This is a genomic window from Legionella impletisoli, from assembly GCF_900639875.1.
Taxonomy (GTDB): Bacteria; Pseudomonadota; Gammaproteobacteria; order Legionellales; family Legionellaceae; genus Legionella_A; species Legionella_A impletisoli.
Genome location: NZ_CAAAIA010000002.1, coordinates 1 through 57,671 on the forward strand (window position 1 = coordinate 1; position 57,671 = coordinate 57,671).

Genomic DNA, 57,671 nt, shown 5'->3' on the forward strand with positions numbered 1-57,671 from the left:
TTTTTATGGCGTAACTCTAAATCCATTTATTATTATCCACTTTTACTAAAATCCCATATTAAATACTAATTATTCTTTTTGTGTAGATATCTATGGCTTAAAGCACAGCATCCATGCTAGGCACATCAAACCCAATGGATGCTGCGGTCAAGCCGCAGCACGTAGGAAATAGAATGGATCACCAGATAGTCAAAACAGTTGCTCATAGGAGATAGCGATGGACTATCACAATCAAGTCATAGCAAGTAAGCCATAAACCCTACACCCCTACCTGCTGTGCTTTAAGCACAGCATCCATGCTAGGCACATCAAACCCAATGGATGCTGCGGTCAAGCCGCAGCACGTAGGAGATAGAATGGACCACCAAGATAATTAAAACTGCAGCACATAAGAGATAGCGATAGGTTGCCAGAATAAAGCCATAGCGAGCAGGTCGTAAACCACACCCCCTACCTGCTGTGCTTTAAGCACAGCATCCATGCTAGGCACATCAAACCCAATGGATGCTGCGGTCAAGCCGCAGCACGTAGGAAATAGAATGGACCATCCAGATGGTCAAAACCGTTGCTCATAGGAGATAGCGATGGACTATCACAATCAAGTCATAGCGAGCAGGTCGTAAACCACACTCCCTACCTGCTGTGCTTTAAGCACAGCATCCATGCTAGGCACATCAAACCCAATGGATGCTGCGGTCAAAGCCGCAGCTCGTAGGAAATAGAATGGACCATCCAGATGGTCAAAACCGCAACACAAAGGAGATTGTGGAATTAGGTGGATTGAGTAATTACACGATTTAAAAGTGTTGTATACCTCTCAAATGGTAACTTATCACTGGTGATATGCCGTGATATAAAAAGCTCTAAACAGGCTTTCTTTCCAGATGATGCAGACTCATCCTGAAGTTCTAGGGCGAGGGTTAAACCCGCTAAGCTAATTGCCATCTTTTCCACAATTTCTTTAAAAAGTAGCGTTTGTTCTTCTATTGCTACGGTTTTTAAATTTGAAAAGGCTTCTTCTAAATCTTTAATAGTTTCTTCAAAAACTCTTTTATAAGTCAAATCGTGTGTTAGCTCTTCGCTTAATGCTCGTAGATGAGACAAGAAAATTTCATCCACTTCAAAACGATGGATATCTTTCAACACTTGCATCCACAATACAAAATGCGTTCCTTCCCAATTTTCACAAACAATGCAATCTCTTAATAAACGCGGCAACGATGAAAAACTCTCGATTGTGCCGTTACCGGCTAATACATCTAAGCAGTGATGGATGTGTTCAACCGAATATTTCGCAGTAAAATACTTATTGATATTTGCCAATGTTCGTAACAACAATTGTTTTTCTTTCGTCTTTTGGTCTTCAGGTGCCAAATCAAAATCATCTTGTAAGCGCACCATATGAAATACGCTAGCAATCATTACGGTATTGTCTGCTTTAATGGTTGCGATTGATTCTTTAACCAACGGATAATCAAGAATTTTATGCTCAAAAGCAGAACGGTTAAGTGCATAATAGTATGCTGTTTGATAAGCTCGGCGCGCCATTCCCAAAACAGAAAACGCATTGAATATACGAGACAAATGCAACACATTTTCCATAACTAAATTAATGCCTTGCTCCAGCTTACCCATGGGGTATGCCAGCGCATGCTTAAAGTCTATCTCAGCAGTAGCCATCGAACGCGTGCCAAACTTTTGCTTTAATCGTCGAATTCGATAATGATTTTGACTACCATCTGCTAGTGTAGAAGGCACTAAAAATAGTCCAAGTCCTTTTGTACCCGCTATGGTTTGATCAAAGCGCGCAGTCATTAAAATAAGCTCAGCATTCGCATTAGAACAAAACCATTTTTCCCCGCTAATTCGCCAATGGCCTTCTTCATCTTGATAGGCATAAGACGCATTTGCCCCAACATCCGATCCACCTTGAATTTCGGTTAAAAATTGTGCTCCAGTATAATTTTCTTGAAAGGATGGCAAGCTGAGCTTTTCAATCCAAGTCCCTGTTTCCTTTAAGTCAGAATATTTATTTAAAATTCGCATGACACCCGCTGAACAAGCGATTGGACAATTATGACCCGCTTCGCCGGCATGCGATGAAAGAATAAATAAACTTAAAGTTTTGAGCATTTGACCTGGTTTATTGAGATACCCCATTATACCCGAACCATAGATGATATCCCCTGCTTTTGCATAGAGAGGACTATGTTTAATCACATCTTGACGCTCCCCAATAGCATCATACTGTTGTAAAGTAGGAAGATGCTCATCTAAATTATTTTCACGCACCACGGGTTCTAATGCTTCGGCTACTTGGCACGCAAAATGCTGTAATGTTTCAATAAAATCTATATCTTCAGAAAAATAATAGCGATAGGTGTGCATTAAATCCGATTTTGGCAGCAAGATATTTTGTTTCAGCTGGCTTTCCCATGTTTTAAATTGATCACGAGCGGTTTCGTAGGCATTGGTGGTCTTAGTCATTGATAATTCCTTTTAGAAATTACTTTTTCTTATAAAATCAACTATATTAGTTTATAAATCAAGTGATTGTATAGGAGGTACACCATGCGGGTGCTTATCGTAGGAGCAGGGATTGCAGGATTAACTCTTGCCGGCTTGCTCAAACAAAGAGGCGTAAATCCAACGGTAATCGAAAAAGCAGGCTCATTTGGTGAAGTGGGTTATATGCTTGGGCTATATCCTACAGGAGCTAATGTTTTACGAGGGCTCAATGTCTTTGATCAATACCTTGAAGTCTCCGCACCTGGGAAAACCTATGAAGCGTACAACATGACAGGGGAAAAACTAAAAGAATTTTCATTTCGTCCCATTGTTGAACGCTATGGTCCTTATCAATTGATCACACGTTATGAACTCTTAAACCTGCTTTCTGAAGCCTGCGGTAATTTAAACGTTCGCTTTAATACTCAAGTTACCTCGCTTTTGCAACATGAACATGAGGTGGAAGTCCAATTCTCTGATCAAAGTAATGGTATGTTTGACTTAGTCGTTGGTGCGGATGGATTGCATTCTGAAATACGAGATTTAATCTTAAACGAAGAAGAATATCATTACTTTAGTACTGGCTGGGGAGGCTGGGTATGGTGGTCTAAGCTTGACACGCTTCCCAGTTATACCATTCAAGAATACTGGGGTAAGGGCGCTTTCTTTGGCGGCTACCCTGTTCGCGAAAAAGTGGGATTAATTGCCGCAGTAAATCATCCCTCAGCAGAAGAAGCGCTGCAAGGTCAGAGTCGATCGCAATATGTTAAAAATCGATTTGATGCCATATTCAATAAACATCCTGAGTTTTTACAAGATCTCCCTCCAGATGAGGATCCTGTTTTCTTTTGGTCGCTTAAAGACCAACGTGCATTAACCTGGCATAAAGGACGCGTCGTACTATTGGGCGATGCAGCTTCCGCCTTTCTTCCCACCGCAGGTGTTGGAGCTTCAATGGCGTTGGAATCAGCAGCTGCATTGAACGATATTTTATCAAGAACGGGTACAGAATTTATTCCTCATGCCTTAACCTTATTTGAAAAGCGACGTAAAAAACGAGTTGAAGGGGCTCAAAATGACTCCAGACGACTTGCAAAAATGATGTTTGTCAGCTCTGGCTTCAGCGCCTGGATAAGGGATTACTTTACTAAAATGATGTCGGTCGATTCGGTCATGAAAAGCATCGTCAAAGGGTTTGATGAGCCAATTTAACGTGAGTTCGACAGAAAAGTCCTTTATGACTTTTGTGGCGCTAAACGAACTTTACCCCGTACAAAATAAGCCAGTTCGATATCAGCAAAATTTGGATTTTGCTGATATCGAGCTCATATCATTTAGATGGTTTTGGGACGGGTAGGAGACTCTTTTGGGGCAGTGACAGCCTCAAATCCTCCGGTAGACGCTAAAATATCAGGACTTAACGGCATAAATCGACTTTGCTGGGCAAAAAAATTAGGTTTTGAGGGCACTAAACGAATATCTTGATCGTACAAATTTTCCAGCCGTTTTCGTTGTTGCTGGCATTCCGCATGAGCATCTTTTATGCATTGACAGGCCTTTTGCTGCTCTTTTGTCATGGATCTTAACGCTTTTGGCGACATCGAGACTTGCATAGGTGCAAATATTTTTTGTTGCTCATCGAACGGTAACTCGTTCACAATCTGAAGAATAGGTTGGATTAATTGCGGGCATTTATCTAAGGCAATTCGTAAAAATGTAGCGCCGCGACTATCGCATTGAGTCATAAGAGCCAATTTCGTTGCTCGACTAAAATGAGTCACCATATCCAGTATAACACTCAAAACTTTTGGATAGTGAATGTTGGCCTGTTTCATAATTTTATCTTGTTGCTCTGTACACAACCCGACAAGCTGCTCTTTTAAAGGGCTTAAATCTTCGAGGTTCCAATAAGCAGCACGCATCAAAGCATTTCGTCCCTCTGAATCAACTTGGGATAGTATAGATTCCTGTGTGTTAAGCTTTAATCGCTGTAGTAAAGGCAAAATGTATCTTAAAGCGCTAGGCTGAGTGCGCATAATGAACGTCCATGCGTTTTCACCTTGATCATTAGCAAACGACAGTAAATCCATTACATGATGAGGCGCGATATCCGTTACGCACGCTGCGAATTCTTTGAGATAACGACTCCAAGTCGACAGTATATACATAAACACCGTTTGCTTATGGTGGTCGCGGTGTGCTAACAATTTAAATCGTTCGAGCGGATTGTACCCAGAAATTAGTTCAAATAAGGTGGGAACCAACGAGTTAACATCGTTTAATTGCGATTCAAACTTAATAGCAGAAAGCAATGCATGCTCTTGCAAGGCATTTTGCTGCAAAAGGAGAGGCAAGGATAATTCAGTAGGCCAAGTTTTGATGGCACCTATAATGTTTTGTAATAGATTAAAATAGTTTCTTTGAAATAAAAGTGTCTTACCAACGACCCCATTATAAAGCATTAAAGCAGAATTCCCTTCGCTATCTCTCTCTTGTAAAATCGCCGCCTGACTTGCTAAGGGTTTATCCTGGATAATCTTCCAAAGCTTAAAGGCTTCATCCATATTTGTGCATAAAGCATGGAGAAACGCTTGCCCTAGCGCCTCATTAGACAAATTAGCGCGGTTTTCAGAACGATCAAACATGGTTAACCTTGAGGAAAAAAAGATGTAAAGAGCTCAGCGATGATACTATTAATCAACTCGAGCAAATGAGGGTTGGGCTATTTTAATACAGTTTTAAACATTTTACAAAATTAGTATTAATTTTGTAAAATTTAACCGTAGTCTTGATTGCGCTGAACACAACCAAGGCTACGAAAAAGATCGACACCTAGCTCGTTCACGGCTAAGTTAATCGGCTAGTGGTGGATCTGGTCTATCTACTATGACTCCACCATGTGAACCCCAAAAAACATAATTTAATTTCACATTAACTCCCTTTTTCAAATCTTTATCTTTAATTTTGTCATACTGTTCTTTGGACATAACGGCATGAGCTTTTGTGCCGTCAGGTGTTTCGATGGCGATGGCGAAATAAACTATACCTTCTTTTTCAGCTAAGTTGGCAAAACCCGTCCCTACCAATAAAACCATCCCAGCTATTCCTGTCATGATGTGTTTCATCATTCTCTCCTTAATGAAATTTGTGTCAAGTAATCCCTTGAGGGAGCGAGTGCATTAGAGTTTATCTTCTTACCCACAAACCCTCATTGCACTACGCTCCTCAGCGCTATCTTTCATAGCCAAGATTTGAATCAGCAGCAGCTCCACCACGTGTATCAATCATCCCATTTTCAGCAGGTAGAATAACTAGCTTCACATTCACCCCGCCTTTCAAATCTTTATCTTTAATTTTGTCATATTGGTCTTTAGACATCACGGCATGAGCTTTTGTGCCGTCAGGCGTTTCGATGGCAATCAAACTGTATACCATGTCGGCTGAAGGTTTATCTTGAATTTGACCCTCTAGGGCAAAACCCGTCCCTACCAATAAAACCATACCCGCTATTCCTGTCATCACGCGTTTCATAATTCTCTCCTTAAATTATGTGTGCTGTTTAAGTATAGAACATAATTTTTTAACCTGTGCGTTCAAACCAGGGTATGACCCATTAAGCTTCTGATTAATAAAATGGCCAGAAGAGCATGATGAGTAAGGTGCCTATGATAGCGATGATTAGGGTGAGCGGTAGGCCCATGAGCCAATAATCGGAAAAGCGATAATTACCAGGGCCTAGAATGAGGGTATTGGATTGATGGCCCACAGGGGTTAGGAAGGTGCAGGAGGAGCCTATGGCAACGCCCATTAAAAATGGATCAGCCGCAGCTCCCCAGTCCGCTGCGATTTGTAAAGCGATGGGTGCAAAAATTAATGCGACTGCGGCGTTGTTGATGAGGTTAGACAAAAGCATCGCAACGAGAATTAAGAAAAATAGATTAAGGCCTATGGGTAAAACTTGACCATAATAATAAAGAGCCGTTCCTAATAATTTCGCTGTACCGGTAGATTCCATTGCCTCACCTACGGGGATTAAGGCAGCAATTAATACAATAATCGGTAAATTAATGCTTTGATACGCTCTATTCAAACTGAGGCAACCGGTAATCACCATCATGACGGCAGCTGCAAAAAAGGCAACGTCTACCCGCACTAAATTTAAAATAATAGCGAATAAGGCAATTCCAAAAATCGTTGCTACTTTTATGCTTAATGTTTTTGAAAAGGGGCGAATGTGTTTTTCTTCTAAAAAAACACCATTCAAGGCCTCTAAAATGTCTGGTGAGATTTTAAATTCAGATTTAACTAACAAACCATCTCCTGGTTTTAGTTTAAGGGCTTTAATGCGCTCAGTAATGGTGGTATTTCTTCGCGATACGGCAATCACTTCAATCCCATAGGACTCTGGCAGTTTTAACGCTTCTATTGGTTTTTTAAGCAAGGGGGACTGTGGTAAAACCGTAATTTCAGATAAGAAATGAGGTTTTGATTTTGAATTTTTGGCTTGTGGCCTGTATTCTGCACTGAGTTTGTATTGCGAGATTAGTTCATTTACCGTCCATTTATCCGTTTCTAAAATAAATGAATCGCCAGGGAAAACTGTATAAAAACCAAGATTTTCACGAATGACTTCTTCTTCTCGTACCATAGCCAGTAATTCAATTTTATCCTCGTAGTCATTCAATAAGGAAGCTACTTTTTTATTAATAAGTGTGGAATGAGGCTTTACCTTAAGCTCTACGGTAAATTTTTCAGTTGGCTTTTTCTCCTCACTGGTTTTTCCGAGCGGAATCAATTTCCAACCCCAATAAGAAATGAACAATACGCCAATAACCGCCAATCCTAATCCAACTGGCGCAAAATCAAAAAAGTAAAACGCTTCACCAAGATATTTTTTTCGATAGTCCGAAATAATGATATTGGGTGGTGTTCCAATCAGGGTAATTAATCCTCCAATGAGCGAGCTAAAGGCCAAAGGCATTAGCATTTGTTGTCGAGGTATGTTTTTTATTCTTGCGATTTTTAACGTGATAGGAATCATTAAAGCCACAGCGCCGACATTATTAATAAATGCAGACAATGCGACAACCATGGAGCAAAGCGCTAAATTTTGCTTAGGAATATTTTTTTTTCTTAAACGAATGAAATTGGCTATTTCAGATAAAATGCCAGAGGTTTCAACGGCTCTGCTGATAACAAATATCGCAGCAACAGTAATCACCGCACTATGACTAAACCCTGAAAAGGTTTTTGTTACTGGAATCAATCCAAAAAAAACCGTTAACAATAAAACAACCGATGCCACTACATCATAACGTACAATATTGCTGATAAACGCAATCAGCGCCAAACCTAAAATAATGGAGAGAACAACTTGATCGTAGTTCATGTATAAATAATAAAAAAATTAGTCTAGATTTAAATTTAACGTCTTTTGCCAGTAAGTAAAGAAAAAATAACGACTTATTTATGTTCACTTCTTTACCCCCCCTTATTCAATAGGGTCACCCCTAATGGCGGATGGTGAGATCTTTTTGTATAATTAATATACATAATGCAATGTGCGTTTTTCAGAACGAAATCGATAAGTTACAAGGAGAGTATCATGCAAATCAAAGACATTATGACACCCAATCCTAGGTTTTTACTCACGACAGCGACACTGAGTGAAGCTGCAAAAAAAATGCGCGAACTAGATACTGGATTTATTCCAGTTGGGGATCAAAGTACAAATAAATTAGTTGGAACCATCACCGATCGCGATATCGTGATTGAAGCGGTAGCCAATAAAAAGGATTTAGACACCCCACTCAAAGACATCATGCATAAGGGCGTTTGTTATTGTTATGAAACAGACGATGTTAAAGAAGCGACTAAATGCATGAAAGATAAGCAAATAAGACGATTAATTGTGTTGGACAAAGATAAAAACTTAACGGGAATTGTTTCTTTAGGCGACATCGCTCTTCACTGCCAAGATGAATTGACTGGCGATACATTAGAAGAAATTTCTAAACACTAGAGTTTATTGACCACCTCAACGGTAACGATTCCGTTGAGGTTATTTACTATTCGCTTTAAGGCTGAAAGAAAAAATATTGTCAAATTCATCGTGCACCTCAGCAAACGCTTCTAGAATGGTTGGATCAAACTTATAAAAAATCCCATCCGACTTTTTACTTAAAATAATTTTAACAGTATCTTCATGGCTTAAAGTAGCTGGATGATAAGGGCGATCCGACCTCATCGCATCATAAACGTCACAAAGGCTACATATTCTTGCTTCTAAAGGAATTTGATCTTTTTTGATTCGTAGCGGATAACCTGTGCCATCAAAATTTTCATGATGATAAAGTGCGATATTTGCTGCAAATTTTCCAAGGGGATGGGCTATTTTTTCCAGCATCTTATAACCAAGCTCAGGATGCATTTCAATCACATCGCGTTCAAATAGGTTTAATTTGGTTTGTTTATCAAGAATATGGGATGGCAAAGCCAATTTACCAATATCATGAAGACTTCCTGCTTGTTGTAAATCAGCGCAATATTGTTCGTTACACCCTAATGCCTGACCGATTACACGCATCATTTTACCCGTATTCTCTTCATGTCTTAACGTGTATGAATCATGATAATGTTCCACTCCACTGACAATCAACCTTAAGGAATCAAACAGCTGAATAGTGGTCGCTTTCAAGGTCATATTCAACTCTAAAAGCGATGATGCAATGGAAGAGTAGGTCACAACCCCGTGAAATTTCTTATGCTCATCCAATACAGCCAGTATATCGAGCTGATTAGCCCGCATTTTCTCCTCACAAACCGTTGCAGGGGTGTCCGGTAAAACAGCTGGTGGAGAATGGGAAGAAACTAGATCAGCAAAAATCCGGTGGGGATGGATAATCTTTGCACGACTTACTACGCCAATAAATTTCTTTCGTTGTTTATCTCTGAAGACTGCGAAGTAATTAGAATGAATATTAGGGCGATCTTCTTCATGAACTAACGCAATATCTTTGCTTAAACAATCCTTTGCAAACAGTTGTTTCATAACTCACTCACCTCAATCTGCGTTTCTGATTCTAAACTTAAGTGAAGAATTTCGTTTTCTCCCATTAACGGCTTGATATGCATGATAATAAAATTGATGATGGCTTCTTTTTTCAGACGCCTTAAAATATTTTTACGAATCAGCAAATCTCCTATTATTTCATCATCTATTTTAATATGATCATAGGGTTGAGCAATCAGTAATCCAATAGCCCTTTTCATTGCTGTAAATCCAATAGGGGCTGATTTTCCTAGAACTAAAACATCATCAACCGGTGGCACTTTATATTCGCTTATGCGAGCCGTAATTCGATATCTACTTTGTACATTCATTTTATATGTCCCTGAAAAGCTAAATTTATCAAAGCAATGAGCCAAAGGCTGATAATAACGGGAAAAGAAAATATATAAAAGTATTTTAATTTCCTAGGAAGGATAATTCGTTTGACTAAGTAGATTGGCCGCGGTTTAATATCTCGATTTTTAGCATGATAAGGAGATTTCTGATGAAAAAACAGCTAATTGCTATAGGATTTTGTGCTGCTTTGATGAGCACAAATCTATTCGCGGGTGTATTTTTCTTAAAGCAAGGCGATCTACAAAATGATGATCGAATCGATATTGTTTGGAGAAAGCAATCGGGTAATTGCCCCACGAAATACCCAGTTGAATCGGTTGATTGCAACTATGAATACCAAAATATCGGAGGCTTGGTCGTCAATCATTTGGTCGATGTAAGCAGCCGTCGTTGGTTTACAACGGAAAATACGTTCGAATTTACGATTTCATTGAGCGCTGCAAGCAAAAACAAAGGGTATGCGTTTAATGAGGCTTCTTGTAAAAACTTACAGAATGTCCTTCAAACCAACAGCACGGTTACTATCAATAAAACCGGATGCATCGTAAGTTAAAGTATTCCATCGCGCCACTGCCATTCATTTAGCAACCCGAGCGACCGAATGGCAGTCACGCTGGCATTATTACGACCGTTCTTATTAAAGACTTATCGTCCTTAAAAAGAGACTTAAGATCCTTGCTGGCCTAATGCTTTCTGAGAAAGTTCACGCTCTGCCGCTTGTATAAATTCCATGGCGTTTTGTAATACGTTAGAGTCTAAAATCAGCTCGTCCTCTTTATTTAACCACCCCAAATCAATCAAAACCTCTTTGGTTCGTTTCCCCCCTTCCATTAAAGCATGTTGTAAAATGGTTTTTAATGAAGCATTTTTAATATCCAAATTTGAGTGACGAAAGCAACTAAAAAAGCCATGTTTGTCTTGCTCAAAGCGCCTTTCATAATGTGTTTTAAAACACGCCAATAACTCTTCTTCTGTGCATTCACGATGTTTCTTATGAATGATTTTATCAGGCTCTAATAAGGTATATTGGTTACCCAACGTATCGTAAAAATGAGCAGCTAGCAATGCGTGCAGATCAGCTGAGGGATGAATATCATCGAAATACATATAACCACTGGCAGCGGATATCCCTTTTGATGGGGGTTTAAAATCCAGTGAGTCCGCATAAGATAAAGTTTTCTTCTCTTCATCAAAGTAATATTTTGATGGATTCTCATAAACTTTTTCAAACTCTGAATTAATATCAAAAATACGTATTGAACAATAGGGATAATCTCTAGAAAGCGCTTCGCAAACTTCTTGCAATTGCTTATTAAAATAATAAGAGCATTGTCTAGCTTCTACTTGTTCCGCTTGAGTTTTATCATAAAAACGAGGAGTTAAAGAAAGGTTTGGTAGATTGAATAACACAAAATTTCGATACCCAGCCGAAATGAGCTTTCTTACATTATCTACTCGGGCAGCAATGGCTCTGTCGACTTCTTCTGGTGTGGGTTTAGCATTGACCGTAATTAAATCATTTGCACCAGACCATTCTATAATTAAGGTCTCTCGTTTCTGCTTACAAGAAATATTATGCTTTTTGTCGTATTGAAGAATCTTATGCCGCATATCTTCCAATGCGGATAAAATGATGCGATTAAAAAACCGTTTGAGATTCCAGCTTGGCTTCCAACTGTAATCATGTGACATTAAGCCGCCTTCGCAGTAGCTTCTTACCCATAACTTTTTATGATAGTGGACAAACTTATCGTCATCTAACGTATAACTGTCATAAATAGCACGTAAAATTCGCTTATCGCGCATAATAACGGCATCCGCGATATCTGTATCGCGTAAATGCCAGCGCCTTTCCAGCCGCTTAATGGTAAAATCACTGGCAATACTCGCTGTAACGTGATCGCCCCAAACCAGGCCATTGGTAAATCGCCCATCGGGTGAGCGCTGTTCAAGCCCTGCGATTTTGCGCATAGGTATAATGCCGAATAAAAAAGCTCGATTAAGCGTGCCTCGATCGGATAGGCTATCCCCCATCATCGTGATGTATTTAATTTCTATTGGCTTGTTCGCGTTTTCTTCTCCTATCACGCCCTGATTTCGCGGCATAAAACCTCCTGTTTTAGTTATCCTTATTATCATTATCCTATTTTAAGCTGCTGTCTAGCATGCGAATCAGCCTAGTGGAATTGTAAATCCCTCTAAGTGATGCTACTTTAATTTTTATACATTTAACAAAAGGAGATGGCACGTGAAGCGTACGATATGGTTTAGTAGCGTCATGATTGGGATGTTGTGTAGCTCTTTTGTTTTAGCCAAAACTGAAATTACAGGGACTTATCAGTGTGAAGGAGAATCTAATATTAATAATAAACCGTTTAAAGGGACTCTTGAGATTCATAAGCACGAGAAAAAAGGGCTTTACGAAACAAAATTTACCTACAGAGATGGCTCTAAAGATGTTGGGATATTAAAGCCATCGAAGAAAGAAAACGTTTATGTTCAGTATTTTCATTCCGCTGTCCCGAATGAAGCCAGTGGATTCACAAGGTTTACGCTAAAATCACCGCAAGAACTTGCTGCAAACTATGTTTACATTAGTGAAAATACTGGAGATATTGCTACCGGTGAGGCAGTTTGTACACAGAAGAAAAAGCGTTAAACGAACGTTATCCTGTAAAAAAGCAAAGCTTTTTATATGGGATCCATTCAAAATAAGCCCGGTCGATATCAGCAAAATTTGGATTTTTCTGATATCGAAGGGGACGTTAACTCAGTGTAAGATTTGGGCCAAGCACATAGCCCTTACTCTTTAGAACTCGATTTTGGAGTTTTAAATCCAATGAACCAACCTAAGCATATCATTTCACAGGCGATCAAAACATAAAAGGATGTTTGATACGCGGAGGCTGGATAGAAACCCAGCTCATTTTTTGGCCAATGCGTGATGATTGCACCTAACATATATTGCCAAACAAATGCTCCAATAAATAATGCAAAATTCAATGCAGTAACCGCTCTTCCGATTACATGGGGTGGTACTGATTGAGAGACATAAGCATATCCTAATGAACCATATTGTGCGAAATAACCAAATAGGAACCAAAACACATGACTGCCAGGCCAAACCTTTGAAACAATAAGAAGTTGTAAAAGAATATACAAACTCCCAGTCAAAATAAGTAAGCCAATGATCGAAACATTTAATTTTTGCAGCCAGCTCGCTATTATCCCAGCGGTTAAAAGGCCAAGAATCATCGCAATAGCTATATCAGAAAGATATAAGGCAACCTCTGTCGTACTCATACCAATTGCCTGATGTAACCAAGGGCCCGCCCATAACCCCTGAATTGCTATAAAACTACTCATTAAAATAAAGTATGGTGCAAACCGTATAAACACACGACTTTTTAATACTTCTTTAAAGTCTTTAAGCTGTTGTGAGAAGGGTTCTTCGGTTTGGTGTTCGGCTTTTTTGTCTCGTGTGACACCATAGATCAAAAGCCCTACGATCAGAGTAAGAATGGTTAAACTGTATCCTAATGAGCGCCAGCCAAAATTACGAATCACTATTTCTGCAGGAATTGTAGCCAATAAAGCGCCAATTCCTCCCGCGGTTAATATAATCCCATTCACCAACGGTAATCGTTCGATACTATACCAGCTCGCAGCCGCTTTGAATCCGGCCATTAAACCTGCGGACATTCCTATACCAATTAATGCTCTCCCGACTGTTAACTGCCAGACGCTTTCAGCAATAGAAAAAAGAAAAATCCCTAGGGTGGCAATCAGGAATAATAGGGTTTGCACCCGCCTTGGTCCAAATTTATCCAAAATAAAGCCTAAAGGAATTTGCATGATTCCAAAGCCAAGTAAATAGACTGCCGTTAAAAACCCTAAAGCATTCGCTGAAAGATGTAAATCCACCGCTAAGACAGGTCCTAGAATTCCATTGATGGCCCGATAGATCGTACATACCAGGTATGCTAAAGCATAAGGTATTAAAACACTCCCTAGACGATTCATAGTTAATCCTTTCACTCAGTTGATTACTATCATAAACAATTAGAACTGGACAAACAATGAAACTAGAGGCACCCTGTATACCATGCATTTGTTTTATAGGAGTACAGTACCGTGCCGGGATTTGAGCAGATTCTGGAGTTAAAAAAATGCTATTTGGAATTATCGACTTATAAAAAAATGCTCTTTCCCTACAAACTGGGTCGGTTATTAAAAGGCTTTACTGTAAATCATTTTGCTGATGAAGAAGCCTTAAACATTTACCGCGAATTCAAAAATCCCCCCGGTAGTATGCGTCGCAAATTATTCCCTTTTATAAATATCTTTTCAATGGAACGTGGATGCATTGCGGTTCGCGTTCTTTTTTCAGCCAAATTGCTATCAAACTACCAGAATACCCCAGAAGATGTGTTAGCGAATTTTAAAACCGTCATCCATCATGATAATCCTTATCATGCAGCTCATGCACTTTGTGTTTTACAAAAAAAAGGTCTTCTAACGCCAGCAAATCGTGAGCTTATTCAAAAAAGCCTTGATCCATGGCCTTTTGTCCAAGCCTTGATTAAACTGCAGCCTCATGGTTTATTAGACCACTCTCTTTCTAAGGTAATACTTGAAAAAATTGCTGCTCATAAATCCCCTTGGGAAGCCGCCGATGTGCTGATTTCCGCTAAATCATCTAGATTGCTTACTCAAACAAATATTCCCCTATTGTTTGAAATTTTAGACAATAATTCAGAATACTTAGCCATCGCTTTTGCAATTTATATCTTTCAATATCTTGGATTTCTTAATCATACAATCCAAGAAACCGACTTGCATCAACTCCTTGTAAATCACACAAACTTATTTAATAGCCCCCCTTTGAGACGATTATGGTTGGAATCATTACCTACCTTAAACACATATGAAATGAAATGCGTTTTACAACAACCCGATTCGGATGCTAAGCGCACATACGCTATTGAATTATTACTTAATAAACCTAAGGTATTTGCTTTCGCGAATAGTCATTCGCGAACCTATCAAGAGGATTATCTAAACCCGTTCATTGCAGATTATTTATCAACGCTTAGGATAAATTTTTCCACAGACGAGCATCCGGTAGAACTCTCACAGGATCGGTCTTTAGTAGGTATATTGATTTTAAAAAATTTTATTCAGAATACCCGTTCATTTCCAGAAAGCGATTTTCTCTTTTTGCTCAATATTTCCGCTATCCGAGATCGCGCTCATCATGCATCCAATACATTGCTTAGATTCGCATTGTTCCACAAAAACCGGCAAGCAATTGATGGCTTATTTGCCATACCAGCCGTCGCTAATCTAGCCGCAAGAAATAATTTTTATAACAGTCGCCTGTTAGGATATCAACCACTTCAGGAACTTGCTCGGAATGATGAATCATCGATGGTTAGTCTCTCGGCTGTAGAACAATCCATGGTGGACTCCATTCTTGAACGCTATCGGCCTACAATCAAAGCCTGGGGTGGTAAGGAATTCGTTTTTGATGCGTTAAGAAAATTTCTGCAAGAACGTTATTTGAAAAATCCCGCTAAGATTGTAATAAACAATCATGTCATCTTTTTACCTCTAGATTGGGAAGAGTTTCAAGCCTTAAAATTAAATAAGGTGCAGCGCATGAGCGCCTTAAAAGCGTACTACCAAAACTCTCCTCACACCGCATTGCGTTTTTTATCTATACCGAATCACTGGATTGACTTAGAAGCTCCTTATACCGTAGAAATCCAATTAACCGGTCAAAAATATGCCTGTTTTAAGTCGTTTATTCTTCTTATTACTGCTTTTTGGTTGGCTGCAATGGATTCTGAAACACCTCCTACCGATGGTCACACCATAGAAGAACGTATTGAAACATTTATTAACCATATTGCGTTAATAGGACGAGCGCACAACTGGGAGTCGCCATTTTCACTCAGAGGAAAACAACCTGAATGTGACAACTTAAAGCCTGACGCGCCAAGTTGTTCTTCAGGAATTAAAAGAAGATTATTAAATTCGGTCATAGGACATCCCTTATTTCAGGGCCTAACAACCGATTTACTTGAGCAAGAGTTAAAATCGTTTGTTTATAATTATTACAAACAACATATTCCCGATGAACATGCTTCTGAGATTATGAAAGCCATCCAAGCCAAAATTGATTTGAATTCATCCTTTGAAGGCATTGATCTAGCCGAGTACAATATAAACCCTGCTGAAATCGAAGCATTTACAGCCAGGCTCAAAACAAAATACGGGCATCAACTGAGTTATTTTACTTCTAAAATAAACGATTTCTTTAAACCATCCTATGGTTTATCTCACCTTGAAAAATATTACACATCGGCAGGGATTGATGTCTTACTAGAGAATGGTCTAAAAATAAAAAAGAATACAAAAAACGCCAGCTCCTCTCATGGTTTGTTTAAATTGCCAGCGTCTTCGTCTGTCGTAGCTATGTGCACGCGAGAAGAAGAGCTCGCTTCTTCTCATCATGCGATTGGTTCATTACATTGAATGACCAAAATCAGAAAAAACTTGGCCTGGCTCTAACCTCAACAACATCCATCTCACCTACTTTGCTAGCAACTTCGCTCATAGCACCAGCTAACCCAGTAGGCTTAGGATGGTAAAAAGTACCAAAAAGAGTTAATGCAGCCCCCACGCCTACCGTCACTGCGGCAGCAGCAATAGGTGCGAAGGGAATTAATACAATTCCTGCAATCAAAACGGCCACACCCAGCGCAAACATTAAATCACTTACTTTTGAAAGATAAGGCGCAGGATACCCTTTCATCTGCTCTGCTACTTTTTGATAGGATTCAACTTTATCTTCAATACAACCTTCGTCCTTAGTGAATAATTCGATAGTCGCCGTTAATACCTCGTTTAGTAAAGAAGTAGCCTCTGGACAATTATTTGAAACATTAATTTCTGTAATAAGCTTCGTTAAGATCTCTTGTACTTCAGGAACTTGATGAGATGCTATTTTTTTTAAATAAACGAGATTGCGCTCATAATTATCCACAGAAGGACTACTTTCTTCTACCTCATCTCTAGGTCGTTTCAATGCTTCTAAAGCTTTAGCTTGTTCTTGAATTCGACAAAGTGAAGAATCCATTAAGATAGATCGATCTTCGCCTTCTCCATAAAGATGATACGCTGAAGCTAAACCACCAATATGAGTCACTAAGGTAGGAAGCAAGTCTGTTGCTTGAGCTATATTAGAAATTGCCTCGAGTGGAAGGCTTTGCAGCTGCAACAAAATATATTTTTCAGCAGCTACACGTTGCAACGCTCTAAAGTTGTTTGCTTGATGTCCATCGCCAAACCCTGCGTGGTGGAGAAATTCATCCTGATGAGCTTGGTCTTGAATAAAGTCTTCCTTTAATCCAAGCGCTTGATAATGCTCTACAACTTTTTGTCTAAAATTTTCCGCCTCACTCAAATCGGCTTGCATTAAATCCAGAAGGGCCTGTTCATAGGTTTCGAAGCTATCAAGTGTAAGGTTTTGGAGTGCTTCTAAAAGTTGTTGATTCTTAGCCATTTATTTCTCTCACTGTTAAGGATACATCCATTTGTGGCGGCAATCCTAGCATAGACCTTGTTAGCTTACAATAAAATCTACTGTGTGTTCTAATTTTGCACCATTTTATGTATTAGAAAAAGAACTATCGTTACACTCTAGCTAAGGTCAAGCCGAGTTACGTAGGGGTAGAAAAATCGTACTACTTAATCCCACATAACCCCAACGTGCTTTGGCTTGACCAAAGCATCCACTCCGATGCGAGAGTATTACTCCGAACTTTTGGATACCTCGGTCAAGCCGAGGTACGTAGGGGTAGGAAAATCGTACTCTTTAATCCAACATAACCCAACGCGCTTTGGCTTGACCAAAGCATCCACTACCATGCAGGTGTATCACACCGAACTTTTGGATACCTCGATCAAGCCGAGGTATGTAAGGGTAGGAAAATCGTACTACTTAATCCCACATAACCCAACGTGCTTTGGCTTGACCAAAGCATCCACTCCGATGCGGATGTATTACTCCGAACTTATGGATATCCCGGTCAAATGTATGATCAAGGAATCCAGGGTACTGCGCTAAAACACTGGACCACGCGGTCAAGCCGCGCGGCGTAGGCAGAGATGTGATCAAGAGACAGGGGCAAGCCGAGGTACGTAGGGGTAGAAAAATTTGATTACGAGGCTTTAGATTGAATGCTTTTTTTGAGTAAGTCCATGATATCCTTGACTTTTTCGTGTTCAACCACTTGTTTTGGTTTTTTAAATTTTTTACCTTTTGCTTTGGCTTCAATTAATTTTTTAAGATCGGTGATATAGGTGTCTTTATACTCATCCGGCTTAAATTGATCACTTAACTGACTAATTAATTGTTTTGCCATATCCACTTCTTCTTTTTTAATCAGCTCAGAATCCGGCAAGTTAAGTTCATGATAATCACGAATATCGTCTTTATAGCGAAGTTTATTGAGTAACAATAAGTTGCCATAGGGCTTTAAAATGGCGAGATTTTCGCGATTTCTCATCACAAACTCCCCCACCCCCACCATTTTGGTTTCTTTTAGTGCTTCACGTAAGAGCGCGTAGGCTTTTTGGCCTTCCTTTTTAGGTTCTAAATAATAAGGTGTTTCATAAAAGATTGAGTCGATTTCGCTTTCTTGGACAAATTCTTTAATCTCAAAGGCATGGTTTTTTTTAGCGCTCGCTTTTTCAAAGTCTTCTTTTTCAAGGGTAATATAATCACCATCCTTATATTCATAGCCTCGAACAATATCCTCCCAGGGCACTTCTTTACCATCTGCCCGGCATACACGAGAATATTCAATGGGGCACAAATCATCTCGTCTTAATAAATCAAAGTCGAGGGAATGGCGCTCAACTCCACTATAGAGTTTTATAGGGATATTCACGAGACCAAAACTAATTGAACCAGACCAGATCGCTCTCATTTTTATTAACCTTCCCTTACTTTCGTGAATGATAAAATTATAGTCCATGATTTTCTTACTGGCAGAAAGAGTGGGTATAAGTTTTAAACAAGGCGTAGGTGATTGAGACGAAGGAGTGTATAAAAAATACATGACTGAAGCCGAAAGAACCGACAACGCAGGATAAAGCTTAATGGGTGACGCTATACTTATAGAGAGAAGATAAGGACATGGCATGGGTTTAAACGATTATCATCGTAAACGAAATTTTCAAAAATCTCCTGAACCTAAAGGCGCAATAGGTCAAGACAATCAATATCGTTTTGTTGTGCAAAAACATGGGGCAAGACGACTACATTATGATTTTAGAATAGAACTTAACGGCGTTTTAAAAAGCTGGGCTGTTCCCAAAGGCCCGTGTCTTGATCCAGACATTAAAAGGCTTGCTATTCAAGTTGAGGATCATCCTATTGAATATGGCTCTTTTGAAGGCCTTATTCCCAAGGGCGAATATGGGGCAGGTCCCGTCATGTTATGGGATTTAGGTCAATGGGAACCATTGGATGAAAACCCTGAAACGGCGCTTCAACGAGGTCACTTGCGTTTTAAACTTCATGCTGAAAAATTAAAAGGACGTTGGGATTTAATTCGCTTTAAAAAAGAGGACCATGCTTGGTTTTTAATTAAACACCAGGATGAATATGCGACCTCCATTACCAAGCTAGACATGACAGAAGCCTCTCCTCTAAGCATTCAAAGTAATCAAACGTTGGAAGAGATAGCCAATCACCCTAGAGAGGTATGGAGTAATAAAGAAGAGACCCATTCACCCGCTTTGGATATCCAAACTGCGCTAAATCATTTGCCTAAATCTTCCTTTCCTAAATTCATTATTCCGCAACTAGCCACTCGAGTGGATACCCCTCCAGCGGGTAATCAATGGTTACACGAGGTTAAGCATGATGGTTATCGAATCATCGCCTTTAAAGATCATAATCAAGTTAGATTATTGTCGCGAAATAAAAAAGACTGGACCAAATCGTTTCAAAATATTGCACATGCGATTTTGAGACTCTCGCCTAAGCGACTTATTTTAGATGGTGAACTGGTTGTGTTAGATGAAAACAATCAATCGAGTTTCCAACTCCTACAAAACGCGATTAAAGACCATGCAGATGCCAATTTTATATATTATGCCTTTGATCTCTTATTTTACAAAGACTGGGATACCCAGAGCTTCTCTTTGCTCCAAAGAAAGGAATGGGTTGCAACTTTATTAGCGAATGCTAAACCTTGTCTTCGTTACAGTGATCATGTGTTTGGCCAAGGCGAGCTGGTCTATCAAACTTCTTGTGATTTTGCTCTCGAAGGGATCATTTCCAAAAAAATTGACAGCCGTTATTACTCTGGACGCAGCAAAACCTGGTTGAAAGTGAAATGTATTCAGCGACAAGAATTCATCATTGGTGGGTATACTCCACCTGAAGGACGCAGAAAAGGATTTGGATCGCTGCTTCTAGGATTTTATGACGATGAAAATCAATTAATTTATAGTGGGAAGGTCGGAACGGGGTTTACAAATGCGATTTTAAACTCTTTGACAAAACAATTACAATCAATCAAAACTTCCACATGTCCATTCCAATCCACACTACCCGATAGAGATAATGCTCAATGGGTTAAACCTAAATTAATCGCAGAAGTAGAATTTTCCGAATGGACTAAGGATGGAAAATTAAGACACCCGACCTTTAAAGGGTTACGCGAGGATAAAGATCCCAAAACAATTCAAAAAGAGGAAAAAAAGCCGCTTCAGCAGATAATCCAAACACCACAAGTGTCAATTACAAATCCAAACAAAGTACTTTATCCTGAAGAAAATCTTACTAAAGGAGAAATTGCCGAGTATTATACAAAAATTGCTCCTTATATTCTTCCATTCTTGATTAATAGACCACTGACACTTCTTCGCTGCCCTGACGGTTATAATAACTGTTTTTATCAAAAACACTTTACTCATGACTTCCCAGATAATCTAAAATCAATTGCCATAAAGAGCCGCTCTGAAAATAAAGAAAATAAGTATATCTATCTGAATGATAAAGCCGGTCTCCTGAGCCTTGTGCAACTCGGAGTTTTAGAAATTCATCCTTGGGGAAGCACCATTGGGCATTTAGAAAAACCCGATATCATCACGTTTGATCTCGATCCTTTTGATGACGTGAGTTGGAAAGAAGTAGTGGATGCCGCGTTTCTTATCAAACATCAACTTGAAGAATTAAATTTAGAGTCGTTTGTTAAAACTACTGGTGGGAAAGGATTACATGTGGTCGTTCCTATAACGCCGTTTTATGAGTGGGATACAATCAAAAAATTTGCTCATCTCTTTGCAAAATTTATTGCCGGAAAAGAGCCAGATCGTTTTGTAACCACCCTGGCTAAACATAAACGTAAGGGCAAAATTTTTCTAGATTATTTACGCAACCATCGCGGCGCAACTGCCATTGCCCCCTACTCGACGAGAGCAAAAGCCCATGCCCCTATTGCCATCCCCATTCACTGGGATGAGTTAACCCCTTATAAAAATGAGGTTTTTTTTACGTTGCGTTCGATTCCTTCTAGATTGAAGCAAACAGAGGATCCTTGGAAAAATTTTTGGACGCTAAAACAGTCTCTTAAAATATGACACCTCTGCATTCTTTGACTATGCTTAAATGGCATACAAAAAGGATTAGAAAATTTTTAAAGGATGAATAAGATGAAAAACGTACATAAACTAAAATCCAAAGTAGATTCTTTAAGTAACCGCGCAGTAGAAAAGACCAGTGATCTTGTTGCAGAAGGCACTGAAAAAGCGGAACGTCTGTATGGGAAAGCACAAAAAAGTCTGAATAAAGCAGAAAAAAATATAAAGCGTTATTCACACAAAGTTTCTAAAAATATCCAAAAAAATCCTGCTTCCATTGTACTGGCTGTGATTGGTATCGCGTGCTTAATTGGCTCCATTTGGAAAAGAAAATAACGATTACGCCCAACCGAGCTGCGTGGACAAGGACCTGGATCTAGGCTCAGCCCATTTCCCTACACTCGCAGCTCGGCTTAATGATTATAGCGCTGATATAACGTCTGAAATGCAGTCGGATCGTTTGTTTTATCAATAAAATGTTTAATTCTCGACGCCGTTTCCATAATTGAAATAGTTGTATTATCCACTTCCAAATCATAAATCATATCTTTATGAGTCACTAAGGCACTGCATCGATTCCACCCATCCGGTCTACCCCCTGCAGAAGTATCTTTCGCGCCCACCACACTTCTAGCACGCTCTCGTCTTGCCCCTTCCTCATCAGAAACGTATAAAGCAATCATATATACTTTAAATGGCTTGAAGGCATCTAAAGCACGTATTAACCATTCAGGCTTCCAAAAGATTTGATCGGATATGACATTTATTCCTAAGTCTAAGTAAGCTGCTATGGCATCATAACTCGCATACATCACCTGATCGAGTACAGGCCCTGGACTGACATGAAAATAGGGTTTATTGTCTTGATAGTAGGTCTTTGCGGTATAGTAATCTGGTGAAACACTATCGAGTTGCATTTGTTTAGGTGGAATCGAAGACCAAAATCGATCAATTCCCAAACGAACGTATGGTTTTTCAGCTAAATCTTGAAAAGCGGCACATGTTGAGGTTTTACCAGCACTGGAACCACCATTTAAAATAACTAATTGTCCTTTTGTCATGATCTTATCCTTAAAATACAGTATCTTATAAACTATACCACCATTTATAAGAGCGTAGCTATGGCTGATTTTGCTGCGGATGTATTTTTAGGATTTTCTCATTACCTACCCGTGCTTTTGATAACGATTGCAGGCTCAATGTTTTATAGAAAACATGGGCTTCGATTGGGCTTTCAAACGTTTTGCCTCATTGCGTTTGGAATTGTGTTAAATGTGGCCTTAAAGGGTACGTTTAAAGTGCCTCTTTCGCCTAAACTGAGCACGGTACATTACGCTTTTCCGAGCGGTCACATGCAGCTTTCAACGCTATTTTATTTATGGTGGCTTATTTATCTTCCCTTTTGGTGGTATCGAATCGCATTGCTTGTGATTATACCAGGGATTGGAGCTGCGATGATTCATTATGAATTTCATACGTTAGTGGATGTTATGGGCGGCTTTGTTACCGGGTTATTGGTGGTGAGTGGTTATTATTACATGTTGAAACAAGACGTTAAATGCTTACCCTGGGTGCTAATTGTAATAATCACTATCCTACAAATTTATAATGTATTCGTATATAAACTTATTCCTTCTCACGCCTGGACCATGTATTATTATTTTTCAGTGCTCGTACTTTTAGAACGCGTTGTTAGCCTTAATGGTCGATTCTTTACTTTATGGCAACCGGTTCAACCAATAAAAAAACATCAACCCTTCAGAGAAATGAGATATGAATCTTAGCCCTTGGTATTATCCTACCCTCGTTTCGCTCATTTTATACGGGGCCTGGGGATTTTGGGGCGCAAAAGCTTCGAGCTTGATTCAACCTTTATCCATTTCGTTTTATTCCAGTTTAGGTGTGCTTTTCGCGGGTTTAATCGTCCTATTCTTATTAGGGTTTAAGCCTGAACTGTCTGCAAAAGGGAGTATGTATGGCTTATTAAATGGCCTTGCCAATGGTATTGGCTGCATATTTTTTATTATCGCATTACGCAAAGGCCCAGCCATGCCTGTCATTCTTATCACATCCATGTATCCTTTTATCACGCTGGCTTTGTGTGTGATATTTTTAAAACAAGGGCTGAGCGTAAAACAAGGCATTGGGATGGTATTTGCTATGCTGGCTTTAGTCTTATTATCCAGTGAGTAGAAATTATCCACGCGCATTATATGAATTTACAAACGTCTCAAACTCTTCAGCGGGCATAGGCTTTGCAAAGTAATATCCTTGCATATAAATACAACCATTTTTCTTTAAATAATCTGCTTGTGCTCTCGTTTCAACACCTTCTGCAATCACTTGCAAATTCAAGGCATGACTGACTGAAATAATACTACGAGTGATGGCCTGACTGCTTGGGGTTTCTAGGTCGTGCACAAAGCTTTTATCGATTTTCAAAATAGATAGAGGCAAAGACTTTAAGTGGCTCAAAGAGGTGTATCCTGTACCAAAATCATCCATTGAAACCAAAAATCCTATTTCATTGAACTTGCTTAACACCTTGCTTGCCATATCGATATTCGACATCACCGCTGTTTCCGTTACTTCAAGTACTAAAAGCTCAGGCTCGATGGCGTGATGCGTAAGCTTTGCCTTCAGTTGCGTTATCAGCCTATTTGCAACTCGTGAATCAAGTTGCATTGCTGAAAGATTAATCGATAAAAATTTTTTTTGTTTAAAGAAGTGGTGATCAGCTCTTATCCATTGAGCCAATTGCTCTAATGCAGTATCCGCTACCCATTCTGTGATGGGATTAATTAAATTAGCATCCTCTGCAATGGGAATAAATGAATCAGGCGAAATTGACCCCTTCTCAGGATGCGTCCAGCGGATCAACGCTTCACAACCAATGATTTTATTCGCTTTGACATCGAATTGTGGCTGATAAACTAAAGAAAACTGGTTATCTTTTAGGGCTTGACGAATATCGTACTCCACTTCGACAATGCGTTGAATGCGCTCATTCAATTCTTTCGTGTAGAATTCTGCACGATTTCTTCCTTGTGCTTTTGCGCGATACATGGCTTGATCGCTATACTTTAACGCATCGATAGCACTAAGCGCATTTTTTTCTTCATCAATATGTATTATCCCAATGCTTATGGTTGTGATGCATTCTTCGTCATTGATAAGAAATGGGGTTTGAAAGCTACTTAACACACGTTCTGCAAAGTGTTTAACTTTGTAAACATCGAGGCAATCCTCCAATAAAATTATAAATTCATCTCCACCTACACGGGCAACAAAATCAGTGTCCCGCAATATCTCTTGAAATCTTCTCCCTGCTTGTTGTAATAATAAATCGCCAGTATGATGCCCTAGAGTATCGTTAATTTTTTTAAAGTTATCTAAGTCCATATATAAAACCGTTACGGCCTTTAGAATATGGCGCTTTTGTTTCTCTAATAGGGTTGTTAACGTCTTATGAGCCGCCAAACGATTGGGCAGGCCTGTTAAAAAATCAACTCGTGCCACATCCTCAAGCTTCTGCTGCATTTTTTTAAACTCAGTGATATCAATGAGTGTGCCAAAATAGCCTGTTAGTTTCTCACCTTTCTTCTCTGGCTCACAAAACACACGCACCCAGAGCACTTCATCTAACGCCGTTCGAATCCTGCACTCAAGCTGGAATGACTCTCCTTTTTTTAAATTGTGTTCCAAAGACCTTAAAATATAATCCTTATCTTCTGAATGAATGCATCGTGTCCAACCTTGCCCCAATAATGCGTCTTCTGAAAAACCTGTTATTTGGGATAATTGTCGATTGATGTATAAACCATTTCCGTTCATATCGCATTTAAACAACCCAGCATGGGTTGAGTTCACAAGCGCTTGTTGAATTAATTCCTTTTCCTGGATTTTTTCATGAGCATGATATTCTTGTATAGCGCGCTCTATGGTACTCGGCAGTCGAATAAGATTATCTTTTAAAACGTAATCAACCGCACCGTGTTTGATGTATTTAACCGCTTGTTCATCTCCCACCATGCCCGATACAATTACAGCAGGCGTTTCATGATTTAACTCTTTTAAAACATCCAAGGCTAGTAGACCATTAAAATAAGGAATGCTGCAATCAATCAATACGACATCAAATACCTGTTCTTTCAGCGCCTCACAAAATGATTTTTTATTGGATACGACTCGAGTAGTCGCTGTAAACCCATTTGCCTTTAATGCAGCTTGGACTAACTCCGCATCATTAGGATCGTCCTCAAGATGAAGAATATGATAATGTTGTTTCATAAAGACATCTCACTCTGGTTGCTCCGGCGGTGGTGTGTTAATAACCAACCAAAAAATACCCAGTTGTCGTATTGCGGTAGCAAATTGATTAAAATCCACCGGCTTAACCACATAAGCATTCACGCCTAACTCATAACTTTTTATTAAGTCTTGCTCCTCTTTTGAAGAGGTTAATACCACCACCGGTGTGTGCTTTAAACGTTCGCTATTTCGAATCGCTTTTAAGACCTCTAACCCGCTTATTTTGGGTAGCTTTAAATCTAACAGCACCACCGCAGGACTACCGGATGGACGCTCTTTATATCGTCCTTGACGATTGAGGTACATCAATGCTTCTTCTCCATCTACTACTCGCAAGATTTCATTTGCTATATGATGCTCTTGTAATCTCAGCATGGTTAATTCCGCATCATTATCATCGTCTTCTACAAGTAATATTTTTTTTCTCGTATCATTGATCATGATTCATCCTTTTAGGTATCGTGAAATAAATGGTTGTCCCTTTATTTATCTCGCTTTCTGCCCATACCCTACCACCGTGACGTTTTATTATTTTTGCTACAATCGCAAGGCCAATGCCTGTTCCTTCAAACTCGGAAGCAGGGTGAAGCCTTTGAAACGTTTCAAATATCTTATGATGGTATTGAGGCTCAAACCCAACACCATTATCTTGAACAGCGATTTCATAAACATCCTCTTTTTCATTACTGCTTATTACAATTAAAGGCTTTTTTTGTCGTGCTGTAAATTTTATGGCGTTTCCAATGAGATTCATCAAAACCGAACGCATTAAGTTTTCATCTGCAAAGACGGTTGGTAAATCACGATAATGTATAGATATATTCCTAGCTTTTATTTCAGATTGAAATTCCTCTTCAAGCTCGTTCATAAGCCTATTTAATGAAATTTTTTGTTTATTGACAGAAGCACGCCCCACCCTAGAGAATTTTAATAAATCATCAATTAAATGACTCATTTTCTCAGCTGCTTTGGAAATAACGGATAAATACCGCTCACCTTCCCTGCTAAATTGATTGTTTTGATCCTGTTTCATTAAGTCAATAAACCCAATGATATGACGTAGTGGGGCTTTTAGGTCATGGGATACGGAGTAACTAAAGGCCTCAAGTTCTTGATTGGATGCTTCTAATGCAGCATTTCGTTCTTCAATTTGTTCCTTCATTCTCTTTCGCTCAGTAATATCAAAAAAGGAAACCACCGCACCAATTAGTTTGCCTTGCTCGTTAAAAATGGGTTCACTCCGATATTCCACAGGAAAGCTTGTACCATCTTTTCGCCAAAATACTTCGGAATCATTTACTCGAGAATGACCGTCCTTAAACGAGGCATAAATTGGGCATTGTTCAGCGGGATAATGCGTTCCATCTGGATAACTATGATGGGTGAGCAGATGTTGTATTCTGCCGAGCGTTTCATCAGATGTATACCCAACCATTTCAGCGCCCGCTTGATTGTAAAAAGTAGTCTCACCTTTGCTATTTAAGCCATAGATCCCAATATTGACCGAATCAATAATTCGCTGCAGATGTTTTTTACTGGTTTGTAGCAATTGCCAATAATGAGCCAACGTTGCAAATAATAGGGCAAAAATTAAACTAAATACTAAAAACCCAGCAGGAATCAGGGATAAATATTTATCAATAAACAATTGGGTTGGCCAGACTGTCAAGGTAAAGGGATAACCATTTAAGATCAGTTGGTGTTGTTGCTCCCAATGCATGCTCTGAAACTCTAACTGAGTCTCAGCATTTTGATACACAACGCGATCTTGGTAACGCCATTTCACATAAATCAATTTTTTGACAACTGGGGATAACAAATCGGCAAACAAGCTATGATAGTTATAATAAATCGCCAAATATCCACTTCGCTCACCTGTTAAAGAAAAGGGAAAAAAAATCCAACTGCCAAGATCATGATTTATCGATTGGAACGGCGCACCAACAAAATGAGACGTTGTGGTTGGAAAGAACGATTGTTTGATTTGTTGAAGCAAAAGCATTGTATTGTCTGGGCTAAGCTTTGATTCATAAACTCGAGGACTTAAATTCTCATTTAAGAGAGCAAGTATCATAAACTCGTGATTATCCTTAAGATAATCTTTTGCGTCACTCTCCCATTCTTCTCCCAAAGTAATGTGTTGAGACTGAATACGTTTGATCATGCGTTGCAAGGCTTTATGCTGCAGCTCAACCACTTCTTTGGCCGTGGTTTCTACTTGAGGCAAAAAACTTGCAATGGCTTTTCGTAAATCATTTCGCTCTTTTATAGCCAACAATTCAAATAACCCTATAGAAGCTAATGAAACCAAAACAAAGGCGACGAGAGGCAAAATATACGTTTGGTTACTGATTATTGTTTTTTGTGTTTCTTGAAAGAGAAAAATCCAGGCTGAAAGTGACCAAAGTAAAAAAAGCAGTGCGGATAACAATGTCATATTGCTCAAACTTCCCCAGCCATAAGTTGAGGAAAAATGTATACTGTAGTCAAGTAATACTAAGCTTGAAAATAAAATGATAAGCGTCAATAACAATAAAGGATAAAAATAGAGTTTTTTAGTCAAGCTTACGTTTAAACTAAGTAATACAACGCCCATTATCACAAAGCAAAGCGCTGCATTCGGTGCCATCCACGTTTCTTTTAAAGCCCAAACATCACCTAAACTGAATCCTACAAAATACTTCACCAAAAAGGCAAAGCCTATCAAAAAGACGAAGGCTCCTATAATCGTTGCAAAATTTGTCAAACGGCTTTTAGGAAAAAAACAATAGAATAAAAGTCCAAGGCTAGATAATGAAAAGGCTACTAGCTCCTCAATAGACATCTTGGTGAAATAATAATCTTTTTCCAAAGAGGGTAAGAATTGAATGAACCAAGCAATAATCCCTGACAGGCCAACTAAGCCGACCAAAACAGCTAAAGTGACTGAAAAAAAATGAGCTATATTTACATGCGTAATTTGGCTTTTCAGCATTTAATTTGTCTTTTATTTTATCAAACAGATGTTTTTTAGTATGATTCTAGCAAATTATTGCACATTTATTTAAAAATTGTTGTTCTTAAAAGAGAAGCGATGGTATTGGCTCACGATTTAGGAAGTGAAAAAAATCGGCAAGAAAAAAGCCGGGATAACAATATCGCCCGGCTTTTTGTTATGATCATTAGCGAACTAATACGTATCGACCATTATGGATATGATAAGCAACGCCATCATGGTAAACAACGCCTTTTTTGCGATAAATCACAACATCGCGATCAGTCGCTTCTTTACCCACCAAAGCGCCCACACCAGCACCTACGGCTGCGCCTAAAGGTGTACCTGTTGCAGCCAATCCAACACCTGCCCCAGCGGCAGCACCTCCTGTAGCGCCTACCTCCCCGCGGGTTCCACATCCAATAAGTCCGGCCGATAATGCGCTTATAGCGAATATAGATAATATTAATTTTTTCATTTAATCCTCCTTGAAGTATAAAATCCTGATTTGAGTACATCGTCTTATACTATAGACTAAAAAAATAAACTTGGGGCTTTGGTAATTTGTTTACTATAGTTGACTCAAGGAGTCGTCTTCAAAAGGAAAATACATGCCTGAACTGCCTCAAGTAAAAGGGTTTGTGACGTATTTTAAATCCACTTGCTTACACAAAAAAATTGACACGACTTATTGTGAAGATGAAGACTTTATTGAGAATACGAGCTGCTCTTATTTACAGCATGTTTTAAATGGACGACAGTTTATCGACGTCTATCGCAGAGGGAAGTATCTCATTGCCGAACTTGATGATAATCATGTGTTTGTTCTTCATTTTGGTATGACTGGAAATTTAAGTTACGGATTAAAAAAGAATGTTTCTGATGACGATAAACAATATGCCAAAGTAATTCTTGAGTTTGAAAAGGATTATCAATTGTTACTCATCAATGTAAGAAAGCTAGGAAAACTCTATCTTACAACATCATTAGAGAATATAAAGCCCTTAAAAAATATGGGGCCTGAGCCCTTGAAACTAGAAGAAACCAACTTCATAACGCTATTAGAAAACCATCCGAATAAAAACATTAAATCCTTTTTGATGGATCAAAGCTTAATTGCTGGAATTGGCAACGAACTTTCAAATGAACTGTTATTCCAAGCAGAAATTGACCCTCATTTAAAAATAAAAAATATAAACGATAAGAAAAGAAAAAAGCTTTATGCCGCAATGCAGGACATTCTGAAAAAAGCGGTAAATATTTTTACAAAAAATAAAGATTCATCTCAATATCCTAAATCGTGGCTCTTAGCTCATCAAGAAGATTTGGTCTGCCCTAAAAACAAGAAACACGACCTAAAGAAAGAAACGATAGCCGGACGTTCAGCAATCTATTGTCCTCTCCATCAGAGTAACTAGCTCATAGACATTCCCTACCACTTCAGATATCTTAAGCAGACAATCAATTGAGAACGGTTACTGACATTATAAAATAGGCAGGCGATGCCGCACTAATACATTGTAAATGCGAAGATTAACCGTATTTACAATTCAACACGCCTTCCCTTCCAAAGGTCGCGGTCGCCCCAAAGTTGCATACGCCAACAATTATACTCAACAATATTTTTTGAGTTCATCATAAGGCTTACTTCATCGCCGATGTTTTGTAAATACCATTTAAACGTTTTACGCGCCTCATCGTCTTCAGGAGAGACCTCAAACATTAATTTTTCTATACCAAACGTTTCGATTAAGGCAAAAATAACATCCTTACGCCAATTCTTAGGATCAGGAATTCCTTCGGTAATGCCCTCGGATTCAATCATTAGCGTGTGTGCCCCAGCATCAAAAAAGCGCCGGCCTTCATTTAATAAATCCTCAACCGATTTTGAAGATTTTATTTTGCCTTCATAACCAAACTCGGCTGTTCCACCTCCAACCCCTGACATAATCGTAATTTCAGGTTTTGGTTTAAGACCTATTTTTTCTATTTTTTTAACGATTTCGATTTGATCACTTAATTTAAAATCATCAGGATGTTCAAACATCCCACTCGAAACTTCCACCACATCAAACCCTAAAGCTTTGGTTTCTTCTAGATATTGATCGACTATTTTAGGATTTTCTAGCACGATTCGCTCAATAAAACCACCTGTGTTCACATACACGTGATGATGGTGGGCAATGCTAGTAAAGGCCATGACCTCTTCGGGCTTCAGTAACGACTGAGTCCCTCCAGCAAATTTAAATCCATCAATATAATGCCCCCACGTGGTCAGTAAACCATTAAGTTGTTGCGTCGTAAAGGCTTCATAGTAAGGACCTCGTACTTCCGTTAACCCTTTCGTGCGTGGTTTAGAAGGTAATTCCTTGAGCGTTACAAACTCAAAAGCTCTTTGATACTGTTCCATAATAACCATCCTTAGTTACTCTTGGTATGAGTTTAGTATAGATTTTCTAGTTCGGTAATTAATCGTAATGAATGCTGTTAAGACCCCATCCTATGGGTGATAGCATCCTTATCTTCTTGTTCATCTTTCATTCCACTCTTATGTTCTTTCGTAAGTTTATCATCGTCTTTGATGGATAAGTCTTTTGCAGTATTCGCGTTAAATAGATTCTTCATATAATCTACAAATTTTGTAAACCATCCTCGTTTATCTGCAATAGATTGAATATGATCATTTCCATAGCTAATGTGGGCGCTAGTCATATCAATTCTTTCTTTACCCTCTTTAAAAGATACATTCAGCGTCGCTTGTGCTTTGACACAAAAATCATTTCCTTTGTCTGGTTCAATACGACCATTATCATATTTTTCCAAGAGATCATCTTCAGCATTTGGATCTAAAGTGAATTTTTTTACTGTATAGATCTCTTGTATTTTAAAACCAGTTGGCGTTGTAAGAATATTGACTTGTTTATCATTATCTTCTGCCTTAGCTGAGGGCCCTATGCCTGAGCCATTAAAAACATGATACATAGAGGCAGATACAGGATGAAGTAACCCACCTTGATGAAAAGAAGTCATTAAGTAATTAACTGCTTGGGGCTTATTCTCTTCAGGCAGATCCCATAAGATAGTATCAGAAAAAAAAGAGCGCAATTGCCCCTCAGTTAAAGTTTCTTGATGAATGCCTTTCATCTCCATTAATTCTCTTATCGGTTGACCATTAATAAAAGCATTATCCCAGTTCAACCGTTGCCAATCAGCGACAATATTCGATTCCCCCGTATTAATTTTCACATCAAGTGGGGTGTGAGCCGTATGAAATTTAACCCATTTATCGTTCAAGCTTATACACTCTTGCTGGTTTATGTAATGGTCAAATCAATCTTTTACATTAAACTATAGATTTAATATCCAACCTTTGGTATAATAATTATACTATATGACGGTATTTAAATCATGAATTTCATTCAACAAAATCATCGTCGACGTCTTCTTAAATACACAACGGATGTATTTATTAATCCGTTCAAATCGATGGCGCTGGTTTTAAAATCTAGTGGGTTTATCATTGCCGGTTGTATTGGGTTTATTCTAGCCGAATTACTTCATTGTTATGCTCACATTGAGGGAGCGAGGCAAAAATACCAAGCTAAAGCGAAAAGTCTTTCTTGGATGATTGGTAAAATAGGGATTAAAGCGGGCCGTCTAGTTGCCTCTATCACAGGTGCAGTAGCTTTAGCCTTATTAACGATACTGGTTGCATCCCCTTTAGTCCCCATTTTAGCTTGCATTAGTATCGCAGGATTTATGATCTCGTCGATATTCTCAACCTTACATAAAGGCCGTGGGTTGATTGATCACCTTCGACATGGCTCTAAAGAAAATCTAGGGGCCTATAATAAAAAAAGAAATGCACTAATTATTCGCGCAACCATCGGGGTGCTTGGCACAGCGCTTGCCATTGTCGTTATTTTAAAACTATCCTTCGTGATGGCATTGCTAGCTAACCCAATTGCGTTGGTTATAGGCGCTGCCATATTTGCCGGAATGGCCATTTGGAAAGCGTGCATAGCTTTTAAAGAATATAAACATCCCAAACATATGAAACCTGCCGAAGAACTTAACTGTTCAGAGGTTGAAATTCAGTTAAAAGAACTTACTACTGTATCTTCTCCTGAGAACGATGCCGAGCCCGCCTCTATTCTCGATGCCCCACATTCTGCCCCCCTCGGTTTTTTTGACCATAAATCTCCTTCGGATTCAAAACCCGTACCGTCTGAAGATACCTTTAAATCTGATGCTCAATCACATATCCACCAATCACAAAGATTAAATACATAGCGATCAAAACTCCACCCATAACTTTAGTAATTCGCTTATTCAGCATAAAAAATGAAATAAGAATCATCGTTACAAAACAGATGGGCAAATAAAAAAGCCGTGTCACCGCATCTACCTGAACGGGATGGATCATAGCGATTAGTCCCGCATTACACAAAAAGAACGCAAATACTGAACCTACAACGTTACCATAACTAATATCTTCTCGACCTTTAAGGGCAGCAGGTAATTCACGAGCGACTTCTTCGATACTGACTAAAAACGCCAAGATAATCATCCCAAAAAAAGTATCTGAGAGGCCTAGAACACTTATAAACGTCTTTGAAGCATAGACAATTAACTCACTTCCCAAAATAATCGCCCCCAAAGACAGAAATAATACCCCCAAAGACTTCCAAAGCCCTTGTTTTTGAAGGGATTTCGCTTTCTTGGAAAGAGGATGTGCGGGTTTGATGTTGTAACCCTCTTGATTTAATTTAAGTAAATATAAAATGACGCCAATAAAGCCACCGAAAAGGATTATTCCATCAAGTCTTGAAAGAGTCCCGTCAAGGGTTAATCCCGAAAAGAGAAGAATCGCTAAGTTTGGTAAAATAAGAATACGCAGGGGTGTTTTTTTGAATGTCATGGGACTTATTATCGCAGTGAATCCAAACGCAAGTGCAATCGCTACCATAGTGGCACCAATAATGCTGCCTAGAGCAATCCCAGAGACTTGGTTTACGGAAGCAACCGCTCCAACGGCCAGATTTTCAGGGTCAAACCCTATAAAAATAACGCTGATTATAAAAGTAGAAACCCCTAAATTAATTGAAGTCCCTACTGCGCCTTTTACTAATTTGCCAGCAAAATGCAAAACAAGTACGAGGCCTATGAAAAATAATGCGAGTGAAACCAACATATTCAACTTGATCTCCTTATCTTAGACATACGATTAAATGGTTAGCCATTTATTTTCTCTTTTTTGAGTATAGATTTTTTCTACCCCCACGTACTTCAGCTTGCCGAGCTTGCCTGATACGAAGTGATAAACTAGCATCGCAATGGATGCTTTGGTCAAGCCAAAGCACGTTGAGATAGGTTGGATTTTTTCCTACCCCACCAGAGTGGATGCTTTGGTCAAGTCAAAATATGTTGATTCAGGTTGGATAAAGTTGGTGATAGCCGATTGCTTTCTGTCATTCATAACCCTTGCTATGATTACTATGAATAAATGAATTAAGGAAGATCCATGAAATTAAATCGTTTTGCATTAGGATTTTTATTTTTGCTCATGTTCCATACTGTATTTGCCGCAGAGATAAGCGACGCTGCAATCGAAGAACAGCAAGACGACCAAAGCCTCTGTGTTCAACAAAGGATGAGTCAATGTCTTAATACGTGTCAAAGCCAAGGTGAAGCAGACTGTGATGACTTATGTGAAGAAAACGTTAAAAATGAGTGTCGACAAGCCGGCGAATAATATCTATTCAAGTAGAGCTGTGCATTCAGGACAGCGTTTTGCTTTGATATGAATATCGGAATAACAAAAAGGACAGGTTTTGATTGAGGCGGGCTTTTTCTCTTTCTGTTGTGATAATTTATTCATCTGTCGAACCATTAAAAAAATAACGAACGCAAGGATAATAAAATCAATTAATACACTAAGAAACTGTCCATATTTAATTGAAATTTCTGGCTCTGTTCCTGTTTTATTTTGCAGGATGATGGCTAAGTTTGAGAAATCGACATTACCTAATAATAACCCAACAGGCGGCATAACCACATCGTTAACTAAAGATGAAACTAAGTCACTAAATGCAGCACCAATAATGATTCCAACGGCCATATCGACCACATTTCCCCTTAACGCGAATTTTTTAAATTCTGCAAACATTTTAAAAATCCTTAATGATGTGATTTTTTTTAGATTTTTTTATTTTAAACACAAATATTTCCTATATGAAACGGTAAGAAAATTTAAGTCATCACAACAGGTTAGTAAAAAACACTTGCTCTTTAGGAAGTGGATATGCTCTATTAATGTGTACGTAGCTTCAGGGAAGGAAGAATACTATGACCTCAAAAAAAACCAGCGAAGATTATTTCCGTTTAATCAAACAAAACCATAAACGCTACCTTGAACACAACATGCTTACGCATCTGGAGCTTACAGGCGGCTTAAAAAAAGCAAAATTGGTTGAAGATTACACCAAAAAACTCATTCATTTTCGCCCAACCAAAGAACGCTATTTGGATAGTGCTATTCAACAGTTGCCTCTCAGTTCGAAAATTGGTCATGGAGCTTTATCGGCACTGTTAGGCTTAGGCATTAGTGGTTTAACCGCATCGGCTACTCAAAAAATTGGGATTTCATCGGGTGCATTTAGCACTGTACTGGCTGCGGGTGCAAGTAATATTGCTTATAAGGCGTGGAAAGAAAGCGCTAAAAATGCGTCCGAAGATTTTTCAGCTTTTCAAGAAGCTATGAAACAAGCGGGTTTTAACGACGAGCGTTATAATGCCCTATCTGCTTCCTTAGTGAAACTCTTTCATTTTCGTGAATGCATCTTATTGAAGCTTGAAGACAACAATGGTATTAATATTCGAGAAGAATTCAAAACTCGCTATTTTCCACAAGAAAAAGGCTTTGATGAGGACGCATTAAATCTCGCGATAGAAGCTTATTTTCTTGATGAACTCAATGCTTTATTTAACAGTGCCTTTAAAGATATTTACGAACTGCAAGAAGATTCCATCAAAGATGAGAAAAAAAATCTCATTTTTAACTGGCTCAAACTATTTTTTGAAAAACCAGAGCACCGGCAACGGTTTTCACAGCAAATGCAAATCCAGTTCATGGAAGAGTGTTTAAATTATCTTGAAACCGAAATGGCCGAACCAAGCTTTTATGCGCGTCATCCCTATGCCTCAGCCAGCGTAATGGGTTTGCTTGGCGTGCTTCTAGCCTTGAGTTTAGCCGCAGCAGTCATTGGAGGGCCAATTATAGGGATTGTGGGTATAGGGTTACTCGGTTCTTGTTTGGCAGCAGCTTCGGCTTATTGGGCTTTAAAAAAAGTCGAAGCCGTTAAATACAAACGAACAGGAACTAACCGTGAAGCCATAGCCGCTACCATTCATAACGTTACAAATGAATGCCGAAGGCTTGATCGTTTAATAAAAAATTCAGTAGATACCTCACCTCTGGATGTGAAGTTGCTGCAAAAATATCAGGAGGATGGTTCACCTAGCATGTTCCACAAACTTTGTTTGTTCTTTGATCATCACCATGAAGTAGCCATGGGAGCCAGTACAGCATGGCTACGTGAATACGCTTCTCGTTATCGTCATAGCAAAGCTATTGAAATTGAACTAGGCAAAGCGCACCAAGGCATTATAGAACGTAGCGAAAGGCAAACCCATGAGCTACAAAAGGAGCTCGCTGAATGGATGTTGAAGGGGCAGCATAAATCACCGCCTAAAAAACTTCAAAGCTTTGTGTATGACTCTGAAAATTATTTAAGAAAGCCTGAACATCAAGTATTTATCGAGCGCTTCGAACTCACTGAAAAAATAAGACAACAAGTCTTAGAAATCGTTGGCTCGCTACCCTATACCACCGATACCCTTTCTCTACCAGGCTTATTAATTGATTTTTATACTTCACCTCTACACCATGGTGGACTCGGCGGGCAGTTAGAAGATTTAGCCATGGCAAGATTGCTATCTCCTACAACCCTCCCATTTGATATGTTATTGCTTACCGCTCAAAGAGTAAGCTATGCTCAGTCTAAAAGCCCTTATTACACTTATCTTCTAAAAGGGGATAATCTATATCGGAAGATGCTTGGGCTAAGTATTCAGAGCAATTTTGAGCTCACCGAACATAATATTACTCCAGGTAATATAAACCATTATCTCAAACATTCGTTTGATTTTTTATTTTCATTAAATGAAGGCATTTCTGCAAGACAAGGTGATGTGAATCTTGCTAAGCCATTTAAGCTTTCGCATGAGTTTGTGCTTTATCGAGCTTTATTAATTAAGCAGTTAGCTTCCATTGCCGATCCAAATAATCTTCGTACCGATCCCATCGTGCGGGCTGAGATTAATCGATGGATAGAAGAACAGCTGCGCATTAGCCCAACGGTTGTATTTAATGATGTCGTCAATCAATCCCTCTTCTTAGAAGAAGATGCATCTTCTATCACCATCTTAGATCCTTTAGGCATCGCTCATCCTGTATCCGAGATTAGTTTTATTGCGGAGGCTCTGCGCTTAGACCTCGCTTATGCTTCGCGATCCTATACACCCAGTATGCTCATAGACCAAGAGGCAAAAGCTTTTTTATCCAAGCGAAAGCCCCATGAAAAAATAATATTTTGTCAACGTGATACGCAAACACTCATGACGCCGGAAGATACAGAAACTTACCACTTAAAAATTAAACAAGTGATTTTAAACACCAGTCATTTCATTGAGCATTTAACACACAACAATACCATTAAAAAATCCAAAACCCTAGATTGTTATCTACATGATATGATCCTAGAACTTCAAGTTCTGATTGAAAAGATTGAGCGACAAGACGGCTTATTTAGCAAAACCTATGGGAGATCAAACCCTTCCTACCTTCATTTAGCCTTCGAATCCTTAAAGCATTTTAGCTTAGAATTAGACGGCCTTCTTACCCGAGAGTCCAATCAACTTAAAGTCTTAAATAAAACACTTGATTTAACCTTTGAAGATTGGTCAGCTGTCACACCCAAGTCGAATTTCACCCACACAACATGCAATGGAATTGCATTTTTCACTCAAACTATTTCAAAACGAATTCAAGGCATTCATGAATCGTTTGAAGTAGATCCCTTGCTGCGCTCGGGATGATTGTGAGTTACGGCCTCTAACTTAGCCCAGGGTTATTCCATCAACAGACTCGAGTACTGACCTCCTTCTTTTACATTGAAATAACCCTTTTTCGACTTATACTTAATTTATACGACTAATTTTCATGGAAAGAATAAGACGCTTTTATGATTAAAGAACTTCAAGAAGCACTTAATAGCGTTATCTTAGGAAAAAGCGACGTAATACGCCTTTCTATTAGTTGTCTTTTAGCCGATGGACATCTTTTATTAGAAGATATACCAGGTATGGGCAAAACAACCCTAAGCCATGCTTTAGCACATTTCACTGGCATGAAATATCGGCGGATCCAATTTACCAGTGACTTATTGCCCACCGATTTAATTGGTGTATCGATTTATGATGTTGAGCATCAACGGTTTAATTTTCATCCGGGACCTATCTTTTCACAACTCATTTTGGCCGATGAAATTAATCGTGCAACCCCAAAAACTCAAAGCGCCTTACTTGAAGCCATGGAAGAGCGTCAAGTCACAACCGACTCTGGTACACATTCACTCCCCACCCCATTTTTTGTTATTGCTACTCAAAATCCAGCGCATCACGCAGGGACATTTCTACTACCCGAATCACAATTGGACCGTTTTTTAATGCGCTTATCCATTGGATATCCCTCTCCTGAAGCAGAACGAAAACTTCTTATCGAAGAAGAACAAAGAGATAAGCTGAATCATTTATCTCCTGTTATCGACCCAGAACAATTATTGAAATGGCAAATTGAATGTCAAAACATCACCGTTTCAGAACCCGTGTTGGACTACATCCAAGCCATGCTGCAAACGAGTCGTGTACAAGATTGGTTTAATCACGGGCTAAGTCCCAGAGCTGGTCGCGCTTTGCTTCGAGCATCCCAAGCCTATGCGCATGTATGTGAGCGAGATTTTGTTAGACCTGATGATGTCCAAGCCATATTGCCGGCAGTTGTGAACCACCGGCTTGTGTTTAAACGCGCCAAAGGAGAGCTTACACCAGCGGATATGCTCTTAAATCATGTTGAGGTACCTGTGTGATTTTACGGCTCAAACAATGGGTTTCGGAAAAGATACGTTATTGGGTGCAAAAGCGCCATCCGCTTTCAAACCCACAACACCTCTATTCAAACCGAATCTATATTCTGCCCTCGGCTTTTGGTTGGCTCTACGGTATCGTTATTTTGACCATAACAACGGGTGCCATCAATTATCAGCTTAATACCGCCTATTTTTTTGTTTTTCTTTTAGCCATTCTCGGATTACTCTCCATGTGGCAAACACATCAAAACTTAAAAAACTTAAGTATTCAGTGCATGATGATTGATGATGTTGAAGAAGGACATCCAGCCAAAATCAGACTTTTCATCAATCCAAAACATCAACTACGGTATGGATTAATCTTCTCTACGAACCAAGGTGAGGTGGTCACAGTAGAGAAAATACCTAAAGAAGGGAGCAAAGCTATATTACCGCTGGAAACGCATGCAAGAGGCCAATTTAAAATCCCTCCCATTAAGATTTACAGTTACTACCCATTGGGTATATTTAAGGTATGGTCCTATCTTTATTATGACGTGAACTATTATGTATACCCAGCAGCCAAGCACCCTGGTTTTTGGCCAGTTTCCATAAGTGAAGAGAGTCTCTTAGACAATCCTATCCAACATCCTGGGGATGAAGAGCTTTATGAACTTCAATCCGTAGAAAGTCCTTGGGTCCAAGCTAGCCGAATCGCTTGGAAAATTTCAGCACGAACAAACGAATGGTATTTAAAAAAAATGACCAACCCTGCTGGCGAATACTGGTTATTTAGATTGGAAGATTTACAGGAAACCGATCTTGAAACCAGTTTGGAGTATTTAAGTTATTGGATCCAAACTGCAGAGCAGTTAAAACAACCTTATGCTTTAGAGTTAAATGGCAAAGCTTCTCTGTTTGGTTTTGGAGAAGAACATAAGCGGTCTTGTTTACGAAAACTAGCGGTGTACTAATGTATGTTTATTATGGCGAACAAATCCCTTTAGCCACGTTAAGGCATGCCTTATTCGTCATGGGATTTTGTTACTTACCGCATTTTGCAACCACGCCCTGGTGGCTCTCTTTGTTTGCATTAGCCGCAATCAGTTATCGCTTGGCTGGCAGCTATTGGCATTACCCTGTACCTCCATTATGGATGCGAATATGCATTGCAATGAGCGCATTATTGATTTTAAGATGGCACTATGGAGGATTTTTATCCAGTGGTTTTTTTATTGGGGTTTTAGTCACTTTTTTTTGGTTAAAACTCATTGAGTTGCATCGCAAACGAGATTTGCGTGCCATTATATTAATTAGCTTTTACGTCATTTTTACCGCTTTAATTACCCACACGAATTTATGGATTTTCTTTTATGTCATTATTGCAGTCCTCGCAAATTTATCGCTTCTTTTAAAAATGCAGCTCCCTTCCGCACCCCTTGTGCGATTGAGTCGGAAAAGCTTGATTCTTTTAGTCACTGCTATCCCTGTTAGTATTTTAATGTTTTTTGTTTTTCCCCGTATTGCAACACCTATGTGGTTAATTAATTTACCTCCTATGGGGCAAACGGCATTCCATGAAAACATGAATCCAGGATCCATTGCATCGCTTCAAACCGATGATCGAACGGCCATGAGAATTACCTTTAATGATCAAGACAAAGCCGGGGTAACGATTTATTGGAATGGTTTAGCATTAAGTCATTACGATGGCATCACGTGGAGTGAGCCCAACAAAAAAGCTTTTGTGTATCTGCCATTGGAACTACTATCAACCAAAGAAGAAGCGGATTATGAGATTCTTCTTGAAGCTCATGAAAAACGCTGGCTTTTTTACATGGAGGAACCCATCGCCGGTTGGCCAAAATTAAAATATTCTTCAAATACAGGTTTAACGCTTCTTGATTTTAAACCCATCAATCAACGCTTTGCTTATGCGGTGACTTCAAGGCCTAGGCTATATTACCCTTTAAATCGATTATTGCTAGAACAGAATCTCCAATTACCACGAAACTCAAGCCCCAAGCTCAAAGACTGGGCTGCACAACAAATGATTTTAGCCAACCATAATCCTCTTCAATTGACACAACAAATTCTTAAATATATTAAGGAAAAACCTTTCTGGTATACTTTACAACCTAAACCCATTGGCCAAGATACTTATCAACTTGACCGCTTCTGGTTTGATACCCGCGAAGGATATTGTGAACACTATTCAAGCGCCCTGGCTTTTATCTATCGTGCTGCAGGTATTCCTGCTCGCGTGATACTTGGGTACTATGGTGGCGAGTGGAATCCTGTTGGGAAGTATTTAAATGTTAGGCAAAAAGATGCTCACGCCTGGGTGGAGTATTGGCAAAATAACATTGGATGGATTCGAGTCGATCCTACTGCAGCAATCCCCCCTCATCGTATTGACCCAACAATTATTGAGGAACAAGAGCCGAATCAGGCGTTTTATATGGATTGGGAACGCTATCAATTAGAGTTGCCTTGGCTTTCGCGAATGAAAATCATGTATGAATCATTTAAGTTTTTCTGGGAGCGGTGGTTACTGTTTTATAATCAGGAGCGTCAGCAAGAGCTCATTCAATCCTTTGGGTTTGGTCCATGGAATTTAGGATTCTTAATCCAAATTTGGATTAGTATTGTACTAGTCTTCTTATTCTTTGGTTGGGCCTGGTTTCACTGGCAATCCAAACGAATTGATCCGCTCATACGTGAATACCAGCGACTACGTCAAGAATTCAAACGACTCGGTATTCCTATAGCATTACCTATGAGTCTATTAGCACAACTTGATATCTTACAAAAAACATATCCTAAGTTAGACCCAATTGTTTCAGAATTTATTGCAAACTATGAGGTCAAGAGATTAAAAAAAGCACTGGGAAAAGATACCTATGCCCGAAAAGAAACTCAAATCTTGCTCAAAGATCTTCGTAAACAATTACGAAGGATTTGAAGGAGGAATCGCGTTCACTTGTTCTTCAAACTGTATAATGGTTTTCAACCCCTCATCGGTTAAAGACAAATAATTGTAATCTGGATCCGCTGTGGTTCGCTGCATCCATTTATTTGCAATGCATATATCCGCTAAGCGTTCGAGTTCTGCTAAATTGGTATCAATTTTATATAAATATTTCAGTTGATTCACCATGTCGACATCAACACTTAGAAACACAGCATCATTGGACAACCCTCGCGCACGCATTTCATTGTAAAACACCGCCAACAATCCTATCTCGTTCATAGTGCCCCCGTTATGATAAGGCTATTTAATGTGAGTTCGATATCAGCAAAATTCGGACTTTTCTGATATCGTACCGGCTTAGTTTAAATAGTGTAGTCGAGCGTTATTGGAATGAAAACTGAGTATCCTTGGATCACTCAAATTCTTCGATTCCACATTTTTGATTGGCAGGGACAGCTACATGCATCATTTTAGGATGTGGTAAATTTAATCCCGCCATTAAATCCGCGTATGCTTCGCAGGAAATTCCCGCTAACCTTGGGTTGTATAATTTTTCCTCGCCAATGGTACTGACCGTCATACCATTATAATCATGTCCAGGGTATACCAAGGTTTCATCAGGTAACGAAAATAAACGCTCATGGATACTCAAGTATTGCTGAAAAGCATTGCCATGCTGAAAATCCGTACGCCCTGTGCCTCGAATGAAAAGAGTATCGCCAGTAAACACTCTGTCGTTCAGCAAAAAACAATACGAGTCATCGGTATGGCCAGGCGTATACAGAACGTTTAATTCAAAGCCATCAAAACGTAACACATCATTATCACGAAAACGCCTCGTTACACAATTTGCTTGACTTTGTTCTCCCATCATCATGTCACAATTTAAAAGACGATTTAATGTGCCCAGAGCAGTAATGTGATCGGCATGTAAATGCGTATCTAACGCTGCGACTAATTTCAAATCCAGTTGGTTTATTAAAGCCAAATATTGCTCGGCTTTTGATTTAACTGGGTCAATAATCACGGCATCACGGCCTTTAGCAGCGGCAACTAAATAAGTATAGGTAAATGATTCATGATCAAAAAGCTGTCTAAATAACATCCTAAAACTCCAGATTAACCTGTATTACGTGAAAACCGTAACAAAGCATGATTGGCACGGGCAACTGCATTATCCATTGCCTGCTTTGGTGTTTTAATACCAGAGAAAATTGCCTCAAGCGCTTCATCATTAATCACTCTAAGTTGATTTTGCATTTTTGCCTCAACTATGTCTTCTCGGTTTAACAACTCCTTTTTGGCAAGCTGTAATGTTGGCGCACTCATTTTTTCCTGTAATGACTCGTAAATTCCAGTTATTCCCAGGGGTAAGTAGCCCGTATTTTGATGCCATTGCAGTTGAACTTCAGGGCGTGATAGAAATGCCAAATATTTTGCAACACCTTTATAAATCAGGTTTGAATGCCCTTCAATTACCCAAACTGCCGCCCCCCCTGAAACATTCGGATGACGATTTTGAGAAATTCGGTTATCCATTGGCATCATCGCCATCCCAACAGGAAATGAAACGAGCTCAGCTAGGCTATTATATCCCCCTGAAGATTGAGAATAAACTGGACATCGTCCACTGGTAAACAAGACACTTGAATCATCCGTTCGGCCACCGTACTCGAAATAATGTTCATTTTGCCATCGTCTTAGGCGCTCAAGAAACTGAATAGTAGACTTATTATTGTATTGTGCCTTAGACTTTAATGGGTCAATGAGTGGCAACCCATGCAGTGCTGAAAAGGATTCAATCAGTATCCAAGCCGGATTCGCACTGGTGTATACACAAGGATAACCTAACGATTTGAGCTTCACGGCCATCGTTTCAAACTCATCCCACGTTTTGGGAAAGTTTTGAGGGGTATAACCGACTTTTGCGAGTGCCTCCGCATTATAAAACATCACTGGAACCGATGTATTAAAGGGCATCGCCACCAAGCGCCCGTTTACAGAATAATACGCTAATACCGCAGGAAAAAAGCTCTCTTTTGGCAAACTCAAGCCATGCTCCTGCATGATCGCATCAACTGGCTTAATGATTCCCTTAGGAGCCAGCATAGTGGGTGTTCCAATTTCAAATACTTGTACGAGGGGTGGAGCTTGTTTTGCTCGAAATGCAGCCGCCAAGCTCGTTAAACATTCATTATAATCCCCTTTATAGATAGGTTTTACAACAAATTCATTTTGACTGCGATTAAATAAGTCAGCCACACGATTAACTTCAGATCCTAAGTGCCCTGCCAAAGAATGCCAAAATATAAGTTCGGTTGGTTCTGCCTTAGCGCCTGTCGTCCATAGGCTAAAAAATAATAGACCAAATGAAATAAAAGATGGGTATTTTCTTATAGAAAATACCCTTTCTTTGCAGAATCTTAAAAAACCGTACAATAAGTCCATTAGCAGTTTAATCCATTTTGAGGACTCAAATGTCATTTATTTATTCAAATTAAGGACTTTGACTTCTCAGGCCAGTAAATCTGGATAATCGCTAAATATGGCATCAACGCCCCATTCAAACAATTTATGAGCCAAACGTCTACGATTAACGGTATAGACAAACACCTTATATCCCTTATCCTTAATTTCAGCGATTCTTACTTTATTGGCAGCTTTTGCACTCAAATGAATCGAAACGCACTGAATTTCATCAGCCATTTTATGCCAGCTCTTATCCCATTTATCAAGCAATAATCCTAAGGGGGCCTCTGGTGACAGATTGCGACAAAGCTTTAACGCTTCAAATTCAAAACTAGAAAGTAACGGTAAAGATTTATCATTTGCCCAATAACGATTTAACGAAGTTAAAACCGCAACGGTGGTTTCTTCTGTTTTCGAAGGAGTAGGCTTAATTTCTATGTTTCCCTGAACTTCGCTGGCCTGCATCCATTTGAGCACTTCAGGTAAGGTTGGAATTTTTTCACCACGATACTGTTTTGAAAACCACTTACCTGCATCCAACGCCAACAATTCTTTAGCCGATTTATTGGCAAGCGAACCTTGGCCATTCGTCGTTCTTTTTAATGACTCATCGTGGAAAACAAATGGCTCACCATCTTCACTCAACATCACATCAAACTCAATCCAGCGACAGCCGAGCTCTAATGCTTTTTTGAAGGCTGACATCGTGTTTTCAGGGGCATAGGCTGACGCACCACGATGTGCGATTACGTGTTCAAACGGTAACAAATTAATTCTCCTGCTTTCGATTCGAAGCTGCTTGGACTACAGCGGTCATGGTTAATTCATTGCTAACCGCAACATCAGGGACGTTTGCAGGCATTGCCATCGTGTTTACCAATTCGCGGGTTTTAAAGGCTTGTGGCGGAGGTTCTCTATCCCCTTCAACAAAGATTAGCTGGTGCAAGCTATAAGATTGCCCTGAATAGACCTTGTTTAAACGACTTAATTCCTGATTGGCTTGTTGATACAATGCTTGACGTAATTGATTTTTTACATCTTGTACTTCTTCTAAACTGGGTTTGAATTCAATCGAGCTGATTTCATAATTCATCCCTGGCTTGCTAACAGTTTTAGCATTCTTATAAACATTCGGCAATGCATTTTGCTCTACTCTAGCTCTAGCTAGAACCGTTAGTTTTTCAAGGCCAGAGCTATCTTGTGAGCGGTCAAATTGAACGAGATGCCACTCTCCTGGAGCAATTTTATCCAAGCTATTGGTGATTTCCGCTCGTGCTTTAATTAAGTCTGTGTTAGTTAAGGTAGCATTAATAGTCACATTGACTAGCGCACTTTTAGTAGTGACCCATTGCCTTGCAGTCATTTGAAAACCCACTTTATCCAATACGAGCTCAGAAGGGGGGGAATCTGCAAATCCCATTGAGCTTAGAAAAATCATTGCAAATAGGGTGGCTCTTTTTTTCATTGTTTTCCCCTCACCATAGGAAAGTTTATGGTTTCATCAAGTGTAAATGATATCTTAAAGATTGTCTCTTTTTGTACCTTGATATAAAACCGTGCTTTTTACAAAAGAATAAACAAAGCGATTGTTTTATTCAAAATCTATTTTTAAAGAGAAAATATTTCTAAAGAAATTCCACGGGCAATATAATTGATTTAGAGTTAAAATAAGTCTATAACATTAGACAGAATTCACCAAGGGAGCTTACCTCCATGATCTCCATTGATAAAATTGAGACAAATTCAAGCATCAATCAAGAAGACTTTCTGGACTACGCAATGACTCGAGGATTTGGTGATCTTCATTTTAAAGTTGATCCAGAATCAGGAATGAAAGCCATCATAGCGATCCATAGCACAAAACTTGGCCCAGCCTTGGGAGGCTGTCGCTTCATTTCTTATCCAAATACCCATTCTGCTTTGATGGATGCCATGCGACTCGCACGCGGAATGAGTTATAAAGCAGCATTAACTAATTTACCATTAGGTGGCGGTAAATCCGTAATTATAAAGCCAACTACGCCTTATAATCGCCGCGCTTATTTAGAGCAATTTGGTCGGTTTATTCAAGAGTTAAATGGACGTTATATTACAGCACTTGATAGCGGCACAGATTTAAGCGATATGGATATTATTGCGGAACAAACGCCTTACGTTGCAAGCTTATCAAGCTATAATGGTGATCCCTCTCCTTATACTGCAATGGGTGTTTTGCGCGGTATTCAGGCTGCGATTGAATTTAAGCTTGGTAAACAAGAACTCAATGGTTTACATGTTGCTGTTCAAGGGTTAGGTCACGTCGGTTATCAATTAGCAAAACATCTTCACGAATTAGGTGTTCGCTTAACCGTTGCAGACATCGATATAACTCGTGTTCAGCAAGCAGTGAACGAGCTTGGAGCCTCACCCGTTCCAACTGAAGAGATCCATAAAATCCCCTGTGATGTCTATGCTCCTTGTGCCTTAGGAGCCGTCATCAATGACATCACCATTCATCAGTTGCAAACCACCATCATTGCAGGCGCTGCCAATAATCAGTTAGCACATACTTATCATGGACAACTTTTACATGATAAAGGCATTTTATACGCGACCGATTACGTCATTAATGCGGGTGGATTAATCTTTGCTGCAAGCAAATACTTGCGTACACCAGAAGAACAGGTCAAAAAGCAAATTGATGGAATCGGTACAAGTTTGCTTGAAATATTTGAACGTTCTCAACAAGAAGATAAACCCGTTAGTGTCATTGCCGATACACTCGCTCAAGAAAAATTAGCCTAGTCGAGACCTTATGAAACATTTAAACATTACCGAAGCCTTGCACGACTACATCCTTGATAAGTCGCTTAGAGAACATCCGGTTCAAGAAGCCTTACGAGAGGAAACCGCTAAAATGCCTTTGGCGATCATGCAAATTTCCCCCATTCAAGCGCAATTTATGCAATTGCTTATACGCCTGCTTAATGCCCAAAGAGTTTTAGAATTAGGAACATTTACAGGCTACAGTGCCTTATCTATGGCCTTAGCCCTACCGGATAATGGAAAACTAATAACATGTGATCTTAATGAAGAATGGACGAATATTGCTAAGCCCTATTGGGAAGAAGCAGGCCAAGCCAATAAAATTGAGCTTCGTCTTGGCCCTGCGTTAAGCACCATGCAACAATTATTAAATGAAGGCCTCGCAAAACAGTTTGATTTGATATTTATTGATGCCGATAAAACCAATTACATGGACTATTATGAACTAAGCTTAGCGTTAATTCGTCCTCATGGACTCATCCTCATTGATAACGTGTTATGGCATGGCAAAGTAATTGATGAATCAGAAACAGGTGGCCAAACACGAGAAATACGTCGCTTAAATGATTTTTTAAAAGAGGATGAACGAGTGCATATTTCTATGTTGCCTATTGCCGATGGTCTATTTTTAGTGCAACCCAAAATTTAATTGATAAACATTTTCTGCTTAGCTGTAGTAACGGAATACGATTACAAGGAGTCAAGCAATGAACGCACCCACGTACGACAATCCCTGTGGACTGAATGGATTCGCTTTTCTAGAATTTTCTGGGCCAAACAAGCAGGAATTACATCGTGAATTTACACAAATGGGGTTTCAGCCGATTGCCAACCATAAACATGAAGCAATCACACTCTACCAGCAAGGCCATATTCGTTTTATTTTAAATGATGCAAAGCATTGCCAAGCAGAAAAACACGCCACCACTCACGGACCAGGTGCTTGTGCAATGGGGTTTCGCGTTCAAGATGTGGATAAAGCCTTAGCCTATGCCCTCGAACACGGTGCAATCCAGTTCGAAGATTGCCAACATGCCCATCATGGCTTACCAGCAATTAAAGCCATTGGCGGAAGCGTAATATATTTTGTGGATAAAACACATCAGCCTTTTGCAAACGATTGGTCAGAAATTCTTTATGATACAACGCTTCCAAAATCTGCAGAACTCGTTGATATTGATCATTTAACTCATAACGTATTTCGTGGAAATATGGATAAATGGGCCAATTTCTATGAGTCTATCTTTAACTTTCGAGAGATCCGATTTTTTGACATCAAAGGAAAAATGACTGGTTTAGTTAGTCGCGCGCTAGCAAGCCCTTGCGGAAAAATCAAAATTCCTTTAAATGAATCGAAAGATGATCAATCTCAAATTGAAGAGTTTTTACATGAGTACGAGGGCGAAGGGATTCAACATGTAGCATTAACGACCCATAACATTTATGAAACCGTGAAGACACTTCGGAAAAATGGCGTCTTATTTTTAGATGTACCCGATACCTATTATGAAATGATTAAGGATCGTATTCCCTGGCAAGATGAGCCCCTTAATCAGTTGAAAGAACAAAAAATACTTATTGATGGTGAAGCGGATCCCAAACAGGGGCTGCTTTTACAAATTTTTACCGAGAATTTATTTGGCCCAGTATTTTTTGAGATTATCCAGCGTAAAGGAAATGAAGGGTTTGGCGAAGGTAATTTTCAAGCTTTATTTGAAGCCATTGAACGTGATCAAATTCGTCGAGGAACACTGCAAGAAACCGAATAAAATCACGCTATTATTTATGACCCGACATTTTACATGAGCGTCTTTTATCAAAAAAGGCCCTGTCTGGATTAAGTTATTGGGCAGAATCGTTCAAATTTATCATTAAGGACCATTTATGAAGCTAGCATCATTGAAATCTCCTCAGTCCAGAGATGGGAAATTATGCATCGTGAATAAGTCCTTAACAAAAGCGATTCTCGTTGAAACAATCGCACCAACTTTGCAATATGCCGTTGAAAACTGGGAGTTAGTTAAAGAGCCTTTAAACACGTTTTATACCGAGTTAAATGAAGATCGGTTTCAAGATGCGTTTCCTTTTGAACCTGAGTTGTTTGCCTCTCCCCTACCCCGCGCTTACCAGTGGGCGGATGGTAGTGCTTACGTCAATCATGTTGAGCTGGTTCGTAAAGCCAGAGGCGCTGAAATGCCGAAAAATTTTTGGACCGATCCGTTAATGTATCAAGGTGGCTCCGATTACTTTTTAGGCCCTTATGATCCGATTCTCATTCAAAACGAAGAATATGGAATTGATTTTGAAGCGGAAGTTGCCGTCATTACCCGTGATGTAGAAATCGGAATCGATGCGAAATCCGCAGAAGAGAGCATTCTTCTTTTAATGCTTGTGAATGATGTGTCTTTAAGAAATTTAATTCCTAATGAAATTGCCAAGGGATTTGGATTTTTTCAATCAAAGCCAGCCAGCAGTTTTTCTCCAGTTGCTGTCACCCCTGATGAACTTGGCGATAAATGGGACGGCCAACGAGTTCATTTACCATTATTAAGCTACTTGAACAACACTTTATTCGGCCAACCCAATGCGGGGGTCGATATGACGTTTTCATTTCCTGAGTTGATAGCTCATGCAGCTAAAACCCGAAAACTTTGTGCGGGTAGCATCATTGGATCAGGTACGGTATCGAATGTAGATAAAAGTAAAGGTTCATCTTGTATCGCTGAGCAAAGAATGCTCGAGATTCTTGAAAAAGGCAAAGCAGAAACTCCTTTTATGCACTTTGGCGACACGATAAAAATTGAAATGAATAATGAAAAAGGTGAAAGTATTTTTGGCGCGATTGATCAAACGGTACAAGCTATTAAAAAGCCGTTGTAACTGCCATCTATGATAGAAAGCGATCAACTTGGAGGAAAGAACAAGTTCTTATTTTTCTTCTCGTAAAGGAAGAGCCAACTAGATTACAAGGGGACCATTGTGAAATTATATGATTACTTTCGATCCTCAGCGAGTTATCGTGTAAGAATTGCTTTAAATTTAAAGCAGGTTAGCTATGATTCCATTCCTGTGCATCTAGTTAATCACGGGGGTGAACAACATCATCCTGATTATTTATCTCTTAACCCTCAAGGACTTGTTCCTACCCTAGTCGAAAATGGACATGTTCTAACTCAGTCCTTAGCCATTATTGAATATTTAAATGAAATCATCCCTGAACCCCCGTTACTACCGCAAAATCCCCTTGAACGTGCGAATGTTCGCGGTATTGCGTACTCCATCGCTTGCGATATTCACCCCCTTAATAACCTTCGTGTATTAAATCAGCTCAGAACGCAATTTTCAGCAAGTGATGATGATATTGAACAGTGGTATCACTTATGGCTTAAAAAAGGATTTGAAAGTATTGAATTGCGTCTTAAGCAGTTACCGAGAAAAAAATCCGTATGCGTTGGTAAGGACGTAAGTATCGCGGATATCTGTCTAATTCCCCAAGTTTATAATGCCAAACGATTTAATCTCCCATTAGTCAATTACCCGCTCATTAATGAAATCAATGAATACTGTTTAACTATACCTGCCTTTTCCCATGCAGCGCCTGAAGAAGTTTCTTAGATCTGTTGAACTATATAGAGCAGAAACCAAAAAAAAACCCGCTCAAGTAAGCGGGTTTTAATAAATAAAGCGAATTAAAAGAGGGTATATTCCATATGCTCATTTGGAATATACAAGTAAAATCCTTTGGTTAAGAGAAATACACCCACTACCACCATAACCAGAGCTAAGACATAGTATCCTGGCCCTAAATAGACCTTTTTAGCCCAGGCTGACATTTTTACTGGGAAAGACAACCATAAAACCGATTTAATCAGAATTACCCAGGACAAAATAGTTACCACCAAACGAGGCTCCCACGCCCATATATTATGGATAACAACAAGAAGAATACCAAGCATTAATCCATAGGAAGCTCCAATGGCAATCGCCGGATCAAATGGATCAAGTCTTAAAATGAGGTCACGATAATACTTTGTTCGGCTAACCATAATAATGGCCATAATGACCAGGTAAAGTCCAAACATTTGAGAAAGAACGAAGGTATGAAAAAGTGCACCGAACATGTTGAGCTCCCTGCTTATTTTCCTATTTATAATTAAAGACCTAAATAATCTTTTTTGCAAATGGATACCAAATTCATTAAAACCAGGCCTTTGCAATGTTCACAGTCGAAGGACTGCCATGTACATCGTTCAACATACTCCATAATGCCTTACATCGTTGCAGATGTCCAATCAAAAATGATCCATCTTCGCAACGATAATGCACCGGCAATCCGTTGATAACTTCTTCAAGATCATCCGAAATACAACGCATACCATTCTCAAGCTCGACCGCCCAGGGATACGTTAGCGCCATATCAAGTCTTTCGTGACTCTGATCATCCAATGTAGTGTCGGTTCTAATTTTTACTGCCTTATTCATCCATGGAGACTCTGGACAAATCACTTCATGTTGAGAACTAAAGCGTTTTATAAAACATGGATCAAATACCTTTCCAGCAGCATAGCACCTCCATGCATCTTCACGCTTGATATGATGAGATTGATCTCGACAATGTCCGTCTAATACCTCACTAACCTTTGGTGCAGGATGATGCTCTGATCCCGCATATGGTCGATATAAATGCAGCACCGTATCGCTGAATAGGCTACTAGACCATATGAATACAATCATTATCATTAAAAGTTTAATCTTCCCTTTCATGCTGCTTCTACCTTGTTTATTGTTCATGAGTGTTTTAATTCAAGACGGTTGCTGCTTCAAATTCGACTTTATGAGAAACTCCATCATATTACCACAGTTGGTGAATGAATTAGGTTTAGTGTATTATTAGTGTTGTAGATCTAAAATAATCGGTGGCTTCATTGTGTCGATATGATTCGACTGATTCAAAAGATTATAAACATGATGTCCTCAAACAATGGCACCTAATTTTTAACTCAGAGGAAAACGCCCTAATTGTTGCAGCGACTTTTTTACGTATTCCTTAAATGATTATGATATAAACCAGCGACCACTACGTGAGTAAGATCAATTTCTCTAAGACCATAGATGAATTCTAATCGCACGTGAACTTGTGGGGTCATGTAGATTCATGGCTTTGCAAAAAATGGCGCAATATATTGTTCTATAAGTTTAATTGGAGTAATTCATGAGCAATGTGTTTACAGTTAAAGAATGTTTAGAAGGTGAAATTAAAGTTGATGAGCTTGTAAGCGTCAAAGGTTGGGTTAAAACCCGTCGTGACTCTAATGCCGGGCTGTCTTTTATTAGCTTACATGATGGTTCTTGCTTTTCACCCATTCAAATTGTTGCTCCGAATACCTTAACGAACTATCAAGACGAAGTTTTAAAACTTACAGCAGGTTGTTCATTGATTGCAACCGGTCGACTCGTGGTATCACAAGGAAAAGGTCAACATTTTGAAATCCAAGCTGAACAAATTGAACCTGTTGGTTGGGTAGAGAATCCTGACACGTATCCTGTGCAAGCGAAACGACATACTTTAGAATTTTTACGTGATGTAGCCCATCTTCGACCAAGGACAAATACCATTAGTGCCGTTGCTCGCGTTCGGGATACCCTTTCACAGGCCATTCATCGATTTTTTCATGAACGAGGATACATCTGGGTACATACTCCAATCATTACTGCAAGTGACTGTGAGGGGGCTGGGGAGTTATTTCGAGTGAGCACGCTTGACTTAATGAACTTGCCAAAAAAAGATAACGGTAAAATCGATTTTAGTGAAGACTTTTTTGGGCGTGAGACGTTTCTAACCGTTTCTGGCCAGCTAAATGTGGAAGCATATTGTCTTGCCCTGTCTAAAGTCTATACCTTTGGTCCTACCTTTAGAGCTGAAAACTCTAATACGAGTCGTCATCTAGCTGAGTTTTGGATGGTCGAACCCGAATTGGCGTTTGCTGATTTAAACGACATCTGCAATCTAAGCCAAGAAATGTTGCGTTATTTATGTAAAACGTTACTGGAAGAACGCAGTGATGATATGAATTTTTTCAATCAATTTGTAACCCCAGGATGTATCGAACGTTTAGAGCATATTATTGATTCGAGCTTTGACGTGATGACCTATAGTGATGCCATAAAAGCATTGGAAACAGCCGATAAAAAATTTGAGTTCCCGGTAAATTGGGGGCTTGATTTGCAATCGGAACACGAACGGTATCTTGCCGAAGAACTATGTAAAAAACCGGTCATCATTACGGATTATCCCAAGGAAATTAAAAGCTTTTACATGCGTTTAAATGATGATGAAAGAACCGTCGCCGCAATGGATGTTTTAGCACCAGGAATTGGTGAAATTATTGGCGGAAGTCAGCGCGAAGAACGATTATCCATTCTAGATAAACGCATGGATGAGTGCGGCCTTGATAAGGAATTTTACAGCTGGTATCGCGATTTACGCCGTTATGGAACCGTTCCTCATGCAGGATTTGGCTTAGGGCTAGAGCGCTTAGTTAGCTACGTCACAGGCGTTGGCAACGTAAGAGATGTTATTCCGTTTCCAAGAACCCCAGGGCACGCGGAATATTAAGCTCAGGGGTCAGGAGTCAGGAGTCAGGAGTCAGGAGTCAGGAGTCAGGAGTCAGGAGTGAGTCTAAACCTGAAACCTGAAACCTGAAACCTGAAACCTGAAACCTGATACCTGATACCTGATACCTGATACCTGATACCTGATACCTGATACCTGATACCTGAACCCTGATACCTCAACCTTCAACCAACTGCCCATCTTGCACATGCATGACACGATTCATTCGTTGTGCCAAATTCATATCATGCGTTACAATGACCAAAGCCGTTTGTAATTTTCGATTTAATTCGAGCATGAGTTCAAACACTTTCACCGCTGTGGCATGATCCAAATTACCTGTCGGCTCATCAGCCAGAACGCAATGTGGGTTGTGAACTAACGCTCTTGCAATCGCTACTCGCTGTCTTTCACCACCGGATAATTGGGAAGGCTTATGATCTTCACGAGCGCTAAGACCGACTTGATTTAAGATCTCCTTTGCTTCATTTTGTGCGCTATTCACACTATTTCCGCGCAAGAGCAAAGGCAAGGAAACGTTTTCAAGGGCAGTGAATTCGGGTAATAAATGATGAAATTGATAAATAAATCCCAAAGTCTTATTTCTTAATTGACAACGCTTTTTCTCAGTTAAATCTTGCCAATTAGTGCCTTGGATTAATACCTCTCCTGCACTTGGTTTATCAAGTCCACCTAGCAAATGTAAAAACGTACTTTTACCAGAACCAGAAGGACCAACCACAGCCAATCGATCGCCTTTTTGAATAGAAAAATCAATTCCTGCCAAAACGTCAATGGTATGATTACCATCATAATAGGATTTTTTTAATTGTCGACAATCGATGACGTGATCACTCATAATGCAATGCCTCCGCAATGATGGTTTTTGAAGCACGCCTTGCAGGGTAAATAGTTGCAATGAAGCTCATCATTAAAGCAACTGCGCATACCAACCAAAGATCGCTCAATAATATTTTTGAAGGAAGATAATCGACGAAGTAAATGTTTGAAGACAATACCTGTACATTAAACAATGATTGCAAGAAATTAACAATAGCTGTTGCATTACTGGCTAAAATCAGACCGCCAATCAAGCCAATTAATGTTCCAATAATGCCAACCGTCATTCCTTGAACAATAAAAATCCACATCACCGTTGTAGGAGTCGCGCCTATCGTTCTTAGAATAGCAATCTCAGCTTGCTTATCGTTGACAACCATCACCAGAGAGGAAACCAAATTAAATGCTGCGACTGCTATAATTAACAAGAGAATTAAAAACATCATTGTTTTTTCCATTTTAACCGCTGAAAAAAACGCACCAAATTGCTCTGTCCAGTTTCCAACTTGATACTCTGGTCCCAATTTACGAGCTAATAACTCGGATAACTGAGGTGCTTGATAAATGTTTTTTATTTTCAATTTTAAACCGGTAACCTCATCACCCAATCGTAAAAGCTTTTGTGCATCTTCTAGGTTGATAAATGCAAGCTTTGTGTCAAAGTTAAACCCTGTACCTGCAGAAAAAACTCCTTTTACGGTAAATCGTTTAAACCTTGGGATCATCCCAGCTGGGGTGACGGTAGCTTGAGGGATCATAATAGTTACTTTATCCCCTATCATCACACCTAAACTATCCGCTAGACCGCGACCTAAAATGATTCCAAAATGATTTAATTCATTCACATCACCTACAATCAGTTTTTCTTGCAAATGATTTACATGCTGCTCTAGCTTTGGAATGATACCTGTCAGCACAATGGGCAAGACCTCGCCATTATGGGTGAGAAGACCTTGTTCTCCAACATAGGGGGCCACGGCAACAATTCCAGGTGTTTCTTTGACTTCGTCAGCCAAGGATTGCCAATCACTAATTTTACCATCCGCGCCAGTCATAGTAATTTCAGGAGCCATGCCAAAAAAACGCTTATGAATCTCCTCATCAAACCCATTCATGACTGATAAAACCGTAATCAACACCATGACCCCAAGACCAATCCCAAGCATTGAACTTAATGAGATGAAGGAAACAAAATGATTTTTCTTTTTAGCGCGGGTATAGCGTAACCCAATATATAAAGCCAAAGGCTTAAACATAGAGATCAGAATGTTTGTGAAAACAATATTGTAGTTAAAAAAGTTTGTTTAGGGTAGCTTTACTCGTCCAAAAGCGTTAACACCACCCTAAAATAGTTTTAAATTATTGCTTTGTTGCTTTAGCCGCTGAATCCATCTGCTGCTGTAATTGTTTAATTTCGTTCTGAAGCTCTGATTCTATCTGCTTCATTTGAGTTTGAGTTTGTGTATTTACTTGTTGTATTTTGGTTTGTAAATCAGATTGCATCTGTTTAAGTTGCGTTTGTATCTGTTTATTTAAAGTCTGAATTTGATTTTGTTGTGTTTCTTGTAATTTTTGTAATTGAACTTGAATCTGACTATTGAGCATTTGAATTTGTTTGGTAACATTATCGTCAGCAAAGCCAGGGTGGCTAATAAATAACAAAGTCATGCAAAGAGCTGCCAAAACACTTTTTTTCATCACTAACTCCCTTTAATAATTAAGGTTTTTAAATTAAGCTTAACCAAATCAAAATAAATAGCAAGGATTTCGCACAGCGGTAAGCCACATACAGATATAGAGAAGCCTTGTTATAAACTTACAAAATAATCAGGATTAGCTAATGAGTAAAACCGACTCATTTTATAATTTAGAAACCATTGGTGGGTTAATATTATTTGCAACCGCACTTTGTGCGATTGTGATTGCTAATACCCCATTTCGTTTTGTTTACCATGACGTCATTCATCTACCGGTAAATTTAAGTATCGGTGATTTTGCAATTAAAAAGCCCTTGCACATTTGGATTAATGATGGGTTGATGGCTATTTACTTTATGTTGGTGGGTTTAGAAATTAAGCGTGAAATTCATCGAGGAATTTTAAGCAGCAAAACCAGTATTGTTGTACCAGCGATTACGGCATTTTGTGGACTTGTAGTTCCTGCTTTTATTTACGCTCTCATCAATTGGCAAAATCCGCTTTATTTAAAAGGTTGGGCTATCCCTACGGCCACGGACATTGCATTTACTTTAGGCATTGTTTCCCTACTAGGCGCAAGAGTGCCCTATCCTTTAAAAGTACTACTCACTGCCATTGCGATATTTGATGACATTGGAGCCATTGCCATTATTGCGATTTTTTTCACGCATAAATTGTCAATGATTTCTTTAAGCATTGCTTTCCTTTGTACAGCGTTCTTAATTGGATTAAATCGTTATAATTGTAAAAGAATTTCAGTTTATCTCGTGGTTGGCATTATTCTGTGGGCGGCTGTTTTAAAATCCGGTGTGCATGCAACACTTGCAGGTATTGTAATTGCGATGACCATTCCAGATAAACCTGGCGATTCCCTATTGAGCCGGCTAGAAGACGGGTTGCATCCTTGGGTCATCTTTCTTATTTTACCATTATTTGCTTTGGCCAATGCAGGTGTTACGTTTATTGGCTTAGATCGTGAGATGTTAACCCACCCCATTATCTGGGGAATCATTGCAGGACTATTTTTCGGGAAACAAATTGGAATTTTTTTACCCTTGCTGTATTTCGTCAAGAAAGGAAGCTATATACAAACTTATAAAAGCTATAAAATCACCACTATGCAAGTTTATGGTCTTGCTTTAATTTGTGGGGTTGGATTTACAATGAGTTTATTTATTGGTTCTCTTGCATTTCACAATGGAGCCCATCTCATTAATTTTG

Annotated in this window: 54 protein-coding genes (1 of these 54 running past the window's edge); 23 read left to right on the forward strand and 31 right to left on the reverse strand. The window is 39.3% G+C overall.

Annotation, left to right across the window (positions count from 1 at the left end):
* Positions 1 to 373: 373 nt before the first annotated feature.
* Entirely contained in the window at positions 374 to 517 is a 144-nt protein-coding gene (locus E1O41_RS11710; protein WP_165481078.1) for a hypothetical protein, read from the reverse strand.
* 254 nt (positions 518 to 771) lie between these two features.
* Positions 772 to 2,487, reverse strand: a complete 1,716-nt coding sequence (locus E1O41_RS02240) for an acyl-CoA dehydrogenase family protein (protein WP_131775695.1) — start codon at positions 2,485 to 2,487, stop codon at positions 772 to 774.
* A gap of 84 nt (positions 2,488 to 2,571) precedes the next feature.
* Between E1O41_RS02240 and E1O41_RS02245 the strand changes: the two genes are divergently transcribed.
* On the forward strand, positions 2,572 to 3,720 hold the full coding sequence (locus E1O41_RS02245; protein ID WP_131775696.1) for an FAD-dependent oxidoreductase: 1,149 nt from the start codon (positions 2,572 to 2,574) through the stop codon (positions 3,718 to 3,720).
* 122 nt (positions 3,721 to 3,842) lie between these two features.
* Here the strand turns inward: E1O41_RS02245 and E1O41_RS02250 are convergent, their stop codons facing one another.
* The 4 genes from E1O41_RS02250 to E1O41_RS02265 form a co-directional block, all read right to left on the reverse strand.
* Positions 3,843 to 5,153 carry a hypothetical protein gene (locus E1O41_RS02250; RefSeq protein WP_131775697.1) on the reverse strand — a complete coding sequence of 437 codons (1,311 nt, stop codon included), beginning with the start codon at positions 5,151 to 5,153 and terminating at the stop codon, positions 3,843 to 3,845.
* A gap of 207 nt (positions 5,154 to 5,360) precedes the next feature.
* The gene (locus E1O41_RS02255) at positions 5,361 to 5,636 is read right to left on the reverse strand and encodes a hypothetical protein (protein WP_165481079.1); all 276 of its coding nucleotides are present in this window, start codon (positions 5,634 to 5,636) and stop codon (positions 5,361 to 5,363) included.
* A gap of 103 nt (positions 5,637 to 5,739) precedes the next feature.
* On the reverse strand, positions 5,740 to 6,039 hold the full coding sequence (locus tag E1O41_RS02260; RefSeq protein ID WP_131775699.1) for a hypothetical protein: 300 nt from the start codon (positions 6,037 to 6,039) through the stop codon (positions 5,740 to 5,742).
* 94 nt (positions 6,040 to 6,133) lie between these two features.
* The gene (locus E1O41_RS02265) at positions 6,134 to 7,897 is read right to left on the reverse strand and encodes an SLC13 family permease (protein WP_131775700.1); all 1,764 of its coding nucleotides are present in this window, start codon (positions 7,895 to 7,897) and stop codon (positions 6,134 to 6,136) included.
* Positions 7,898 to 8,113: 216 nt separating this feature from the next.
* Here E1O41_RS02265 and E1O41_RS02270 point away from each other — a divergent pair, with 216 nt between their 5' ends.
* Positions 8,114 to 8,530, forward strand: a complete 417-nt coding sequence (locus E1O41_RS02270) for a CBS domain-containing protein (protein WP_131775701.1) — start codon at positions 8,114 to 8,116, stop codon at positions 8,528 to 8,530.
* A 39-nt stretch (positions 8,531 to 8,569) separates the two neighbouring features.
* Here E1O41_RS02270 and E1O41_RS02275 read toward each other — a convergent pair whose 3' ends face one another.
* Positions 8,570 to 9,559 carry an HD domain-containing phosphohydrolase gene (locus tag E1O41_RS02275; protein ID WP_131775702.1) on the reverse strand — a complete coding sequence of 330 codons (990 nt, stop codon included), beginning with the start codon at positions 9,557 to 9,559 and terminating at the stop codon, positions 8,570 to 8,572.
* Positions 9,556 to 9,891: a hypothetical protein gene (locus E1O41_RS02280; protein WP_131775703.1), complete on the reverse strand. Its 336-nt coding sequence runs from the start codon at positions 9,889 to 9,891 to the stop codon at positions 9,556 to 9,558. Before E1O41_RS02280 ends, E1O41_RS02275 begins: the two co-directional genes overlap by 4 nt.
* Positions 9,892 to 10,064: 173 nt before the next feature.
* Here E1O41_RS02280 and E1O41_RS02285 point away from each other — a divergent pair, with 173 nt between their 5' ends.
* Positions 10,065 to 10,469, forward strand: a complete 405-nt coding sequence (locus tag E1O41_RS02285; protein ID WP_131775704.1) for a hypothetical protein — start codon at positions 10,065 to 10,067, stop codon at positions 10,467 to 10,469.
* Between the two features lie 113 nt (positions 10,470 to 10,582).
* On the opposite strand, the gene E1O41_RS02290 is transcribed toward E1O41_RS02285, so the two are convergent.
* Positions 10,583 to 12,022: an SGNH/GDSL hydrolase family protein gene (locus tag E1O41_RS02290; protein WP_165481080.1), complete on the reverse strand. Its 1,440-nt coding sequence runs from the start codon at positions 12,020 to 12,022 to the stop codon at positions 10,583 to 10,585.
* Between the two features lie 142 nt (positions 12,023 to 12,164).
* Here E1O41_RS02290 and E1O41_RS02295 point away from each other — a divergent pair, with 142 nt between their 5' ends.
* Positions 12,165 to 12,575: a hypothetical protein gene (locus E1O41_RS02295; RefSeq protein WP_131775706.1), complete on the forward strand. Its 411-nt coding sequence runs from the start codon at positions 12,165 to 12,167 to the stop codon at positions 12,573 to 12,575.
* Between the two features lie 143 nt (positions 12,576 to 12,718).
* Here E1O41_RS02295 and E1O41_RS02300 read toward each other — a convergent pair whose 3' ends face one another.
* On the reverse strand, positions 12,719 to 13,939 hold the full coding sequence (locus E1O41_RS02300; protein WP_131775707.1) for an MFS transporter: 1,221 nt from the start codon (positions 13,937 to 13,939) through the stop codon (positions 12,719 to 12,721).
* 111 nt (positions 13,940 to 14,050) lie between these two features.
* Here E1O41_RS02300 and E1O41_RS02305 point away from each other — a divergent pair, with 111 nt between their 5' ends.
* On the forward strand, positions 14,051 to 16,456 hold the full coding sequence (locus E1O41_RS02305) for a hypothetical protein (RefSeq protein ID WP_131775708.1): 2,406 nt from the start codon (positions 14,051 to 14,053) through the stop codon (positions 16,454 to 16,456).
* 10 nt (positions 16,457 to 16,466) lie between these two features.
* Here E1O41_RS02305 and E1O41_RS02310 read toward each other — a convergent pair whose 3' ends face one another.
* Together E1O41_RS02310 and ku are read right to left on the reverse strand one after the other, a co-directional pair.
* Positions 16,467 to 17,486, reverse strand: coding sequence for a hypothetical protein (locus E1O41_RS02310; protein ID WP_131775709.1), 1,020 nt, complete (start codon positions 17,484 to 17,486; stop codon positions 16,467 to 16,469).
* Positions 17,487 to 18,144: 658 nt separating this feature from the next.
* Positions 18,145 to 18,915: a non-homologous end joining protein Ku gene (ku, locus tag E1O41_RS02315; RefSeq protein WP_131775710.1), complete on the reverse strand. Its 771-nt coding sequence runs from the start codon at positions 18,913 to 18,915 to the stop codon at positions 18,145 to 18,147.
* 214 nt (positions 18,916 to 19,129) lie between these two features.
* On the opposite strand from ku, the gene ligD reads away from it, so the two are divergent.
* Both ligD and E1O41_RS02325 read left to right on the forward strand, forming a co-directional pair.
* Positions 19,130 to 21,580, forward strand: coding sequence for a DNA ligase D (gene ligD, locus E1O41_RS02320; protein ID WP_131775711.1), 2,451 nt, complete (start codon positions 19,130 to 19,132; stop codon positions 21,578 to 21,580).
* A gap of 72 nt (positions 21,581 to 21,652) precedes the next feature.
* Entirely contained in the window at positions 21,653 to 21,916 is a 264-nt protein-coding gene (locus E1O41_RS02325) for a hypothetical protein (RefSeq protein ID WP_131775712.1), read from the forward strand.
* Positions 21,917 to 21,993: 77 nt separating this feature from the next.
* Here the strand turns inward: E1O41_RS02325 and E1O41_RS02330 are convergent, their stop codons facing one another.
* Complete coding sequence (locus E1O41_RS02330) at positions 21,994 to 22,641, reverse strand: chloramphenicol phosphotransferase CPT family protein (protein WP_131775713.1); 648 nt, start codon at positions 22,639 to 22,641, stop codon at positions 21,994 to 21,996.
* Positions 22,642 to 22,701: 60 nt separating this feature from the next.
* On the opposite strand from E1O41_RS02330, the gene E1O41_RS02335 reads away from it, so the two are divergent.
* Entirely contained in the window at positions 22,702 to 23,364 is a 663-nt protein-coding gene (locus E1O41_RS02335; protein WP_131775714.1) for a phosphatase PAP2 family protein, read from the forward strand.
* Positions 23,354 to 23,773, forward strand: a complete 420-nt coding sequence (locus tag E1O41_RS02340) for an EamA family transporter (RefSeq protein ID WP_131775715.1) — start codon at positions 23,354 to 23,356, stop codon at positions 23,771 to 23,773. Before E1O41_RS02335 ends, E1O41_RS02340 begins: the two co-directional genes overlap by 11 nt.
* Positions 23,774 to 23,776: 3 nt before the next feature.
* Here E1O41_RS02340 and E1O41_RS02345 read toward each other — a convergent pair whose 3' ends face one another.
* The 4 genes from E1O41_RS02345 to E1O41_RS02360 form a co-directional block, all read right to left on the reverse strand.
* Positions 23,777 to 25,870, reverse strand: a complete 2,094-nt coding sequence (locus E1O41_RS02345) for an EAL domain-containing protein (protein ID WP_131775716.1) — start codon at positions 25,868 to 25,870, stop codon at positions 23,777 to 23,779.
* Between the two features lie 9 nt (positions 25,871 to 25,879).
* Positions 25,880 to 26,332 carry a response regulator gene (locus E1O41_RS02350; protein WP_131775717.1) on the reverse strand — a complete coding sequence of 151 codons (453 nt, stop codon included), beginning with the start codon at positions 26,330 to 26,332 and terminating at the stop codon, positions 25,880 to 25,882.
* The gene (locus E1O41_RS02355) at positions 26,322 to 28,865 is read right to left on the reverse strand and encodes a sensor histidine kinase (protein ID WP_131775718.1); all 2,544 of its coding nucleotides are present in this window, start codon (positions 28,863 to 28,865) and stop codon (positions 26,322 to 26,324) included. The genes E1O41_RS02350 and E1O41_RS02355 overlap by 11 nt, the downstream gene beginning before the upstream one ends.
* A 187-nt stretch (positions 28,866 to 29,052) precedes the next feature.
* Entirely contained in the window at positions 29,053 to 29,343 is a 291-nt protein-coding gene (locus E1O41_RS02360; RefSeq protein WP_188668183.1) for a glycine zipper domain-containing protein, read from the reverse strand.
* A 133-nt stretch (positions 29,344 to 29,476) separates the two neighbouring features.
* Between E1O41_RS02360 and E1O41_RS02365 the strand changes: the two genes are divergently transcribed.
* The gene (locus tag E1O41_RS02365; protein ID WP_131775719.1) at positions 29,477 to 30,283 is read left to right on the forward strand and encodes a DNA-formamidopyrimidine glycosylase family protein; all 807 of its coding nucleotides are present in this window, start codon (positions 29,477 to 29,479) and stop codon (positions 30,281 to 30,283) included.
* Between the two features lie 125 nt (positions 30,284 to 30,408).
* Here E1O41_RS02365 and E1O41_RS02370 read toward each other — a convergent pair whose 3' ends face one another.
* Both E1O41_RS02370 and E1O41_RS02375 read right to left on the reverse strand, forming a co-directional pair.
* On the reverse strand, positions 30,409 to 31,275 hold the full coding sequence (locus E1O41_RS02370) for a phosphosulfolactate synthase (RefSeq protein ID WP_131775720.1): 867 nt from the start codon (positions 31,273 to 31,275) through the stop codon (positions 30,409 to 30,411).
* 77 nt (positions 31,276 to 31,352) lie between these two features.
* Positions 31,353 to 32,159 (reverse strand): hypothetical protein, encoded by an 807-nt coding sequence (locus tag E1O41_RS02375; protein ID WP_165481081.1) that lies wholly within the window; start codon positions 32,157 to 32,159, stop codon positions 31,353 to 31,355.
* Positions 32,160 to 32,273: 114 nt separating this feature from the next.
* Between E1O41_RS02375 and E1O41_RS02380 the strand changes: the two genes are divergently transcribed.
* The gene (locus E1O41_RS02380) at positions 32,274 to 33,158 is read left to right on the forward strand and encodes a hypothetical protein (protein ID WP_131775722.1); all 885 of its coding nucleotides are present in this window, start codon (positions 32,274 to 32,276) and stop codon (positions 33,156 to 33,158) included.
* Here E1O41_RS02380 and E1O41_RS02385 read toward each other — a convergent pair.
* Entirely contained in the window at positions 33,106 to 34,059 is a 954-nt protein-coding gene (locus E1O41_RS02385) for a sodium:calcium antiporter (RefSeq protein WP_229669327.1), read from the reverse strand. The genes E1O41_RS02380 and E1O41_RS02385 overlap by 53 nt on opposite strands.
* Positions 34,060 to 34,389: 330 nt before the next feature.
* On the opposite strand from E1O41_RS02385, the gene E1O41_RS02390 reads away from it, so the two are divergent.
* On the forward strand, positions 34,390 to 34,620 hold the full coding sequence (locus E1O41_RS02390) for a hypothetical protein (RefSeq protein ID WP_131775724.1): 231 nt from the start codon (positions 34,390 to 34,392) through the stop codon (positions 34,618 to 34,620).
* A 3-nt stretch (positions 34,621 to 34,623) separates the two neighbouring features.
* Here E1O41_RS02390 and mscL read toward each other — a convergent pair whose 3' ends face one another.
* Positions 34,624 to 35,034, reverse strand: coding sequence for a large-conductance mechanosensitive channel protein MscL (mscL, locus tag E1O41_RS02395; protein ID WP_131775725.1), 411 nt, complete (start codon positions 35,032 to 35,034; stop codon positions 34,624 to 34,626).
* Positions 35,035 to 35,213: 179 nt separating this feature from the next.
* On the opposite strand from mscL, the gene E1O41_RS02400 reads away from it, so the two are divergent.
* From E1O41_RS02400 to E1O41_RS02415, 4 genes are all read left to right on the forward strand, one after another.
* A complete protein-coding gene (locus E1O41_RS02400; protein ID WP_131775726.1) occupies positions 35,214 to 38,024 on the forward strand; it encodes a hypothetical protein in 2,811 nt (936 codons plus the stop codon).
* Between the two features lie 146 nt (positions 38,025 to 38,170).
* Positions 38,171 to 39,073: an AAA family ATPase gene (locus E1O41_RS02405; protein WP_131775727.1), complete on the forward strand. Its 903-nt coding sequence runs from the start codon at positions 38,171 to 38,173 to the stop codon at positions 39,071 to 39,073.
* On the forward strand, positions 39,070 to 40,026 hold the full coding sequence (locus tag E1O41_RS02410) for a hypothetical protein (protein WP_131775728.1): 957 nt from the start codon (positions 39,070 to 39,072) through the stop codon (positions 40,024 to 40,026). Before E1O41_RS02405 ends, E1O41_RS02410 begins: the two co-directional genes overlap by 4 nt.
* Positions 40,026 to 42,017 carry a transglutaminase TgpA family protein gene (locus E1O41_RS02415; RefSeq protein ID WP_131775729.1) on the forward strand — a complete coding sequence of 664 codons (1,992 nt, stop codon included), beginning with the start codon at positions 40,026 to 40,028 and terminating at the stop codon, positions 42,015 to 42,017. Before E1O41_RS02410 ends, E1O41_RS02415 begins: the two co-directional genes overlap by 1 nt.
* Here the strand turns inward: E1O41_RS02415 and E1O41_RS02420 are convergent.
* From E1O41_RS02420 to E1O41_RS02440, 5 genes are all read right to left on the reverse strand, one after another.
* Complete coding sequence (locus E1O41_RS02420) at positions 42,003 to 42,305, reverse strand: hypothetical protein (RefSeq protein ID WP_131775730.1); 303 nt, start codon at positions 42,303 to 42,305, stop codon at positions 42,003 to 42,005. The genes E1O41_RS02415 and E1O41_RS02420 overlap by 15 nt on opposite strands.
* Positions 42,306 to 42,438: 133 nt before the next feature.
* Positions 42,439 to 43,131 carry an MBL fold metallo-hydrolase gene (locus tag E1O41_RS02425; RefSeq protein ID WP_131775731.1) on the reverse strand — a complete coding sequence of 231 codons (693 nt, stop codon included), beginning with the start codon at positions 43,129 to 43,131 and terminating at the stop codon, positions 42,439 to 42,441.
* A gap of 14 nt (positions 43,132 to 43,145) precedes the next feature.
* Positions 43,146 to 44,474, reverse strand: coding sequence for an extracellular solute-binding protein (locus E1O41_RS02430; RefSeq protein WP_131775732.1), 1,329 nt, complete (start codon positions 44,472 to 44,474; stop codon positions 43,146 to 43,148).
* 66 nt (positions 44,475 to 44,540) lie between these two features.
* Positions 44,541 to 45,263: a glycerophosphodiester phosphodiesterase gene (gene ugpQ / locus E1O41_RS02435; protein ID WP_131775733.1), complete on the reverse strand. Its 723-nt coding sequence runs from the start codon at positions 45,261 to 45,263 to the stop codon at positions 44,541 to 44,543.
* Between the two features lies 1 nt (position 45,264).
* Complete coding sequence (locus tag E1O41_RS02440; protein WP_131775734.1) at positions 45,265 to 45,960, reverse strand: hypothetical protein; 696 nt, start codon at positions 45,958 to 45,960, stop codon at positions 45,265 to 45,267.
* 248 nt (positions 45,961 to 46,208) lie between these two features.
* Between E1O41_RS02440 and E1O41_RS02445 the strand changes: the two genes are divergently transcribed.
* From E1O41_RS02445 to maiA, 5 genes are all read left to right on the forward strand, one after another.
* Positions 46,209 to 47,279: a Leu/Phe/Val dehydrogenase gene (locus E1O41_RS02445; RefSeq protein WP_131775735.1), complete on the forward strand. Its 1,071-nt coding sequence runs from the start codon at positions 46,209 to 46,211 to the stop codon at positions 47,277 to 47,279.
* Between the two features lie 10 nt (positions 47,280 to 47,289).
* Entirely contained in the window at positions 47,290 to 47,949 is a 660-nt protein-coding gene (locus E1O41_RS02450) for a class I SAM-dependent methyltransferase (RefSeq protein WP_131775736.1), read from the forward strand.
* Positions 47,950 to 48,007: 58 nt separating this feature from the next.
* A complete protein-coding gene (gene hppD / locus E1O41_RS02455; protein WP_131775737.1) occupies positions 48,008 to 49,069 on the forward strand; it encodes a 4-hydroxyphenylpyruvate dioxygenase in 1,062 nt (353 codons plus the stop codon).
* 115 nt (positions 49,070 to 49,184) lie between these two features.
* Positions 49,185 to 50,180 (forward strand): fumarylacetoacetate hydrolase family protein, encoded by a 996-nt coding sequence (locus E1O41_RS02460; RefSeq protein ID WP_131775738.1) that lies wholly within the window; start codon positions 49,185 to 49,187, stop codon positions 50,178 to 50,180.
* 99 nt (positions 50,181 to 50,279) lie between these two features.
* On the forward strand, positions 50,280 to 50,915 hold the full coding sequence (maiA, locus tag E1O41_RS02465; protein WP_131775739.1) for a maleylacetoacetate isomerase: 636 nt from the start codon (positions 50,280 to 50,282) through the stop codon (positions 50,913 to 50,915).
* A gap of 74 nt (positions 50,916 to 50,989) precedes the next feature.
* Here maiA and E1O41_RS02470 read toward each other — a convergent pair whose 3' ends face one another.
* Positions 50,990 to 51,421 carry a hypothetical protein gene (locus E1O41_RS02470; RefSeq protein WP_131775740.1) on the reverse strand — a complete coding sequence of 144 codons (432 nt, stop codon included), beginning with the start codon at positions 51,419 to 51,421 and terminating at the stop codon, positions 50,990 to 50,992.
* A 76-nt stretch (positions 51,422 to 51,497) separates the two neighbouring features.
* Positions 51,498 to 52,064, reverse strand: a complete 567-nt coding sequence (locus tag E1O41_RS02475) for a hypothetical protein (protein WP_131775741.1) — start codon at positions 52,062 to 52,064, stop codon at positions 51,498 to 51,500.
* Between the two features lie 448 nt (positions 52,065 to 52,512).
* Between E1O41_RS02475 and asnS the strand changes: the two genes are divergently transcribed.
* Positions 52,513 to 53,916 carry an asparagine--tRNA ligase gene (asnS, locus tag E1O41_RS02480; RefSeq protein ID WP_131775742.1) on the forward strand — a complete coding sequence of 468 codons (1,404 nt, stop codon included), beginning with the start codon at positions 52,513 to 52,515 and terminating at the stop codon, positions 53,914 to 53,916.
* A gap of 175 nt (positions 53,917 to 54,091) precedes the next feature.
* Here the strand turns inward: asnS and lolD are convergent, their stop codons facing one another.
* The 3 genes from lolD to E1O41_RS02495 form a co-directional block, all read right to left on the reverse strand.
* Complete coding sequence (lolD, locus tag E1O41_RS02485; RefSeq protein ID WP_131775743.1) at positions 54,092 to 54,772, reverse strand: lipoprotein-releasing ABC transporter ATP-binding protein LolD; 681 nt, start codon at positions 54,770 to 54,772, stop codon at positions 54,092 to 54,094.
* Positions 54,765 to 56,009: a lipoprotein-releasing ABC transporter permease subunit gene (locus E1O41_RS02490; RefSeq protein ID WP_131775744.1), complete on the reverse strand. Its 1,245-nt coding sequence runs from the start codon at positions 56,007 to 56,009 to the stop codon at positions 54,765 to 54,767. The genes lolD and E1O41_RS02490 overlap by 8 nt, the downstream gene beginning before the upstream one ends.
* A 103-nt stretch (positions 56,010 to 56,112) precedes the next feature.
* Positions 56,113 to 56,451 carry a hypothetical protein gene (locus E1O41_RS02495; protein ID WP_131775745.1) on the reverse strand — a complete coding sequence of 113 codons (339 nt, stop codon included), beginning with the start codon at positions 56,449 to 56,451 and terminating at the stop codon, positions 56,113 to 56,115.
* Positions 56,452 to 56,593: 142 nt separating this feature from the next.
* Here E1O41_RS02495 and nhaA point away from each other — a divergent pair, with 142 nt between their 5' ends.
* A protein-coding gene (nhaA, locus tag E1O41_RS02500) for a Na+/H+ antiporter NhaA (RefSeq protein WP_131775746.1) crosses the window boundary here: on the forward strand, positions 56,594 to 57,671 show its 5' portion. It continues 122 nt past the right edge of the window; the window shows 1,078 of its 1,200 coding nt (coding positions 1–1,078); its start codon is at positions 56,594 to 56,596; its stop codon lies off the right edge, out of view.

Coding starts and splice junctions, on each gene's coding strand:
- E1O41_RS02440 (WP_131775734.1), bottom strand. CDS start 45,960: ATGAAAAAAAGAGCCACCCTATTTGCAATGATTTTTCTAAGCTCAATG.
- E1O41_RS02290 (WP_165481080.1), bottom strand. CDS start 12,022: ATGCCGCGAAATCAGGGCGTGATAGGAGAAGAAAACGCGAACAAGCCA.
- E1O41_RS02245 (WP_131775696.1), top strand. CDS start 2,572: ATGCGGGTGCTTATCGTAGGAGCAGGGATTGCAGGATTAACTCTTGCC.
- E1O41_RS02285 (WP_131775704.1), top strand. CDS start 10,065: ATGAAAAAACAGCTAATTGCTATAGGATTTTGTGCTGCTTTGATGAGC.
- E1O41_RS02270 (WP_131775701.1), top strand. CDS start 8,114: ATGCAAATCAAAGACATTATGACACCCAATCCTAGGTTTTTACTCACG.
- E1O41_RS02275 (WP_131775702.1), bottom strand. CDS start 9,559: ATGAAACAACTGTTTGCAAAGGATTGTTTAAGCAAAGATATTGCGTTA.
- E1O41_RS02430 (WP_131775732.1), bottom strand. CDS start 44,474: ATGGACTTATTGTACGGTTTTTTAAGATTCTGCAAAGAAAGGGTATTT.
- E1O41_RS02280 (WP_131775703.1), bottom strand. CDS start 9,891: ATGAATGTACAAAGTAGATATCGAATTACGGCTCGCATAAGCGAATAT.
- E1O41_RS02490 (WP_131775744.1), bottom strand. CDS start 56,009: ATGTTTAAGCCTTTGGCTTTATATATTGGGTTACGCTATACCCGCGCT.
- E1O41_RS02370 (WP_131775720.1), bottom strand. CDS start 31,275: ATGGAACAGTATCAAAGAGCTTTTGAGTTTGTAACGCTCAAGGAATTA.
- E1O41_RS02385 (WP_229669327.1), bottom strand. CDS start 34,059: ATGTTGGTTTCACTCGCATTATTTTTCATAGGCCTCGTACTTGTTTTG.
- lolD (WP_131775743.1), bottom strand. CDS start 54,772: ATGAGTGATCACGTCATCGATTGTCGACAATTAAAAAAATCCTATTAT.
- E1O41_RS02345 (WP_131775716.1), bottom strand. CDS start 25,870: ATGAAACAACATTATCATATTCTTCATCTTGAGGACGATCCTAATGAT.
- E1O41_RS02460 (WP_131775738.1), top strand. CDS start 49,185: ATGAAGCTAGCATCATTGAAATCTCCTCAGTCCAGAGATGGGAAATTA.
- E1O41_RS02390 (WP_131775724.1), top strand. CDS start 34,390: ATGAAATTAAATCGTTTTGCATTAGGATTTTTATTTTTGCTCATGTTC.
- ligD (WP_131775711.1), top strand. CDS start 19,130: ATGGGTTTAAACGATTATCATCGTAAACGAAATTTTCAAAAATCTCCT.
- E1O41_RS02340 (WP_131775715.1), top strand. CDS start 23,354: ATGAATCTTAGCCCTTGGTATTATCCTACCCTCGTTTCGCTCATTTTA.
- ku (WP_131775710.1), bottom strand. CDS start 18,915: ATGAGAGCGATCTGGTCTGGTTCAATTAGTTTTGGTCTCGTGAATATC.
- E1O41_RS02330 (WP_131775713.1), bottom strand. CDS start 22,641: ATGACAAAAGGACAATTAGTTATTTTAAATGGTGGTTCCAGTGCTGGT.
- asnS (WP_131775742.1), top strand. CDS start 52,513: ATGAGCAATGTGTTTACAGTTAAAGAATGTTTAGAAGGTGAAATTAAA.
- E1O41_RS02365 (WP_131775719.1), top strand. CDS start 29,477: ATGCCTGAACTGCCTCAAGTAAAAGGGTTTGTGACGTATTTTAAATCC.
- E1O41_RS02240 (WP_131775695.1), bottom strand. CDS start 2,487: ATGACTAAGACCACCAATGCCTACGAAACCGCTCGTGATCAATTTAAA.
- E1O41_RS02475 (WP_131775741.1), bottom strand. CDS start 52,064: ATGAAAGGGAAGATTAAACTTTTAATGATAATGATTGTATTCATATGG.
- E1O41_RS02405 (WP_131775727.1), top strand. CDS start 38,171: ATGATTAAAGAACTTCAAGAAGCACTTAATAGCGTTATCTTAGGAAAA.
- E1O41_RS02445 (WP_131775735.1), top strand. CDS start 46,209: ATGATCTCCATTGATAAAATTGAGACAAATTCAAGCATCAATCAAGAA.
- E1O41_RS02425 (WP_131775731.1), bottom strand. CDS start 43,131: ATGTTATTTAGACAGCTTTTTGATCATGAATCATTTACCTATACTTAT.
- E1O41_RS02300 (WP_131775707.1), bottom strand. CDS start 13,939: ATGAATCGTCTAGGGAGTGTTTTAATACCTTATGCTTTAGCATACCTG.
- E1O41_RS02350 (WP_131775717.1), bottom strand. CDS start 26,332: ATGATCAATGATACGAGAAAAAAAATATTACTTGTAGAAGACGATGAT.
- E1O41_RS02470 (WP_131775740.1), bottom strand. CDS start 51,421: ATGTTCGGTGCACTTTTTCATACCTTCGTTCTTTCTCAAATGTTTGGA.
- E1O41_RS02325 (WP_131775712.1), top strand. CDS start 21,653: ATGAAAAACGTACATAAACTAAAATCCAAAGTAGATTCTTTAAGTAAC.
- E1O41_RS02335 (WP_131775714.1), top strand. CDS start 22,702: ATGGCTGATTTTGCTGCGGATGTATTTTTAGGATTTTCTCATTACCTA.
- E1O41_RS02255 (WP_165481079.1), bottom strand. CDS start 5,636: ATGATGAAACACATCATGACAGGAATAGCTGGGATGGTTTTATTGGTA.
- E1O41_RS02450 (WP_131775736.1), top strand. CDS start 47,290: ATGAAACATTTAAACATTACCGAAGCCTTGCACGACTACATCCTTGAT.
- E1O41_RS02360 (WP_188668183.1), bottom strand. CDS start 29,343: ATGAAAAAATTAATATTATCTATATTCGCTATAAGCGCATTATCGGCC.
- E1O41_RS02380 (WP_131775722.1), top strand. CDS start 32,274: ATGAATTTCATTCAACAAAATCATCGTCGACGTCTTCTTAAATACACA.
- E1O41_RS02260 (WP_131775699.1), bottom strand. CDS start 6,039: ATGAAACGCGTGATGACAGGAATAGCGGGTATGGTTTTATTGGTAGGG.
- E1O41_RS02250 (WP_131775697.1), bottom strand. CDS start 5,153: ATGTTTGATCGTTCTGAAAACCGCGCTAATTTGTCTAATGAGGCGCTA.
- E1O41_RS02415 (WP_131775729.1), top strand. CDS start 40,026: ATGTATGTTTATTATGGCGAACAAATCCCTTTAGCCACGTTAAGGCAT.
- E1O41_RS02495 (WP_131775745.1), bottom strand. CDS start 56,451: ATGAAAAAAAGTGTTTTGGCAGCTCTTTGCATGACTTTGTTATTTATT.
- E1O41_RS02355 (WP_131775718.1), bottom strand. CDS start 28,865: ATGCTGAAAAGCCAAATTACGCATGTAAATATAGCTCATTTTTTTTCA.
- E1O41_RS02400 (WP_131775726.1), top strand. CDS start 35,214: ATGACCTCAAAAAAAACCAGCGAAGATTATTTCCGTTTAATCAAACAA.
- E1O41_RS02310 (WP_131775709.1), bottom strand. CDS start 17,486: ATGGCTAAGAATCAACAACTTTTAGAAGCACTCCAAAACCTTACACTT.
- E1O41_RS02265 (WP_131775700.1), bottom strand. CDS start 7,897: ATGAACTACGATCAAGTTGTTCTCTCCATTATTTTAGGTTTGGCGCTG.
- hppD (WP_131775737.1), top strand. CDS start 48,008: ATGAACGCACCCACGTACGACAATCCCTGTGGACTGAATGGATTCGCT.
- E1O41_RS02420 (WP_131775730.1), bottom strand. CDS start 42,305: ATGAACGAGATAGGATTGTTGGCGGTGTTTTACAATGAAATGCGTGCG.
- mscL (WP_131775725.1), bottom strand. CDS start 35,034: ATGTTTGCAGAATTTAAAAAATTCGCGTTAAGGGGAAATGTGGTCGAT.